Here is a 57,671-nt window from a genome sequence, read left to right on the forward strand (position 1 = left end):
GCCTGCGGCACACCGTGAACGTAGACCTGCTGGTGCACTTTGCCTTCACGACGGATGGTCAGCTCCAGCTTTTCAGACAGGGCATTCACCACCGAGACGCCCACGCCGTGCAGGCCGCCGGACACTTTATACGAGTTGTCGTCGAACTTACCGCCGGCGTGCAGCACGGTCATGATCACTTCAGCGGCAGAGATACCCTCTTCCGGGTGAATACCGGTTGGAATACCACGGCCGTCATCGATGACGGAGACAGAGTTATCCGCATGAATGGTAACAAGAATATCAGAGCAGTGACCGGCGAGTGCTTCGTCAATGGCGTTATCCACGACCTCGAATACCATGTGATGCAGACCGGTGCCGTCATCCGTATCGCCGATATACATACCCGGGCGCTTGCGTACCGCATCCAGCCCCTTGAGAACTTTGATACTGGAGGAGTCATAAGAATTCGACATCAACTTTTCTCGCTCGTTTAATCTTCAGGTTGAACCGCTATTTTACCCTGTTCCACGTGGAACATCTTGCCCTTTTCGTCAGTCATATCGAACACCTGTTCAGGCGCGATAGCGCTGACGAAAACCTGGGCCCGAGTGGCCTTCAGCCGCGACGCCAGCAGGTGGCGACGGGTTTCATCCAGCTCAGAGGCAAAATCATCTATCAGATACAGGCAACGTTGCCCGTTCTGTCGGGTGAGAAACTCACCCTGTGCCAGCCGCAGTGCGCACATCAGCAGCTTAAGCTGGCCGCGCGACAGCAGATCTTCCACCGGCATGCCCTCGGCGCGGATGCGGAAGTCGGCCTTGTGCGGGCCGCTGGCGGTGTAGGTCAGCGCCCGATCGCGCTCAAAGCTGCGTTCCAGCAGGTCGGCGTAACCGGTCTCTTTGTCCCAGCCGCGCTGAAAGGAGAAGCTCAGCTGAAACTCGGGCAGAAACTGCGCGCAGGTGGCGTTAATATCCGCGGCGATCGCTTCGCCGTAGGCCGCACGCCAGGCGCTTATCTGCTCCGCCAGCGGGGCCAGCTCGCGATCCCAGGCCTGGATCTGCTGATAGCGTGACACCTGGCGCAGCGCGGCGTTGCGCTGCTTCAGCAGGCGCTTCAGGTTGCTCCAGGCGGTGAAAAAGCCCGGTTCGTTGTGAAAACAGCCCCAGTCGATATAGGCACGCCGGTATTTTGGCCCGCCGTTGAGCAGGGTGAAACCTTCCGGCGTGATCAGCTGCATCGGCAGCATCTGCGCCAGCTCCGCCACCTTGTGGCCGTCGCTGCCATCAATGCGCACCTTGCTGTCACCGTTACGATTTTTGGTCAGCCCGACCGATACCTCACGCTCCGCGCCGGCAATGCGCCCGTGCAGCACAAAGGCTTCCTGCTCGTGGCGGATCACCCGCCCGGCCTGCAGGCTGCGAAACGCCCGGCCGTGCCCGAGGGTGTAGACAGCTTCCAGCACGCTGGTTTTGCCGCTGCCGTTGGGGCCGACCAGAAAATTAAATCCCGGTGCCAGTGCCAGGTCCGCATGTTCGATATTACGGAAGTCTTTGATCAGAAGGCGGGTTAAAGCCATAAATGCAGTGATTCCGCAGAGAGTAAAGGTGTTGACCGGCCGGCGTTAATGCGTAGGAAAATCAAAGCTACAGCAAATCAATGTCGTGTATTTTAAACGCACTGGCCGTTTATTTCTCTATCACACCGAACCCGGCCATCGCTATCGCAGCCTGTTTGCGTAGGGCCAGCGCGCAAAACCCATAGCGTACCCAGCTACGTAAGGTGTTTGAGCGCTGCCCGGACGAAAATGGCAGGCCAGGCCGCTTATAAGCGCATCGGCATGACAACATAGGCCGCCGACTGGCTGGCTGCATCCTCAATCTGCACGCTGGAGACCGAATCGGTCAGCAGCAGGCGCACGTTTTCGCACTTCAGCGCGTTGAGCACGTCCAGCACGTAGCTGACGTTAAAGCCGATTTCCAGATCGGTGCCGCCGTAGGTGACGTCCAGCATCTCTTCCGCTTCTTCCTGCTCCGGGTTGTTGGCGGTAATTTTCAGCTGATTTTCGCTGATATAGAGGCGTACGCCGCGGAACTTCTCGTTAGAGAGGATTGCGGCACGCGAGAAGGCCTGCTTAAGCAGGTCGCAGCTGGCATCGAGGGTTTTATCCGGATTTTTCGGCAATACGCGGCGATAATCCGGGAAACGGCCGTCAACCAGCTTCGAGGTAAAGATAAAGTCACCGACGTGGGCGCGGATATTGTTGCTGCCGATCTGCACCTGCAGCGGCGTGTCGCCGCCGTCCAGCAGGCGCACCAGCTCAATCACCCCTTTACGCGGCACGATCACCGAATGGTTCGGCAGCGGCTGCCCCACCGGCATTGAGCACACCGCCAGACGGTGGCCGTCGGTGGCTACGGTACGCAGCTCTTCCCCTTCGGTTTCGAACAGCATGCCGTTCAGGTAGTAGCGCACGTCCTGATGGGCCATTGAGAACTGCGTCGCTTCGATCAGCCGCTTAAGGGTCGCCTGCGGCAGGGTGAATTCGACCTCACTCTGCCAGTCATCCAGGTTCGGGAAGTCGCTGGCGGGCAGGGTGGAGAGCGAGAAGCGGCTGCGGCCGGAGCGCACCAGCATTCTTTCGCCATCCAGCATCACCGTGATCTCGGCGCCTTCCGGCAGGCCGCGACAAATATCAAAGAACTTACGCGCCGGCACCGTGGTGGCACCTGGCTGGTGATCCTGGGTCAGTGCCACGCGGGCGACCATTTCCATTTCCAGGTCGGTCCCGGTTAACAGCAGCGTGCCGTCATTCACCTGCAGCAGCAGGTTACCGAGGATCGGCAGAGTCGGGCGTCCGCCCAGCGGGCTGCTGACCTGTTGTAAGGGTTTGAGTAACTGCTCACGTTCTACAATAAATTTCATAGTCAGGAAGATAATGTTCTGATTAGATTTGAGAAATCTTCTTTAATGTCATGACTCTCTTCGCGCAGCTGCTCAATTTTACGGCAGGCATGCAGCACGGTGGTATGGTCACGACCCCCGAAAGCATCACCGATTTCCGGCAGGCTGTGGTTCGTCAGCTCTTTCGCCATCGCCATCGCCATCTGACGCGGGCGGGCCACGGAACGCGAGCGGCGTTTGGAGAGCAGGTCAGCCACCTTAATTTTATAATATTCAGCCACGGTCTTCTGAATATTGTCGATGGTCACCAGTTTCTCCTGCAGCGCCAGCAGATCGCGCAGCGCCTCGCGCACGAAATCGATGGTGATCGCACGGCCGGTAAAGTTGGCGTTGGCAATCACCCGGTTCAGTGCCCCTTCCAGCTCACGCACGTTGGATCGCAGGCGTTTAGCAATAAAGAAGGCCACTTCGCCCGGCAGACGAATGTCGTTCTCATCGGCCTTTTTCATCAGGATCGCCACGCGGGTTTCCAGCTCCGGCGGTTCGATCGCTACGGTCAGCCCCCAGCCAAAGCGCGACTTCAGACGATCTTCCACCCCGTTGATCTCTTTCGGATAGCGATCGGAGGTCAGAATGATCTGCTGATTGCCCTCTAACAGCGCGTTGAAGGTGTGGAAAAACTCCTCCTGCGAGCGCTCTTTATTGGCAAAGAACTGAATGTCATCGATCAGCAATGCATCCACCGAACGGTAGTAGCGTTTGAACTCTTCAATCGCGTTGTTCTGCAGCGCCTTCACCATATCCTGCACAAAACGCTCGGAGTGCATATAGACCACTTTGGCATTCGGCTTACGCGCCATAATGCCGTTGCCCACCGCATGCAGCAGGTGGGTTTTACCAAGGCCGGTGCCGCCGTAAAGGAACAGTGGGTTATACGCGCCGCCCGGGTTATCCGCCACCTGACGCGCCGCCGCGCGCGCCAGCTGGTTCGATTTACCCTCAACGAAGTTGTCGAAGTTATGTTTGGTGTTAACGTTCGAGCGGTACGACAGCTCGGCCGGGGCAGGCATGCTGTCCCAGCTTGGGCGTGCCGGCGCCGGGCGGTGCCCCTGCTGCGGTGCGCTGCTCTGCGCACTGGCCAGCACCCGCTGCGCCGCGGGCTGGACGACCGGCTTACTGCCGACTTCAAAACGCAGCAATGGCACGTTAGCACCACAAAACTCGTTAAGCAGGCCGTTGATGTTGTTCAGGTATTTATCCCGAACCCAGTCGAGCACAAAACGGTTTGGGGCATATAAGGCCAGCGTGTTGTCGTTCAGTTCGGCCTGCAGTGGGCGTATCCACATGCTGAATTCTGTGGCAGGGAGCTCATCCTGCAAGCGGGCAAGGCACTGTTGCCAGAGCGTTAGTGACACGGCGGACTCCACTCGAAAAAATTCGATAAGAAAAAACACTGAAGCGATAATTTCATCATTGTTGACGCATGCTGATGAGTCGCATGCGAACCGCTATATGCGGTTACTCCGCTACACCCTTCAAGGCTGAAGCTGCTGTTCCAGTGAAAGGGGCCTGCACCCACCCCTGTACATGGGGATCGCGGGGTGACGTCCTGGAGGATCGTTAGCGGAAGGGCGGATCATAGCGCAAAGCGCCGCAGAGATCTTCACTTTCTACACAGTTTTGATCCAATTTATCCACAGGCTGTTACGGCGGGGATAAGTTTACGCTACCTGTGACAAAAGGGGGGAGCGATCGTGGTAATTGCGGAAAAAATTCGGCTGCCGTCACGCTATTGCGGCAGTGGCACCGGCAACGGATCGCCGGAAGATCCTGCACGATCCTTGCGCTTTGTAGCGGAGGCCGTATAATTCTTGCCCCGGTATGTTGCGCCTTGCCCTTTTTGGATAGTTTTGCGAGCCACTACGGGCAATCATGACGTGCTTTTGCGCGAAGTAAATTGACTCCGGACTGTACAATTATTACAATCCCGCCTCTTTATTAAAGACACACTGAGGCGTCGGGTCAGTTTTCGGACCGGTTAACGCGTCACCAAGTGAAATTTTTCAAGTTTAGGTAGAAATCGCCATGAAACGCACTTTTCAACCGTCCGTACTGAAGCGCAACCGTTCACACGGTTTCCGTGCTCGTATGGCAAATAAAAATGGTCGTCAGGTTCTGGCACGTCGTCGTGCTAAAGGCCGTTCTCGTCTGACCGTTTCTAAGTAACAAAAGCTAACCGCTGAGTGGTTAAGCTCGCATTTCCCAGGGAGTTACGTTTGTTAACTCCCACTCATTTCACTTTCGTCTTCCAGCAGCCACAACGGGCTGGCACGCCGCAAATCACCATTCTCGGCCGCCTGAACCAGCTGGGGCATCCCCGCATCGGTCTTACCGTCGCCAAAAAACACGTGAAACGCGCGCATGAACGTAACCGGATCAAGCGATTGACCCGCGAAAGCTTTCGTCTGCGTCAACACGAACTCCCCGCCATGGATTTTGTCATCGTGGCGAAAAAAGGAGTGGCCGACCTGGATAACCATGCGTTGACGGAAGCGTTGGAGAAACTATGGCGTCGTCATTGTCGCCTGGCTCGCGGCTCCTGATCGGGCTGATTCGCGTTTACCAACGCGTAATCAGCCCGCTGTTAGGCCCCCACTGCCGTTTTCACCCCACCTGTTCGCAATACGGCATTGAAGCATTGCGACGGTTTGGGGTGTTAAAAGGCAGTTGGTTGACGATGAAACGCATATTAAAATGCCACCCTCTTCATGCGGGTGGCGACGACCCGGTGCCGCCGAAAACCGACGATAACTGAGAACATTAACGATGGATTCGCAACGCAATCTTTTCCTCATCGCTTTTCTGTTCGTGTCCTTCATGATCTGGCAAGCCTGGCAGACGGACCACGCTCCGCAGCCACTGCAGACCCAGACTACCCAGAACACGACCAGTGCAGCGGGTGATACCGCCAGCCAGGCAGTACCCGCCAGCGGCCAGGGCAAAACTATTACCGTGAAGACAGATGTCCTGTCACTGCATATCAATACCCGCGGTGGCGATATCGAACAGGCACAGCTGCTGACCTACCCGGATACCCTGGGTTCTGACCAGCCGTTCCTGCTGCTGGAAAACACCCCGGCCTTCCAGTATCAGGCGCAGAGCGGCCTGACCGGTCGTAACGGCCCGGACAACCCGGCTAACGGTGCCCGCCCGCTGTACACCAGCGCGCAGGAAAGCTTCACGCTGGCCGATGGCCAGAGCGAACTGCGTATTCCGTTGACCTTTACCGCTGAAAACGGCGCGGTTTACACCAAAACCTTCGTGCTGAAGCGTGGCGAATATGCCATCAGCGTCGACTATCAGATCAATAACGCCAGCCAGCAGCCGCTGGAAGTGTCGATGTTTGGTCAGCTGAAGCAGACTATCGACCTGCCTAAGCATCGCGATACCGGCAGCAACAACTTTGCGTTGCACACCTTCCGTGGCGCGGCTTACTCCAGCAGTGAGACCAACTACGAGAAGTACAAGTTCGACAAAATCAGCGACAACGAAAACCTGAGCACCACCACCAACAACGGTTGGGTGGCGATGCTGCAGCAGTACTTCGCGACCGCCTGGGTACCGCAGACTGCCGGTGCCAACACCCTTTACACCAGCAACCTTGGTAACGGCATTGCGGCGATCGGCTATAAATCTGCACCGGTGACCATCGCGGCGGGTTCTCAGCAGGAGCTGAAAGCCACCCTGTGGGTGGGCCCGGAAATTCAGGACAAAATGGCTGCTGTGGCACCACACCTGGATCTGACCGTGGATTACGGCTGGCTGTGGTTTATCTCCCAGCCGCTGTTTAAGCTGCTGAAGTTCCTGCAGAGCTTTATCGGCAACTGGGGCTTCTCGATTATCGTTATCACCTTTATCGTGCGCGGTATCATGTACCCGCTGACGAAGGCGCAGTACACCTCGATGGCGAAAATGCGCATGCTGCAGCCGAAAATTCAGGCGATGCGTGAGCGTTTAGGCGACGATAAACAGCGCATGAGTCAGGAGATGATGGCGCTGTACAAGAGCGAGAAGGTTAACCCGCTGGGCGGCTGCCTGCCGCTGGTTATCCAGATGCCAATCTTCCTGGCCCTCTACTACATGCTGATGGGTTCGGTGGAACTGCGTCACGCGCCGTTCGCGCTGTGGATCCATGACCTCTCTGCACAGGACCCGTACTACATCCTGCCGATCCTGATGGGTATCACGATGTTCTTCATTCAGAAGATGTCGCCGACCACCGTCACCGATCCGATGCAGCAGAAGATCATGACCTTTATGCCGGTGATCTTCACCGTGTTCTTCCTGTGGTTCCCGTCTGGCCTGGTGCTGTACTACATCGTCAGCAACCTGGTGACCATTCTGCAGCAGCAGCTGATCTACCGCGGGCTGGAAAAACGCGGTCTGCACAGCCGCGACAAGAAGAAGGCGTAATTCGCTGTTACCTGCCGGCGTAAACGGTCAGCATCGACCCGGACAGGCACAGTGAGTACAATAAGGCGGTCATTATGACCGCCTTTTTTTTTGCATCCGAAAGAGAATTCAACATGAGCCACAGCGATACAATCGTCGCCCAGGCGACGCCGCCAGGCCGCGGCGGCGTCGGTATTTTGCGTATTTCCGGTCAGAAGGCCGCAGAGGTGGCACAGCTGCTGCTGGGCAAGCTGCCGAAGCCGCGCTACGCCGACTACCTGCCGTTCCGTGACGCCGACGGCAGCGTGCTCGACCAGGGAATTGCGCTGTGGTTCCCCGGTCCCAACTCCTTTACCGGTGAAGACGTGCTGGAGCTACAGGGGCACGGCGGCCCGGTGATCCTCGACCTGCTGTTGAAGCGCATCGTGGCGCTGCCGGGGCTGCGCATTGCCAACCCTGGCGAATTCTCTGAGCGCGCATTTCTTAACGACAAACTGGACCTGGCGCAGGCGGAAGCCATTGCCGACCTGATTGACGCCAGTTCCGAACAGGCGGCACGCTCAGCCGTTAACTCGCTACAGGGGGTATTTTCGCAGCGGGTCAACGGTCTGGTGGAAGCACTTACTCACCTGCGCATCTACGTGGAAGCGGCTATTGATTTCCCGGATGAGGAGATCGACTTCCTCTCCGACGGTAAAATAGAAGCGCAGCTGAATGCGGTGATCGGTGAACTTGACGGCGTGCGCGCCGAAGCACGCCAGGGCAGCCTGCTGCGTGAAGGGATGAAGGTGGTGATCGCCGGGCGACCGAACGCCGGCAAATCCAGCCTGCTCAACGCGCTGGCCGGTCGTGAAGCCGCCATCGTTACCGACATTGCCGGCACCACCCGCGACGTGCTGCGCGAGCATATTCATATCGACGGCATGCCGCTGCATATTATCGACACCGCCGGGCTGCGTGACGCCAGTGACGAAGTGGAACGTATCGGCATTGAACGCGCCTGGAACGAGATCGAACAGGCGGATCGCGTGCTGTTTATGGTGGACGGCACCACCACGGCGGCCACCGGGCCGGCGGAGATCTGGCCGGACTTTATCGCCCGCCTGCCGGACAGCCTGCCGATCACCGTGGTGCGCAATAAGGCCGACAGCACCGGCGAAGCGCTGGGGCTGAGTGAAGTAAATGGTCACTCACTGATTCGCCTGTCGGCCCGCACCGGCGACGGCGTTGAGGTGCTTCGCAGCCACCTTAAGGAGAGCATGGGCTTCTCCGGTAATATGGAAGGCGGCTTCCTCGCCCGTCGTCGCCACCTGCAGGCGCTGGAGTTAGCGGCCACTCACTTACTGCAGGGCAAAGATCAGCTGCTGGGTGCCCGTGCCGGCGAACTGCTGGCGGAAGAGCTGCGGGTCGCCCAGCTGGCGCTGAGCGAAATCACCGGGGAATTTACCTCTGACGATCTGCTCGGGCGCATCTTCTCCAGCTTCTGCATCGGCAAATAATCCTCCTTCCTGCGCCTGTGCTCTGCCGCACAGGCGCACAGGCGGTTCCCCGCTTAAGACAGGAAGCGCCAGTAACGTGGGCAGCCTGGTGACCTTTGCGAACGCCTTACTCAGCGGCGATCCTTCCTCTGATATCCTCACCCGTGATGCAGTAAACCATCAGTGCCAGATCATCTGAGGGAATAGCCCGATTTGTGGATGATTAAAGCCAGGTGGCGTATTTTGCGATATTTTAATCTGCCACAAAAAAATATAATCATTACTGCGATATTATATAAAAATAAACCCCTTAAAATTTAATACTAATATCGAAGTATAATAAAGACGCCCGGACGTTAAGTATTGAGTCTTGTAATAGAAACCGGATCGTGTAAGAATTCAGCGCGTTGGCTCATTAACTACGCTGCGGGATAGTTGAGAGCCAAACACCAATATAAAAATCAACCACCTTGATTTTATATTGTCCACTCACTGTTTCTATCCCGTTCAATATGAATTGACTTTTTCAGGGGAATCCCTGGGTAAATAACTGAGTAATCTCTGGCAGTTATTACCCCTGGGCGCATTTTTCTGAACAGACTTAACACATCACCGTAAGGATACATTTTAAATGAAACTGAATAAAATCATGCTGGCCGCGGCCATGACTTTTGGCTCTCTCTCCATGGCACAGGCAGCCAACCAGGGCGGTGGCCAGATCTCATTCAGCGGCTCTATTATTGATGCTCCCTGCTCTATCGCCAATGAGTCACTAAAACAAGATATTCAGCTGGGTGCCATCTCCAATGCGATGCTGAAAACAGGCAAGCATTCAACGCCGGTTGACATCAACATCAAACTGGAAAACTGTGAGTTTGGCGAAACGGCCAAGAAAAATAACGTGACGGTCACCTTCACGGGTAACGCGGCTGCAGAAGACAGTAAAATGCTGGCCTTAACCGGCAACTCTTCTGATGCCGGTATCATGTTCGAAGATCAGTCCGGAACAAAACTTAACCTCGGCAGCGCCAGTCAGTCAGTTAAGCTGGCCGGTGACCAGACGCTGAATTTCAAAGCCTATGTTCAGGCGACCAAATCTTCATCACCCAGTATCACCCCAGGCGATTTCACCGCTGTTGCCAACTTCCAGATGGCTTACGAATAAGTTTTAGCCGTTGAATTACAACGTGCGGCCACAACCCGCACGTTGATACTGTCACAGGACGCGGTTATGTCTTTCATCTTGAGCAACACTTTCTGTATTGCACCACTCATGCTGGCGGTCTGGTCACTTTGCCCTCTGGCCATGGCTACCCAGCAGGAAGAGGGAACGGTGAATATGCAGGGCACAATTATTAACAGCGCCTGTACCATTGCCATGAAAGACCTGCAGCAGAGTATCAGCCTTGGTACGCTGCCCGTTTCCTCTCTGGCCAGCCTGGGAAGAGGTACCCCACAGCGTTTTACGATTCATTTAATCCATTGCATGCTGGATCACACGGATGCCCGTCAGAGGCAGCTGAAGGGATTTCAGACAACTTTTGAGGGGAGTGGTCGCGGCTCACTCTTTACACTGCAGGGAACAGCCTCAGGCGTGGCGCTGCAGATAGGCGATGATGCCGGAAACATTGCCACCACCGGCAAAGCACTTCCTGTACAAACTGTTTCACCTGATCAAATGCAGTTGCGCTATTTCCTGACGCCTGTAAGAAATCAGCAACCGTTAATTGCCGGTGATTATTTTGCCACTATCCGTTTCAGACTGGATTATTTTTAACTGTCCAGACTTCAACCCGTGACGTTTCATACCAAAAAACAAAAAACAGGTTCATGATGAAACAATTATCAGCAAGGAAGCTGAAGCGGAAAAATATATTAGCCGCCTTCATTGCGCTGGCGCTGTCTTTCCCAGGGTACTTAATCGCCAGTGACGACATTCAGTTCAACATGGACGTTCTGGATATTAACGACCGTAAAAATGTTGATCTGAGTCAGTTCTCGCGTAAGGGCTATATTATGCCCGGCGATTACACCATGTCGGTACAGGTTAACAAAACCAGCCTGGCAGAAATGCCGGTGACCTTTATGGCCAACAGCCAGGATGACAAATCGAGCGTTGCCTGCCTGACGCCTGAACTGGTCAGAAAGTTCGGCCTGAAAGAAGGCGTGATAAAAAATCTTAAATGGATGAAGAATCAATGTCTTGAGCCAGACAGCCTGAAAGGACTGCAGGTGAACGGCGATCTCGCCACCTCATCACTCTATATCAGTATTCCGCAGGCGTGGCTGGAATATGCCAGTGACGACTGGGATCCCCCTTCCAGCTGGGACAACGGCATTCCCGGCCTGCTGCTTGATTATAACCTTAACGTTCAGCAACAAAGACAGCACCACGGTAGCCGTCAGCTTAACATCAGCGGCAACGGTACGCTGGGTGCCAACCTCGGGGCCTGGCGTCTGCGTGCCGACTGGCAGGGCCGCGCCGATCGCCAGAGCGGTCTGGCAAACGCCTCATCAAACCACTCGTTTGACTGGAGCCGCTATTACGCCTGGCGTGCGCTGACCTCGCTGCGGTCAAAGCTGACGCTGGGAGAGGATTACCTTGATATGCGGTTGATTGACAGCTTGCGTTACACCGGCGCCAGCCTGCGTTCTGATGACAATATGTTGCCGCCGAATTTACGCGGCTACGCACCTGAAGTCACCGGGGTGGCGCGAACCAATGCCAAAGTGGTCATCAGCCAGCAGGGCAGAGTGCTGTATGAATCCCAGGTCGCGGCGGGTCCGTTTCGTATTCAGGATTTGAGCGATGCGGTCACCGGCCAGCTGGACGTGCGCGTGGAAGAGCAGGATGGCAGCGTGCAGGCATTTACCGTCAATACGGCGAGCATTCCCTATCTGGCTCGCCCGGGCACTATCCGCTACAGCGTCGCCAGCGGTAAACCCTCAGACTGGAAACACCGTACTAACGGGCCGATGTTTGGTGCCGGTGAGTTTACCTGGGGGGTCAGCAACGGCTGGTCACTTTATGGCAGCGGTATCAGCGGCGGAAAATATCACGCGCTGTCGCTGGGCGTTGGCCGTGACCTGCTGTTCCTTGGCGCCCTGTCGCTGGATGCCACCCAGTCATGGGCACAGCTACCGCATCAGGGTAAGACGCTGAGCGGGGGCTCCTACCGCCTGAGCTACGCGAAAACCTTCGACGAGTATGACAGCCAGATCACCTTTGCCGGCTACCGCTTCTCGCAGGAGGACTATATGAGCATGTCAGAGTACCTTGACGTGAAAAGCGGTGGTGAGCGTCGCGGTAAGGGCAAGCAGATGTACACCATCACGCTGAATAAGCAGTTCCGCGACCTCGGACTGTCGTCGTACTTCACCTGGACGCATCAGACTTACTGGGACAGGCCGGCTAACGATCGTTACAACCTGATGCTGTCACGCTACTTCGACCTGTGGAATCTGCGCTCGGTCAGCCTGTCACTTTCGGCTTACCGCAACCGCTATAACCAGCGCAATGATGACGGCATGTATCTTTCGCTCTCCATTCCATGGGGTGATAGCAGCACCATTGGCTACAACATGAACCTTGCTGGTAAGGACAACAGCCAGAATCTGACCTGGAACGACCGGCTGAACCGCAACGATAACTACTCGCTGAGTGCCGGTAACGCACGTCGCGGCACGCGTCTGAGTGGCTTCTGGAATCACGACGGCGATATCGCCCACGTCAGCGCTAACGCCAGTTATAACCAGGACGATTACACCGCCCTGGGGCTGACGGCCCAGGGCGGCATGACGCTCACCGCCAGAGGTGGTGCGCTGCACCGCAACAACATTACGGGTGGCACCCGACTGCTGGTGGATACCGACGGCGTGAGCGACATCCCGGTGCAGGGCTACGGCAGCAACGTGCACACCAATTACTTCGGGAAGGCGGTAGTGGCTGACGTCAGCAGCTATTACCGCAACAGCGCACGCATCGATCTCGACCAGTTGGGCGACAACGCCGAAGCGCTGACCTCTGTGGTGCAGGCCACGCTGACCGAAGGCGCGATTGGCTATCGCCAGTTCAACGTGATTTCCGGTGCCAAAGCGATGGCGACCATCAAGCTGCCAGACGGCAGCACGCCGCCGTTTGGTGCCACGGTAGTCAACGCCCGCCGGCAGGATATCGGGCTGGTTAACGACGGCGGCAGCGCTTACCTGAGTGGAATCAAAGCGGGTGAAACCATGCTGGTACGCTGGGAGGGCAAAACGCAGTGCGAAATACGCCTCCCCGATCCCCTGCCAGAAGACATGCTCAGCCAGATGCTGCTGCTACCCTGCCATCTGCCCGCCGCAGGTGCAGACGCACCAGATAAAAATTAAGCACTTAACATATTAATCAGTAACGGAGTTTCCATGTTTACCAAAAAAATCGTAGCGCTGGCGATCTTCACCAGCGCGCTGGCCGCCCAACAGGCAACAGCCGCCATTGCTCTGGACCGAACCCGTGTGGTGTTTGACGGCAACGCGAAGTCGGTCAGCCTGAGCATCAGTAATCAGAACCCGAAGCTGCCTTACCTGGCGCAGGCGTGGATTGAAGATGCGCAGGGCAAAAAAATCGCGTCGCCGTTAACGGTGCTGCCGCCACTGCAGCGCGTGGAACCGGGCAGCAAGAGTCAGGTCAGGCTGCAGGCGTTGCCGGCAGCCAGTACGCTGCCGCAGGATCGTGAAACCCTCTACTACTTTAATCTGCGCGAGATCCCACCAAAGAGCGAAAAGGCCAACACGCTGCAGATTGCGTTGCAGACGCGCATCAAGCTGTTTTACCGCCCCGCCACGCTGCGCCAGCAGCAAAACGCGCCGCGCCCTCAGGAACAGCTGACGCTGACCCGCCAGGGCGATCGCTACGTGGTGAATAACCCCACCGGCTACTACATCACGCTGATTGACGGTGCGGCCAGCAGCCACGGTAAGGGGCTGGATAACTTCAGGCCGCTGATGGTCGCGCCTAAAAGCAGTGGCGAACTGAACGTTTCAGCCAGCCAGCTGGGTAGCAGCCCGGTGCTGACCTTTGTCGATGATTACGGCGGCCGTCCGGCATTGAGCTTTACCTGCACCGGTAACATCTGCCACGTCCAGACGGGCAAATCAGGCAGCTAAGGCCACTCTGTTTCACCGCACCCACAGGGAGACGGGAGATGCATTACAGGATAAGCGGACTCTTTTTGCAGGCGTGCAGGCGAGCCGCCGGATGTCAAACGCTGGCCCTGATGGCCGCGATGGCGGGCGGGCTTAACATCGCCTCCGTCCGGGCGGATGAGACCCGGGTTCAGGATGAGATGAGCGGCACGCTCGAGGTGTACGGATCGCTGACGGAAAGCGCCTGCAGGCTGGAGATGGAAAGCCTGCATCAGACCATCGAACTCGGCAACACCGACAGTGCAAAGCTGCTGCATCCAGGCGATCGCGCCACCCCGGTCACGTTTAAGCTAATGCTGAAAGAGTGCGTACGTGGCCGTTCTGCCGTGCGCGATCCCCGCACCGGCGCGCTGACATGGAGCAGTATGCAGCCCGCCGTTTCGGTTTACTTTTCTGGCAACAGCGACGCGGATGTCCCTGAGTACGTGCAGGTAAAGGGCACGGGCGGCCTGGCACTGCGGCTGAGTGACAGCCACGGCCGGCTTCTGCCGCTTAACCAGCGCGCAATACCGCTGTTGCTCTCACCGGGCCAGGATCAACTGAGCTGGACGGTTACGCCCGTCAGAACGCCCGCCCCACTAAAAGCGGGCGCTTACCACGCCAGCGTCGATTTCAGGATGATCTATGACTGAATTTACAACCGGGTTAATCGCACCCGCTCCTCGTTCGGCGGGCGGCAGCCTTCACCACGCGATGCTACTGATGCTGAGTCTGCTCACCGGCTGGACCGGTATCGCAGCGGCAGGGACCGCCCAGTCCGACATTACCATTAAGGTCACCGTGCTTGCACCCGTCTGTAAGGTAACAGCACCGGACGGCGGGGATATTGCAGTCAATTTTGGCGAAAATATCAATATTGATAAAATCTACGATAAACAATATGCCCGGGTTTTTTACTACAAAATCGACTGCGGCAAGGGCGATATGACGGGCAGGACAATACAGCTCACCCTCAAAGGCACGCCCGCCTCTTTTGCCACCAACAATGCCACACTGCAAACCGATATGGATAATCTGGGGATCCTTATTTACAAGGGCGGCCAGCCGATGCAGCTTAACAAGCCGCTGGCTCTCCCGGCTGAAGATGACGGGATAATGTCCGCAATGCCGATCAAAAATCCCGCAGGCGCGATTAAGCCCGGTGCATTCAGCGCTACCGCCACGCTGCTTGCCGAGTACGAATAGACGCCCTGCTGTAAACGCTAATGCAGCCGTCCGCATATCACGCTATGCGGACAGCACACCTCTCAATAGCCTGCCATCATCCGACAGCAAGGTCCGCAAACCGGCTGCCGGACAGCATCCCGCGCCCCCTGGTCAATCCCCTTTATCGGTCATAAATCCGAATTTTGTCGACAATCGCGTTTGCGTGATGCAAACACCTAAGAAAATTCTTACAATAGGAGCTGATGATTATCCGACCATTTTCACGGAGCGACAGATGGCAAGTCATTTTGCGCGCTGGACCCTGGTCCAGAGCAAACCCCGGGTACACCGCCTGCCGCTGGCGTTAGTCGAGTACGCTTACGACTTTGACGAACGCCGCCGCAGCCGTTTTCTTGCCGCCCGCACCCTGCTGGCCGAGCTGTTGCTGCGTATCTACGGCATTAACAGACTTCCCGAACTGACCACCCTCACCGACGGACGTCCCGCTTTTGCCGATGCCGACCTGCCCGATTTCAGCCTTGCTTACGCCGGTAATACGGTGGGTGTGCTGCTGGCCGAAGAGGGTAGCCGCGCCGGGCTGGATATGGAGATCGTACGGGCACACAGCCGCCAGACGCTGGAGCACTACTTTCAGTGCCTGACCTCCGCAGAAGTTGCCTGGGTCCGCGCACAGAATGACCAGATAGAGGCTGCCACACAGCTGTGGACGCTGCGTCAGAGTATCCTCAAGCTGACCGGAGAAGGAGAGAAAGGCAACGACTCGCTGCGGCTGCACCCGGCATCCGGGCGTTTACGCTCCGCGGTCTCACCCGATATTCAGGCGTTGTGCGATGTGGAGTCGGTAATGGTATGGTCCTGTGCGCTGTCCCCCGGCACCGATCGACTGCGGTTATGGGAGTTCGATGGCCAGGAGAGCTGGGAATCGCTGCAGGATATCAACGTGCTGGCGCAGAATATGGGGCCGCGTATGCTGCGCCTGACCAGCCTGCCGCCGGAAAAAACGCCGCACTCTCACTAACGGTTAACCCGGTCAACCCGTGACTGAGCCAGCGTTCAGGCTACGCTGGTAAAACCGGGCAGCGCGAAGGCCACCCGGTCATCACTCAGTGCGCGTCGATAAAGACGATTTTCAGCACGAACAGCAGCGCAACCACCACCACGCACGGGCTGATTTCACGCCAGCGACCCGTACCCAGCTTCATCACGCAGTAAGAGATAAAGCCCAGCGCGATACCTTCGGTAATCGAGAAGCTGAACGGCATCATCGCCGCGGTAACGAACGCCGGTACTGCTTCGGTCAGATCGTCCCACTTCACCCGAGCCAGGCTGGAGGTCATCAGCACGCCGACGTAGATCAGTGCACCTGCCGCCGCATACGCCGGCACCATGCCTGCCAGCGGCGAGAGGAACATCACCAGCAGGAACAGCACACCGGTCACCACCGCCATCAGGCCGGTGCGGCCACCGATGGAGACGCCGGAAGAGCTTTCGATATAGGCGGTTACGGATGAGGTGCCGATATACGAACCGGCCACCGAGCTGATGCTGTCAACGTACAGCGCCTGCTTCATGCGCGGGAAGGTGCCCTTTTCATTGGTCAGCCCGGCCTTGTCGGTGACGCCGATCAGGGTTCCGGAGGAGTCAAACAGGTTAACCAGCATAAACGAGAAGATAATCCCGGCCATGCCGACGTTCAGCGAGTCCTTCAGGTTCACTTCACCCACTACCGCACCGACGCCCGCCGGCATGGAGAACACGCCGCCGTACTTCACGTCGCCAATCGCCAGGCCAATGCCGGTGGTCACCACGATGGAGACCAGCACCGCCGCGTGCACGTTGCGCGAAGCCAGCACGGCGATAATAAAGAAGCCCAGCGCCCCCAGCAGCACGCTGTGCGAGGTCAGATCGCCTACCGCCACCAGCGTGTCTTTGTTCGGCACCACGATACCGGCGTTTTTCAGCCCCATCATGGCGATAAACAGGCCGATGCCGGCGGTAATGCCGACGCGCAGGCTGAGCGGGATATTGGCAATCATCCAGTAACGCACGCGGAAAATGGTCAGCAGCAGCAGGCCGACCGCCCCCCAGAAGATGGCACCCATGCCCACCTGCCAGGAAATACCCATCGCGCCGACCACCACAAAAGCGAAGAAGGCGTTCAGGCCCATCGCCGGTGCCAGCGCCACCGGCAGGTTAGCCACCAGCCCCATCAGAATGCTGCCGAAGGCGGCAATCAGGCAGGTGGTGACAAACACCGCCTGGGTATTCATGCCGGCCACGCCGAGGATCTGCGGGTTAACGAAAACGATATACACCATGGTCAGGAAGGTGGTGAAACCGGCAATCACCTCGGTACGCGCGGTGGTGCCATGCTCCTGCAGTTTAAAAATCCGTTGTAACAGCCCGGGATTGGTCATTGTGTGTTTCCAGAACGGAGAAAAATGTCGGGGGCTATCCTACCCGATAAAAGTCCGTTTGGGATGAGTCTGAGCCGGTTTTTTCGCAACCGATTGCGCCTTGTTCTGCACCAAATGACGGGGATTACGCCACACAGAGTACTTACGGCGGGGTTAACCGGCTGTCAGACGATCCCATCGCGCAATGCGACATTTTATAGCGGACGATTTCTGCTATTTTCCCGGCTCTTCTCATCAGGGACTCTGAGAATTTTCACCATGGTAAAATATGGCTCAATCGTTTTACTCTTTCTGCTTCCGCTGACGCTGTTCACTCCGAATCTGGGGGGAACCGGCCTGCAGTTACCGATGAATATCCTGACCGTCTTCGTGCTGTCTACGCTGTTGTTATTCGCTTTTCTTAAACGGCTCCGCAGTCACCATCTCACCCTGACCCCCGGCGGCATGCTGCTGCTGCTGGCTACGCTGCTGGCGCTGCTGCCGCTGCCGTTTACCGACGCGCAGTTTGCTGACAAAGCCAGCCTGCGGATGGCCGCCGTGGCAACGGCGGTGTTGTGCTATTTTGCCCTGCTACAGCTGCCGCTTACCGCGCCGCGCCACCTGCAGCGGCTGCTCAGCGGCGTATTGCTGCTCATCGCAGCCGAGGCGTTTATTGTTCTGCTGCAGCTGTTTCTCCCCCAGCTGAGCTGGGTTCCCCCCACCGACGGTCGTCCCGGCGGGATCTTCCAGCAGGTTAACGTGCTGGGCAGCGCTATCGCCACCGGGCTGGGGCTGGCGCTGCTGCTGACCATTCTGCCCGGCTTCCGCCTGCCCAGTCCCCGGCGGGAGCGCTGGCGACAGGCCGCGCTGATGCTCCTGCTGCTGCTGTTTCCTGCGCTGCTGGTCTGGCTGCAGTCGCGGGCAGCGTGGATCGGCGGCGCGGGGGTAACGCTGCTGCTGTTTACACTGTGCGGCCATTACGATCGCCAGCGCAGCCGCCTGGCCGTCGCGCTGATTACCGTCGGCACCGTGGCGGCGCTCTGCCTGTTACAGTCGGGTGAGATGACGCTGTCGGTTATCGATCACCAGGGGTCTAACCACGCGCGCCGAACCATGCTGATCGACACGCTGCGCATGATCGCGCAGCACCCGCTCGGCGGCTGGGGTTACGGCAGCTTTGAATACGCTTTCCAGCATTTTCGCGTCACCCAGCCCATCCCGACCCGGGTCACTGAAATTGCCGAGCACCCGCATAACGAAGTGCTGCTGTGGTGGGTGGAGGGCGGCATTTGCGGACTGGCGGCGATGCTGATCCTGCTGTTCGCCGGCGTGCGCCTGCTGGCACGCGCACGCCGCGCCGATCGCAGGCGGAGTGCGCGCGGCGACCGCCGCGCCGGGCAGGCAACCGCACTGTGCCTGTCGCTGCTGCCGCTGCTGATCCACACCCAGCTGGAGTGGCCGTTTTATATGTCCACCGTCCATGCACTGCTGTTTTTACTGCTGCTGGCCGTGGCGGAACGTGCCAGCGGCGAAGCGTGGCGCTGGCGTCCTGTGCACCGGCGGGTTGTTCCGCTGTTCAGAAACGGCATACGGCTGCTTGCCGCACTGCTGGTGCTGGTGACCGGCCTGATCTGGCGCGGCAACCAGCAGCTGACCGCCGTGGAGCTTAGCGGCTTTCAGCACCCCGCCGCACTGCAGCAGCTGTCGCCCGCAGAGCGCTGGCTGAACCAGGATCGCTGGCAGTATGACCGTCACGTTGCGCTGCTGCTGGCCTTTAACGACAGCCGCGATCCGCGCCTGCTGGAAGAGTACCGCCGCTGGGCCAGCGGCTATCTGCGCTACCGGGTGGATCATAACGTTTACGCCAGTCTGATCCTGGTGCTGCAGTATCAGGGAAAACAGCAGGAGGCCGGGCGCTATCGCCAGATGGCGCATCTGCTGTACCCGAAGGATGCGCGATTTTTCTGACACTGTTCGCGCCCGCCGGGCGCCGGGGCCCGGCGCATTCGGGGTCGCAATCCATTCACGATCGCGTAAAGTGAAGGTTCTTTTCTCACCGTTAAGGACGGACGAATGTCACCCGACTGCATCTTTTTTGACTGTGACGGCACGCTGGTGGACAGCGAACTGCTCTGCACCCAGGCCTACGTCAACACCTTTGCCCGCCACGGCGCGCAACTGTCGCTGCAGACCATGTTTGAAAGATACAAAGGCGTGAAGCTGTATGACATTATCGCCGACGTCTGCCGCGAGCATCAGCTCAGTACGCCAGTCAGCGTGCTGGAGCCTGAGTATCGCGCTGAGGTGGCGCGGCTGTTTGACCTGGAGCTGCAGCCGATCGCCGGCGCAGAGGCGCTGCTGGCGCAGATAGCGGTGCCGGTGTGCGTGGTCTCCAACGGTACGGTGCCGAAAATGCAGCACTCGCTGGGGCTGACCGGGCTGCGGCGCTATTTTGATGACCGGCTGTACAGCGGCTATGATATTCAGCACTGGAAACCGGAACCCGGGTTAATGTTTCACGCGGCAGCGAAGATGGGCGTGGATATCCGCCGCTGCATTCTGGTGGATGACTCCGAAGCCGGGGCACAGGCCGGCATTGCTGCCGGCATCCCGGTATTTTACTACTGCGCCGACGCGCACAATCCGGTTATCGATCACCCGCTGGTGACGCCGTTTACCGCGCTGGATCAGCTGCCCGCGCTGTGGCGCGAGCGCGGCTGGGAATTAACGCGTTAACGGGCCGGGTTTGACTGCCGCCAGCGCAGGAACCCGGTAAAAAAGACGCGGAACCTGCGTTCTGCGTCTGGCGTTACTGATGCCGGTACACCCGCGCCTCCCACGGCCGCAGCAGCTGCAGCTCGCCGTCATCAGGGTAGTTGCCCAGCACCCGCTGCCAGCCCTCTAACGCCAGCTGCGCAGGATCGACCTGCTGCGACACGCCGCTCAGGTTGGTCAGCACCAGATACTGCTGCCGATCCTGCCTGCGCGTATAGGCGTAAATCGCCGGATGCTCCGCCAGCCGCAGCTGGTACTGCCCGTAAACCAGCGCCGGTGAGGCCTTACGCAGCGCGATCAGCGCCCGGTAGAAGCTGAGCACCGACTGCTTATCCTCCCGCTGCTGCGCAACGTTAATCGCCGGATAATTGACGCTGGTCGCCAGCCACGGCGTGCCGGTGGTGAAACCGGCGTTGTGCTCCGCGCTCCACTGCATCGGCGTGCGCGAGTTATCACGGCAGATGCGGCTGAGCATCGCCAGGATATCGGCATCCGCCACGCCCTGCTGCTGCAGCCTGATCGCCCGGTTACGCGCCGCGATATCCTGGAAATCATTCAGGCTGGCGAAGCGGGTGTTGGTCATTCCCAGCTCCTGGCCCTGATAGATAAAGGGCGTCCCCTGCATCAGGAAGTACATGGCGGCAATCGCCGTGGCGCTCTCGCGCAGATACTGTTTATCATCACCCCAGTGCGACACCACGCGCGGGATATCGTGGTTTTCGACGTAGAGCGCGTTCCAGCCTTTCCCCTCCAGCTGCGTCTGCCAGCGGGTAAAGATCTGCTTCAGCGCCGGCACGTTGATGCCCGGCCCGTCGGCGGGCGGCGGATTGTCCTGCCACAGCTTGACGTGCTCAAACTGGAAGATCATATTCAGCCGCTGATGCCGCTCGCCGACCCAGGCTTCGGCCTGCTCCGCCGAGGCGCCGTTCATTTCACCCACCGTCATAATGTCGTAGCGGTTAAACACCTGCTCGCTCATCTCATCGACAAAATCGAGCAGGCCGGGGAAGTTAAGGTGCGCGTCGAAGGAGGGCACGTAAGCCAGCCCGTGCGGGTTTGGCAGATCCATCAGCCCCGGCTGCTTCTTCATATGGCAGATGGCGTCGATGCGGAAGCCGTCGATGCCCTTCTCCAGCCACCAGCGCATCATGTCGTACAGCGCATGGCGGGTGGCCGGATTTTCCCAGTTAAGGTCCGGCTGGCGCGCCGAAAACAGATGCATAAAGTACTGATCGCTACCCGCATCATATTTCCACGCCGATTCGCTGAAGATGCTCTCCCAGTTGTTCGGCTCACGGCCCGCTTTACCGTCGCGCCAGATATACCAGCCGCGCTTTTCGCTATCACGTGACGATCGCGACTCAATAAACCACGGGTGCTCGTCCGAGGTGTGATTGACCACCAGGTCGAGGATCAGCCGCATACCGCGTGCGTGCACCTCCGCCAGCAGGCGGTCAAAGTCGGCCATGGTGCCGAACTCGGCCATAATCCCCTGATAGTCGCTGATATCGTAGCCGTTATCGTCGTTCGGCGACGGGTACATCGGGCAGAGCCAGATGACGTCAATACCCAGCCACTGCAGGTAGTCGAGCCGTGCGGTGATGCCGTTAAGATCGCCGATGCCGTCGCCGTTACTGTCCATAAAGCTGCGCGGGTAGATTTGATAGGCCACCGCCTCTTTCCACCAGCGCGCCGTGGTTAACTGATTCACAGATTACCGCCTTACATTAGTGAGGTTGTGCGGGCAGCAGGCGCGGAAACGCCTGCCCGTCAGGGTCAAACAGATAGCAGCACTCGGGCGGCAGGTGAATGCCGAGCGTGTCGCCCGCCGTCAGCCGCAGGCGATCCGGGTGGCGCACCACCCACGGCTCACCGCCGCTGCCGTTATCCAGATAAAGGTAGGTTTCATTGCCCATCTGCTCAACGAACAGCACCTTGCCCTGATATTCACAGGCGCGGTCGCCGCCGCTGAGGATATGCTCCGGGCGGATGCCGACGCTGACGCGCTGCCCCTGCGCCGCCTGCGGGGTGGCCACCGGCAGCAGCAGGGTTTTGCCGTTATCCAGCGCCACCAGGCTCTGCGCCGCCCCCGCCCGCTGCAGGGTGGCCGGCATCAGGTTCATTTTCGGTGAGCCGATAAACTGCGCCACAAAGGTATTGGCCGGCTGGTCATACAGCTCAAGCGGCGTGCCCACCTGCTCAATACGCCCCTGATTCAGCACCACAATGCGGTCGGCCAGCGTCATCGCCTCCACCTGATCGTGGGTGACGTAAATAATGGTCGAGCGCAGCCGCCGGTGCAGCGCCGCCACCTCCATACGCATCTGCACGCGCAGCGAGGCGTCAAGGTTGGAGAGCGGCTCGTCAAACAGGAACAGCCGCGGCTCGCGCACGATGGCGCGCCCCATCGCCACCCGCTGACGCTGGCCGCCGGAGAGATCTTTCGGCCGCCGCTGCAGCAGCGGCTCCAGCTGCAGCGCGCTGGCGGTTTCATTCACCCGACGGGCGATCTCAGCGGCATCCACGCCGGCCATCTCCAGCGGGAACGCCATGTTTTTAAACACGTTCATATGCGGGTAAAGCGCATAGGACTGGAACACCATACCGACGCCGCGCTCCGCCGGGGTATGTTCGTTAACCCGGCTGCCGTCGATCAGCATCTCGCCGCTGCCGATCGCTTCCAGCCCGGCAATCATCCGCAGCAGCGTTGACTTGCCGCAGCCGGACGGGCCGACGATCACCACAAATTCGCCGCTGTTAATCTGTAAATCCAGCGATTTAATCACCTGGATATGGTTGCCGTACTGCTTTTGCAGTTTGTTCAGAGTCAGTTGCGCCATCACGCCCCCTGCTGATTTCAATGAGCCTGTGCAGGGGCAGCCGCCCCTGCGCACGGGTTTACTTCAGGTAGTCGAGCCACGGGCGCTGGCGGGCAATCATCAGATCGACCAGCTCCGGGATCGCTTTGCATTTGTCGTTAACCGAATCCACCAGCAGCGCCTGCACCACCAGGTCGCGCGACTGGTTAAGGATCGCCTCGGCGGTCAGATCGTGTACGCCGATCTGATTGGTCAGCAGCCCGGCGATACCCGGCGGGATATCGACGCTGATGCCGTGCACCCCTTTGCGGTCGATAATCGCCGGCACCTCCACCGCGATAAACTCCGGCAGCTGGCGGATATAGCCGCGGTTGGGAATATTGACCGCCGCCTCCTCGTAGCCGGAATCGCTGAGGATGCCCTCAATAATCGCCACCACCCGCTCCTTCATCTTCAGCTCAATCTTCGGCTGCACGTGGCCCAGGTAGTTGCGGTAGAAGGTATAGAAATCGAGAATGCCGCGATGGTCGCTGACCTCGCTGGCCCAGCGGATATACTCGCCAAAATGGCTGTCGGTGGTGATCGGCAGGTAGTTGAACTTCGCCAGCACCTCCTTAAACAGCGTGCGGTCGGCCCAGGGTTTGGCGCTGTCGCGGCCGCCCAGCCAGGCGCGCTCGGTGCTGCCTTCGGTCTCCACCAGCTGGCCGTGGGTACGCGCATAGTCGAGGATATCGCTGTAGCCCGGCAGGGTGGCAAAATAGTCCGGCGCTCTGGCGCGCACGTCAGCGTAGGCGTCGGCTCCGCTGTCCTTATATCGCGCCTCCAGCAGCACGCTGAAGTGATTAAGACCGGCAGCACGCAGCTGCAGGTTGTCAAACGAGGTGCCGAGCATTTCCGGCAGATAGCGCTCCAGCGAGGCGATTTCGTGGCACATGCCGACAAAGTTCAGCTGCGGGAAGCGACGATGCACGGTGGTGCAGATGCGGCTCATCGGGTTGGAGTAGTTAAACACCCAGGCATCCGGGCAGAGATCGGCCACGTCCGCGCAGATGTCGAGGATCGGTGGGATAATGCGCAGCGAGTGGAACAGGCCGCCGGGGCCGCCGTTCTCGCCGTACACCTGCTGAATGCCGAACTGCTGCGGGATCTGCCAGTCGAGATCCCACAGCGCAAAGCGATCGCCCACCTCGATGGAGATAATCACAAACTCCGCGCCTTTCAACGCCTCGCGCCGGTCGGTGGTGGCGCTGACGATAAACGGCAGATCCTCAGCCGCGAGGAAATCCCGCGCGGTTTTCTCGGTCACCGCCAGCGACGCCGGGTTGATGTCGTGCAGCACGATCTCACTGCCGTACAGCGCGGTACTCTGGAAGATATCCCCGAGGGTGCCGTAACCAAACTGCGCGCTGCCTGCCCCGACTAATACGATTTTTGTAGCCATTGCTTAACTCCTTGAGGAAAAAAGAACATCAACCTTTAACTGCACCGTTGGTCAGACCGCTGACGATGCGCCGCTGGAAAATCAGCACCAGCACCACGATCGGCAGGGTGACGATCACCGAGGAGGCCATAATGGTTCCCCACGGCAGCTCGTACTGCGAAGCGCCCTGCAGCATGCCGATCGCTACCGGCACGGTGCGCTTGTCACCGGAGATGACAAACGTCAGGGCGAACATAAATTCGTTCCACGCGCCGATAAACGCCAGCAGTCCGGTGGTGACCAGCGATGGCCCCATAATCGGCACGAAAATGCGGGTGATAATGGTCCAGGTGCTGGCCCCGTCGACAATCGCCGCCTCCTCCAGCTCCGGCGGGATGGCCTTCATAAAGGTGGTCAGCACCCAGACGGTGAACGGCAGCGAGAAGGTGGTGTAGGAGAGCACCAGCGCGCCCACCGAGTCATACAGGCCGAGAAAGCGCACCAGCTCAAACATGCCGGAGAGCACCGCCACCTGTGGGAACATCGACACGCAGAGAATGGTGAACAGCAGAAACTTGCGGCCACGAAACGGGATGCGCGCCAGCGCAAAGGCGGCGGTGATCGACACCAGCAGACAGAGGCCGACGGTCAGCGTCGCCACCAGCAGCGAGTTAAACAGGCTGCGCGCCATGCCGTTCTCCAGCAGCGCGTTGCGGTAGTTATCCCAGTGCAGGCCGTCCGGCAGGTACGCCACCTGGAACAGCGCCTGGCCGCCGCGCAGCGAGGTGACGATGGCGTAGTAAAACGGGAACAGGCAGATAAGGCAGGCCAGCGCCGCACCGCCGTAAATCAACACGTTATGAGCAGTCAGCCGTGAATGCAGTTTCATTACGCTCTCTCCCGCCCGTTCAGGCGTCCGATCAGCAGAAAACAGGCCGCAATGCCGGCCACCATCATAAACACCAGCACCGAGGCCGCCGATCCCGCGCCCATCTGCTGGTAGCTGACCAGCTGGTCGCGGGCATAGCCGGAGACCGAAACCGTCGCCTCGCTGTTGGAGGTCAGCACGTAGATCAGGTCAAACACCCTGAGCGCGTCCATCACCCGGAAAATCAGCGCCACGATCAGCGCCGGCATAATCAGCGGCAGGGTAATGCGGCGGAAGCGCTGCCAGGCCCCGGCACCGTCCACCCGCGCCGCCTCGTAGAGGTCGCCGGGGATCAGCTGCAGCGCCGCCAGCAGCATCAGCGCCATAAAGGGCGTGGTTTTCCACACGTCGGCGACAATCACCGCCCACATCGACAGGTCGGGTTCTGCCACCCACGCCAGCGGCGTGCTGATGACGCCGATTTTCAGCAGCAGGTCGTTAATCACCCCGTACTGGTCGTGGAACATCCAGCCCCACATCTTGGCGGTAACGATGGTCGGGATCGCCCATGGCACCAGAATGGCGGTGCGTACCAGCCCCTGGCCACGAAAACGCTGATTCATCAGCAGCGCCAGCAGCAGGCCGAACAGCAGCTCCAGCGACACCGAAATGGCGCTGAACCACAGGGTGTTGCCCACCGCCTGCCACCACTGGGGATCGGCCAGAATGCCGAAGGTCTGCCCGTCCGCCAGCGGGTCAAGGTAGTTGCGCAGACCAACAAAGCGGTACTCCTCCGGCGCGTCGAGCATCGCGTCGGTAAAGCTGTAGAACAGCGTGCGCAGCAGCGGCCAGCCCGCCACGGCGGCCAGCAGCAGCAGCGCGGGGGCCACCAGCAGCCAGGCGACGCGTCGCCGCCGCTGTTGCCAGTTAAGGCGGCCGCGCGCGGCGGCGACCGCCGGGGAGGCCACAGGCGCGGCCTGCGGGGGAAGTGCATGGGTTTCAGGTTTCATCGGTCAGCTCCGGTTCGGTTGCAGGGCGCTCAGCGCCACTCTCTGGCTTTAATCCGTTCCAGCCGCTGCTGAAGATCCGCAACGGCGGTGGCCCCATCGCTGTTACCGCGTAATACATTGAAGGTGGCGTTATAGGTCGCCCGCGACACCTGGGCGTACTGGCGGCGGGTCTGGGTGGCCGGGCGCGGTACCGCCCGGGAGAAAATGGTTTTCAGCTGTCCGAGGTAAGCGGCCTGCGCCAGCACCTCAGGCTGGTCATAGAGCGCGGTGCGCGACGGCGCGAGGCCGAGCAGCGCCAGCGCGCGCTTCTGTGACTGCGCGTCGCTGACAATTTTCAGCAGCGCAATCGCCGCCTGCGGGTTTTTGCTGTACGCGCTGACTGCCCACTGCCAGCCGCCCAGCGTATTGACCGACTGGCCGCCCTCACCCGCCGGCAGCGGCATCACCCCGACCTTACCGCGCACCGGGCTGCTGCTGTCCTGCGCCAGCACCCAGGCGTAGAGCCAGTTGCGCATAAACAGCGCATCGCCGTTCTGGAACAGCGCACGCGCCTCCTCTTCCATGTAGCCCAGCGTGCCTTTCGGCGAGATATGGCCGATCCAGCCCGCTGCCATATCAAGAGAGCGGGCCGCCTGCGGGTTGTTGACGGTGATGGTGCCATCGGGGTCGATAATACGGCCGCCGTTGCTGCCGGCGATCCACTCCAGCGCGTTGCAGGTCAGCCCCTCGTAGGCTTTGCCCTGAAACACCAGGCCCCAGAACTGCTTATGGCCCTGCTGACGTTCGGCCTGCTGAATACGTTCGCTGGTGGCCGTCAGCTCCGCCCAGCTTTGCGGCGGCTGCTCGCCATATTTTTCCAGCAGATCGCGGCGGTAGTAGAGCACGCCGGTATCAAGGAAGGCGGGCACCGCCTTTACCCGGCCGTTCACCAGGTTGTTCTGCCAGGCGGACGGGAAGAAGTCGTCGCGAATATCCGCGACCGCATCGGTGAGATCCAGCAGGTGCCTGTTGAGGATGCCGATCCACACCGTATCGGCCTGGAACAGATCAACCGCCCCGGCGTCTTTGGCGGCGAACAGCTGCTGAAACAGCGACAGCTTCTCGTCAGAGGCGCGCGGCAGCTCAATAAACTGCAGGGTGTGACCGGTCTGCGCTTCAAAGCGCTGTTTGATCTCGTTGCAGAACTGCCGCCCCTCTTTGCTCGGGGTACACTCCATTCGCAACGTATCCGCCCGTGCCACGGCGCAGAGCACCAGCGTGGCAGCAAACAGACCCGCAATCGCATTTTTCATGGCTTCCTCTCAGTCAGCAGCCGGAACCTCAGCTGAGAAGAAAAGTAGCGAAAGCCTGCTATCGAAGGAAATCGATAATTTGCGCTACGCTATAGAAACTTTCTATACCACTGCGGGAAACTATGATCGTGGACAAAATTTTGCGGCAGTTTATCGAAGTAGCGAAGTTTCAAAATGTGAGCCATGCAGCAAACAAGCTCTGCCTCAGTCAGCCGACGCTGACCCATAACATGAAGAAACTGGAGGAGAATCTCGGCGTGCCGCTGCTGGAGCGCACCTCCAGCGGGGTGAAAACCACCGAATTTGGCGAACTGCTGCTGGAGCAGGCGCAGATGATGCAGCGTATCTACGACAACACGCTGCTAAAGCTGGCCTCGATCAAGGCGCGGCAGACGCAGAGCCTGCGCATGGGCACCGGCCACGCCTGGTGGGTGATGTTCGTGCGCGACAGCTTTAACGCCTACCGCAGCCGCCATCCGGGAGTGAATATCCACGTCGATCTCGGCAACCATCTGCGGCTGATGGACCTGCTGCTCGGCGGCGATATCGACCTGTTTATCGGCCATGAGATCCAGGGGCTGAACCCGGGGGCGGGGATCCGTTTCCTGCCGCTGTTTACCACCCGCGACAGCTACTACGTGCGCAGCGGCCACCCGCTGCTGGGCCGCCCGATCGAACCGCACGAGCTGCTGGATTACAACCTGGTGGAGCTGACGCCGGACGAGAGCCGCTACCAGCACATGATGGACGATATGCAGGCCAAGCGCACGCTGCGCAACCGGCTGCACCTGGCCGAGCGGGTGATCTGGTCAAGCAATTCGCTGATGGCGGCGGTGGATATGGTCAACGACTCGGACGGTATTCTGCTCACCTATCCGCGCTGCATGGCCGGGTACTTTGCGCAGTATGGCCTGCAGCCGCTGCAGACCACCACCGGCAGCCCTAATCTGTCGGTGGGCATCTATCTGATGCGTGAAAAGGCGGATACCCAGCCGGTGGTGGAGATGCAGGCGCTGCTCAGTCACTATCTGGACGCGGTGCGCCCGCTGGTCAGCTGAATACCTTACCCGGCGGTGAATGTTCCTGCCGGCTGCCTCCACTGGCGGGCTGAACCGCCATCCGGCCTGCCGCATCTGCAGACGGACTGAACGTCGCCGCGTTCAGTCCGTCTGCAGAGCGGGCTCAGCCAATCGCCCCAAGGCTGTCCTCGTCGTTGCCCTGTTTCTTCGGCAGCAGGAACAGGGTGGCGACGATATCCAGCAGGTAGATCAGCGCCAGCAGGGTGATCGCCGCCACAAAGGAGTAGTGCAGGGCCAGCAGACCAATCACCAGCGGGCCGAAGCCGCCGACGCCGCGCCCGAGGTTAAACAGCACGTTCTGCGCGGTGGCGCGCACCTTCACCGGGTACGTGTCGGAGATCAGCGCGCCATAGCCGCCGATCATGCCGTTAACGAACAGCCCCATCAGCGCACCGGTAAACAGCATCACCGTCGGGTCACGCAGCTGGGCGTAGACCACCACCATTACCACTGCACCAATCTGATAAATCAGGAAAATCTTCCAGCGGGCGAAGCGGTCAGCCAGCAGGCCAAACAGCCAGATGCCGAAGGTCATCCCCACCACCGTCACCGCCGTCCACAGGCCGGATTTGGTCAGCGAGAAGCCGAACTGGCTGGAGAGGTAGCTCGGCATCCAGATCATCAGCCCGTAGTAGCCGAAGTTCTGCACCGAGCAGAGGATAAAGATGCCGATGCTGGCCTTACCGGTGGCCCGGTCGGCAAACAGCAGCTTCAGCCGGGTGGCGAAGGATAGCCCCTGATTGACGTCAACGTGGCGGGTAAAGGCCTCCGGCTCGCCCATACCACGACGGATGGCAAACGAGGCCAGCGCCGGCAGCAGCCCGACCAGAAACATGCCGCGCCAGCCGATCAGATCCAGCAGCAGCGGGGTGATAAACGCCGCCAGCAGTACGCCGAGCTGCCAGCCCATCCCCACCCACGCCGAGGCGCGGTTACGTTTGCTGGCCGGCCAGGCTTCGGCGATCAGCGCCATGCCAATGCCGAACTCGCCGCCCAGCCCCATCCCCGCCAGCGTGCGGTAGGCCAGCAGATCCCAGTAGCCCTGCGCCACCGCACACAGCCCGGTAAACAGCGAAAACATCAGGATAGTGAAGGTCAGCACGCGAATGCGGCCCAGCCGGTCGCTGAGGTGGCCAAACAGGATACCGCCAAGCACCGCGCCGATCAGCGTCCAGGTGACCAGCGAACCGGCCTGTGAGGCGGTCAGCACCAGCCCGGCGCTGATGGCCGGCAGCATAAAGCCGAGGATCAGCAGATCGAAGCCGTCCATTGCGTAGCCGCTGACGGCGGCGACCATGGCTTTGCCCGGCGTAACGCCGCGCGATTCAGGGGAGGAAGCAGACATGAATTCAACACCTTGAGGATCAATTGTGCGCGCAGTATACGGGATTAGCAGGCTAACGACATATCTGACGACCCGACCAGGCGAAGGATAACCGCCGGCGACCGCGCACGGGTCCAGTACTGGCAGAAGCGATCGTCAGAACCTGTCAGGGGCGGGCAGAATGCGAAAAGGAGCAGGGCCTGAGGCCAGAAGGCGGGAAGCAGTAGCAGTAGCAGTAGCAGTAGCAGTAGCAGTAGCAGTAGCAGTAGCAGTAGCAGTAGCAGTAGCAGTAGCAGTAGCAGTAGCAGTCAGTTTAACAGCCACCGCCGCCGGAAGAGCAACAGGGCGCTCGCCACCGCGATGCGCCCTGTCTGCGGTTACGCCGGGTTGCTGCCGCCGTCTTCACCGGCCAGCAGCTTATCCAGCCGATCGCCGCCCACGTGGCGGAAGTCCTGACCTTTAACGAAGTAGAAGATGATTTCACAGATATTCTGGCAGCGGTCACCGATGCGTTCGATGGCACGGGCGCAGAACAGCGCGGTCAGCACGCTCGGGATAGTGCGCGGATCTTCCATCATATAGGTCATCAGCTGACGCACGATGCCCTCATACTCCTGGTCAACCTTCTTATCTTCGCGATAAATTTCAATCGCTTCGTTAATATCCATTCGCGCAAAGGCATCCAGCACGTCGTGCAGCATCTGCACGGTGTGGCGGCCCAGCGACTCCAGGCTGACCAGCAGCGGCTGCTGCTGCTGGGTGAACTTCTCCAGCGCGGTGCGGCAGATCTTCTCGGCCACGTCGCCGATGCGTTCCAGCTCGGAGATGGTTTTAATGATCGCCATCACCAGGCGCAGGTCGCTGGCGGTCGGCTGGCGCTTGGCGATGATGCGCACGCAGGCCTCGTCGATCGCCACTTCCATCATATTGACCTTGTGGTCACCTTCGATCACCTTGTTGGCCAGCTCGGTGTCCTGGTTGTGCATCGCTGTGATCGCGTCGGTCAGCTGCTGCTCCACCATGCCGCCCATGGTCATCACCTGGGTACGGATATGCTCCAGCTCGGCGTTGAACTGGCCGGAGATATGTTTGTTCAGATTTAAACTATCCATCGTAAACTCCAGACCTGTTTTAAACAGGCGTTATAAATTCCGTCATTCCGGGCGCGGGCTGCCCGCCGCCGCAGAATGGCAAGGGTCATCACCTGTTTTCAGCCGTAGCGGCCGGTAATGTAATCTTCGGTCTGCTTCTGAGCGGGCTTGGTGAACAGCGTGTCGGTATCGCTGAACTCGATCAGCTCGCCCAGGTACATAAACGCGGTGTGATCCGAGCAGCGTGCCGCCTGCTGCATATTGTGCGTCACGATCACCACGGTGTAATCCTGTTTTAACTCGGTAATCAGCTCTTCGATGCGGCCGGTGGAGATCGGGTCCAGCGCCGAGCAGGGCTCGTCGAGCAGCAGCACTTCCGGGCGGATGGCGATGCCGCGGGCGATGCACAGACGCTGCTGCTGGCCGCCGGAGAGGCTGTAACCGCTCTGGTGCAGCTTGTCTTTGGTCTCGTTCCACAGCGCGGCTTTGGTCAGCGCCCACTGCACGCGCTCGTCCATATCGGCGCGGGAGAGCTTCTCAAACAGGCGCACGCCGAAGGCGATGTTGTCGTAAATCGACATCGGGAACGGCGTTGGCTTCTGGAACACCATGCCGACGCGGGCGCGCAGCAGGGCGATATCCTGGCTGTTGGTGAGGATGTTGTCACCGTCCAGCAGGATTTCACCTTCGGCACGCTGCTCCGGGTAGAGCGAGAACATTTTGTTAAAGGTGCGCAGCAGGGTGGATTTGCCACAGCCGGACGGGCCGATAAACGCCGTCACCTGATTTTTCGCGATATTCAGGTTAATGTTTTTCAGCGCGTGAAATTTTCCGTAGTAGAAGTTCAAATCACGAACCTGAATCATCTTAGCGGAAGTACTCATCTGTTTAGTCTCACTTGGCCCGCGCCGCCGGGGCAGCGCGGTGAAATTAATGTTTGCTCTTAGCGAAAATCACGCGAGCCAGAATATTCAGTAACAGTACGCACAGCGTGATAATCAGCACGCCCGCCCAGGCCAGGCTCTGCCATTCGGCAAACGGGCTCATGGCGAACTTAAAGATGGTCACCGGCAGGTTGGCCAGCGGCTGCATCATGTCGGTGCTCCAGAACTGGTTCGACAGCGACGTAAACAGCAGCGGCGCGGTCTCACCGGCGATACGGGCAATCGCCAGCAGCACTCCGGTCAGAATGCCGGAGATCGACGCCTTCAGCGTGATCGACGAGATCATCTTCCACTTCGGCGTACCCAGCGCGTAAGCCGCTTCACGCAGGCTGTCCGGCACCAGCTTGAGCATATTCTCCGTGGTGCGAATCACGATCGGGATCTGCAGCAGCGCCAGCGCCACCACCCCGGCCCAGCCGGAGAAGTGCTTCATCTGCGCCACCACCAGCGTGTAGACAAACAGGCCGACCACAATCGACGGTGCCGACAGCAGGATATCGTTGATAAAACGGATCACCTCCGCCAGCCAGCCCTTGCGGCCGTACTCGGCCAGGTAGACGCCGGCCAGAATGCCCAGCGGCGTACCGAACACCGTTGACCAGAGGATCAGCAGGCCGCTGCCCGCGAGGGCGTTAGCCAGGCCACCACCGGCGGTGTTCGGCGGCGGGGTGTTTTCGGTGAACAGCGCCAGCGACATACCGTCGAAGCCACGGGTCACGGTGGCGAAGAGGATCCACACCAGCCAGAACAGGCCAAAAGCCATGGTGCCCAGCGACAGCGCCAGCGCGATGCGGTTCTTGGTGCGGCGCCATGCCTGCATTTTACGGCGTGAGGCTTCCAGTTCAGCGCGGGACTGCATTTCCATAGTGGTCATGAGCGCGCTCCTTCACTTTTCGCCAGACGGGAGATCATCAGCTTGGAACAGGCCAGCACGATAAAGGTGATCACGAACAGGATCAGCCCCAGCTCCATCAGCGCCGCGGTATGTACGCCGGATTCGGCTTCGGCAAACTCGTTGGCCAGCGCCGAGGTAATACTGTTGCCCGGCATAAACAGCGAGGCGCTGTCCAGCTGGTAGGTGTTACCGATAATAAAGGTCACCGCCATGGTTTCCCCCAGCGCGCGGCCAAGGCCGAGCATAATGCCGCCGATCACGCCGTTTTTAGTAAACGGCAGCACCACCCGCCAGATCACCTCCCAGGTGGTGCAGCCGATGCCGTAGGCCGACTCTTTCATCATCACCGGGGTCTGTTCAAACACGTCACGCATTACCGAAGCGATATACGGAATGATCATGATCGCCAGGATAATCCCGGCCGCGAGGATACCGATACCGAACGCCGGGCCGGAGAACAGCGCGCCAACGATCGGGATATTGGCCATCACGTCACCCAGCGGCTGCTGGAAGTAGGTGGCAAACAGCGGGGCGAAGATAAACAGCCCCCACATGCCGTACACGATACTGGGGATCGCGGCCAGCAGTTCGATGGCAATGCCCAGCGGGCGGCGCAGCCAGTTGGGAGCCAGCTCGGTCAGGAACAGGGCAATACCGAAGCTGACCGGCACGGCGATTAGCAGCGCGATCACCGAGGTGACGATGGTGCCGTAGATCGGCACCAGCGCACCAAACTGTTCGTTAGGGGCATCCCACTCTTTGGTCCACAGGAAAGAAAAACCAAATTTCTGGATGCTCGGCCAGGAGGAGTAGACCAGCGAAACGATAATGCCGCCGAGCAGCAATAGCACAATCAGCGCAGCCAGTTTAACCAGTGCGCCGAAAATGATGTCACCCTGTTTCCCCGGGGCTTTGAATGTCGGCTTGGTTGCAGCCATAGGATTCTCGACTTGTAGAGGATAGGGGCGGCGTCAAAGCCGCCCGATGCGCGGGCCGGGCAGAGCCGGCCCCGCGACTGCTTAGTACAGCGCTTTACCAGAGCTGTCTTTCACATTGGTTTTCCAGGCGGCACGGATCTGGCTGATAACCGACTCAGGCAGGGACGCATAGTCCAGGCCAGCGGTGGTTTTGCCGCCGTTTTTGTAGGCCCAGTCAAAGAACTTCAGCACCTCTGCGCCTTTCTCGGCGTTAGCCTGCTCTTTGTGCAGCAGGATAAAGGTGGTGGAGGTGATTGGCCACGCGTTGTCGCCTTTCTGGAAGGTCAGATCCTGAGCAAAGGATTTGCTCCAGTCTGCGCCTTTGGCCGCATCGCTGAAGCTCTGCTCGCCAGGGGAGATCGCTTTACCGTCGGCATCCACCAGCTTGGTGTAGGCCAGATTGTTCTGTTTAGCGTAAGCGTATTCTACGTAGCCGATTGAGCCCGGCAGACGCTGAACAAATGCGGCCACGCCGTCGTTACCTTTACCGCCCAGACCGGTTGGCCAGTTAACGGTGCTGCCTTTACCAATCTTGCTGCTCCAGTCGCTGTTGACTTTAGACAGGTAGCTGGTGAAGACGAATGAGGTGCCGGAACCGTCAGCGCGGCGCACCACGTTGATGTTCGAATCAGGCAGTTTCACGCCGGGGTTCAGTTTGGTGATCGCCGGGTCGTTCCACTTGGTGATGGTACCCAGATAGATATCGCCAACGGTTTTACCGTCGAGGATCAGCTGGCCGGACTTGATACCAGGAATATTAACTGCCAGTACCACGCCGCCAATAACCGTCGGAAACTGGAACAGGCCGTTCTTTTCCAGGTCTTCATCTTTCATTGGCGCATCAGAGGCACCGAAATCAACGGTTTTAGCGATGATCTGCTTCACGCCGCCGGAAGAACCGATGCCCTGATAGTTAACCTGGTTGCCCGTCGCGGTGTTGTACTCAGCGGCCCATTTGTTGTAAACCGGCGCCGGGAAGGTACCGCCTGCGCCGGTCAGGTTGGTGGCTGCCACGGCAGAGAAGGCGCTCACAGAAAGGGTGACTGCGACGAATTGAGCCAGAGTTTTGTGCATCAGTGTCATGTTCCCTCCAGGGGATAAAAAGGTCAGGCTGTGTGGCCGTTTGTCTGATTAATGATTGCTGCTGGAGGCAAAATAGGACAGTTTGGTGACAGTAAAATGTACGTTATATGACACTTTTGTGACTGCGGTCGTGAATCGTGACGTGATGAATTATTCGACTGACCGTTCAGTGAAACGACGGTCGCGTTGCTTCCGCTCTGCTGCCAGCGTCGGGGAAAGCCTGAGCAGCAGAGCGGGGGTTAGGATAAGGTTATTGTGCCACTTCCAGCGTGAACTGCTGCTGTTGCTGCGGCGCATCGCTCAGCATTCGCCCGCTGAGGGAAACCCGGTTGCTGCTGTCCACCTGCAGATAGTAGTGGGTCAGGGTGCTTATCCGCATATCGCTGAGGGAAACGACATCACCCAACTCAAGGCAGCCCCGGTGTGTTTTATCCACCGCCGACAGATAAAGGTCGTAGGAGGCAGACTTCGAATCTAAGTAGTAAACCCCGTTCGGACGCCACATCTCCCAGAAATTATTGCTGCCGGCCGATTTTATCTTGAGGTAGGTACCCGGGTTAGGCAGCAGACAGGAAGAGGGCCACAGCTCCTTACCGGTATCGATCCATTCATAAAGGCTGAACCGGTGCGCCTGCGATTTATCCGCCGTCAGCGTCAGATACTCGCCGCTGCTGCCGGCGATATAGCGGCCATCCAGCTGCGATTTCAGCACCACATTTTGATAACGCGCACTGTCTTTGGCCTTAAACGCCGGAACCGCTTCTGCACCGGGGGTATATGCCACTACCGGATAATGGTCTGAATACTCGGCAAAATTGGCCGCACTGTAGTTAAAGAAGTCCGGCGCTGACGAGGGTTGTAAGGCCCGTAAGGTGATGCCGGCATCCACGTTATCCTTAAACGACAGAACATAGTCGAGATACTCCCCTTTACTGCCCGGCCAGCTCCAGCCGGTCAGCTTATTGGTCTGCGGGTCCCAGGTGCTGTCTGCCCCCTCATAACGCGGCTCCACTACGTGCAGATGCTGCAACATCTGCCGGTATTCATCACTCCCCTTATTGACGTTAAGATCGCCGGCGATAAACACCCGTTCGTCAGCCGGAATGTGTTTCTCCAGCACCCAGTTACGGATCTCTTCAAACTGTGCGATACGGTACCAGGCATCGCTGCCCTGACTGCACAGGCTGTCCACCGCCTGAGTATGGGTGCCAAAAACGTGAATAATTTCGCCGCTGCCGTTCAGCGCGATTCTGGCATACACGGCACCCTTGGCCGCCACCGCGTCAAAACCACAGCCTTTATTATGAAAAATCATCTGTTCACGCTGCAGAATTTTATGGCGGCTGACAATTGCCACGCCACCGTTTTCAAGCTGCAGCGGGCTCCAGTTATTCTTTTTCGCATTCCAGCACTGATTATCGTTGCACTCTTTCTCTACCGGGGTGAAAGCCCGGCTCAGCACCGGGGTTTGCCAACGGTATCCCTGCTGAGAAAGACCATCCAGCAGGCGGTTGGTATCGTGCAGCGTGAACGCTTCATTAAGAACAATGACATCTGCATCGTTAAACAGCTTTCCCTTCAACATCAAATCAACGCGATCGCCCATCGTCAGCGGCCCGATGGTGGCCGGTGGCTGCGCCAGCAGGAAGGTATTGAAGGTCATAATTTTTACCGGCTCTGCCTGCACAAAAGAGGTAATACCCAGTAGTAGGCCGATTATCGTCCTGATTTTTAGCATGATTATTCCGTTCATCATTGAAAGATGCCCGATGATATCGGCTAAAAATGTGACTGCCAGAGATCAGATCTTAGTGAAATGATTTTAAGCAGAAATCCCTGTCATCCTTCCGGTCACGCCCTCACAACAGGCGCATTTCTGGCGATCGCCCTCTTTGCTACTGCCTTTACCACCCGCGAACGTTAACGCTGTCCGGGTTTAACTTTTCTGTCCCAACGCTTAAGAGGAATCGCGATGAACATTACTGCGGCTGTTGTTAATCAGACTAATGACCCTTACCAGCTGGAAACCTTAACGCTCACCCCACTGCAGGAAGATGAAGTGCGCGTCAGGGTGGTCGCCTCCGGCATCTGCCACTCCGATGAGGCGATGCGCGTCGGCGACGGGCCACACCCGTTCCCGGCCGTGTTCGGCCATGAAGGTGCGGGTATCGTTGAGCAGGTGGGCAGCCGGGTGCGCGGCATTCAGCCCGGCGACCACGTGGTGATGTCATATGCCTGGTGCGGCCACTGTGCTTACTGCCGCCACGGCCATCCGTCACACTGCGTGGACTTCCACAAAATGAACTCTGACGGCCTGCGCCATGACGGCAGCACGCTGTTTCAGCGGGAAGACGGGACGCCGGTAACCAGCTTCTTTTACCAGTCCTCCTTTGCCACTTACACCAACACCACCGCCAACAACCTGATCGTGGTGGATAAGGCGCTGGATCTGCGGCTGATGGCCCCGCTGGCCTGCGGCCTGCTGACCGGCTCCGGCACGGTCTTTAACGCGCTGAAACCGGCACCGGGCAGCGCGATGGCGGTGTTTGGCACCGGCGCGGTGGGTATGGCGGCGATCATGGCGGCAAAAATCGCCGGCTGCGATCCGATTATCGCCGTCGATATTCATGACCAGCGGCTCTCGCTGGCGAAGGAGCTGGGGGCAACCCACACCATTAACAGCACGAAAGCGCAGGCGACGACAGCCATCCGCGAGCTGACCGGCGGCAAAGGGGTGGCGTATGCGCTGGATACCAGCGGCCTGACCAGCGTGATGCAAAGTGCGCTGGAGAGCGTGGCGATTGGCGGCACCTTTGCACCGCTGGCGGTGGCGCGCCCGGAGCTGGCCCTGAACCCGATGCGCGATCTGATCGCCGTCAGCCGCCATATTGCCGGGGTGCTGATGGGCGATGCGGTGCCGCAAAGCAGCATTCCACAGCTGATTCGCTGGTATCAGAACGGCCAGTTTCCCTTCGATAAGCTGGTAAAATTCTACGATTTTGCCGATATCAACCAGGCGCAGGCAGACTCGGCCAGCGGCCTGGCGATCAAACCGGTGCTGATTATCGATCGCAGCTATGCGCCTGCGCAGGCCGCCGGTTGAGGGCGAAAGGCCACCGTTTCAAAGGCAGGCCACCGTGCCCGGGGCCTGTCTGAAGCCTGTCTGGCAGGATAACGGACTGCGCGGCGCCGGTACGGCAGTATTGAAGATCCGTCATCGCGCAACCCTGCCGGCCGGCATACGCGTTAGGTGGCCGCATACAGCCGCTGCGCTTTACGCGGCCGCGCCGCCCACAACGAGGCCGCGACGATCATTCCGCCGCCCACCCAGGCGCTGGTGCTGAGCTGTTCCTGCAGCCAGACGGTGGCAAACAGCGCGCCAAACAGCGGCTCTGACCCCATCAGCAGCGCGGCGCGGGTCGGTGTGGTGCGCTTCAGCGCGTAGTTCTGTGCAAAGAAGGCGAACAGCGTGCACAGCCCCACCAGCCACAGCGTCGCCAGCCAGAACGCCGGGCTGACCGGCAGCTGCGGGATGCCTTTTGCCGTCACCAGCAGCAGCAACAGGGCGCCGCTGGCGACGACACCGGTTTGCACACAGGTCAGCGCCAGCGCCGGGATCTCGCGATGCCGCGTCAGCTTTTTGGTCAGGCAGACCATCAGCGCGCGCAGCAGTGCCGCCGCCAGCATCAGCCCGTCCCCCGCGTTCAGGGTCAGCGGGCTGGCCCCGGTCAGCAGCAGCGCGCCGCACAGCGACAGCAGCGCCGCCAGCAGAATGTCGTTTTCAGGTCGCTGGCGCAGCAGCAACCACTCCACCAGCGGCGTCAGCACCACGCACAGGCCGATCAGAAACGCGGCGTTGCTGGCGCTGGTGTGGGCGATGCCGTAAGTCTCGCAGAGGAAAATAGCTAACAGCACGCCGCCCAGGACCAGCCCCGGGCCTGCCGCCTGTCGCCAGTGGCGGCGCAGCGTCGGCAGCAGAACAGCGAAGGTCAGCCCGAAGCGGATAAACAGAAAGCCCGCTACCGGGTAAAACCACAGCGCCTGCTTCGCCACGCCGTAGCTGCTGCCCCAGACCATCGCCACCGCCAGTAACATCCACTCCGCACCGCCCGTGCGGTACCGCTGCTGTTGTTCCACCGTTTTCCCGCCCTCTGTACGTTTACCTGCGCCAAGTATGCTATTTTTCCTCAGGCGGAATAATCCGTGCCGGCAAACAAGACTTTTGCGCTATGCGAACAAATCAGCTGATGGGCCTGCTGCCGTATATGGCGGTGTTTGTAAAAGTGGTGGAGCTGGGCAGCTTCTCGGCGGCGGCTGAGCAGCTGGGCAGCAGCGCCTCGTCGGTCAGCCGTCAGATCGCCAGCCTGGAAGCGGCGCTGGGCGTGCGCCTGCTGGAGAGAACCACCCGCCGGCTGCGCTTAACCGAGGCGGGCAGCGCTGCCTGGGCGCGCTGTGACGAGATGCTGCGCTCGGCCCGCTCGGTGGTGACGCTCTCCGAACAGGCTGGCGACACGCCGCAGGGCTGCGTGCGGCTCAGCGTGCCGCGCGCTATCGGCAACCAGCTGATCGCACCAGCGGTGCCGGAATTTTTGCGACGCTTCCCCCAGGTCGATCTGCAGTTAATGATGACCGATCGGCCACTGGACCTGATCGCCGGTGAAATTGACCTGGCGATCCGGATCACGGACCAGCCGCCGCCCGGGCTGGCCGGTCGCCCGCTCAGGCACATCAGCCACGTGCTCTGTGCCAGCCCGGGCTACCTGCACCAGCGCGGTACGCCGCAGCATCCGCGCGATCTGCCGCAGCACGACTGCATCTGGCTGGCGGAACGGCCCGGCGATAACAGCTGGCGGCTGCGCCACGGCGAGACGCAGGAAGAGCAGGCCGTGACCGTGCGCGGCCGCTACGCCACCAACCACAGCCGCGCGCGGCTGGAGGGCGTCATCGCCGGGCTGGGCATCGGCTGTATTCAGCGCTTTACCGCCGCACAGGCGCTGGCGGAGGGACAGGTGGTGGCGGTGCTGCCGGAATGGGAATATATGACCTCGTATTACGGCACCGCCTGGCTACTGTGGCAGCCTAACCGCTTTCTGCCGCCCAAATGCCGGGCGCTGATCGACTTTCTGCTGGAGAAGCTGGCGGATACGCCGCAGCAGGATTAGCGCCAGCCGGTCAGCCACAGGTTAATTTATCTCAGCGCTGACGCCACCTTCTGTCACCCACGCGCGCAGAAAATCGATAAAGGCTCTGACCCGTGCCGGCAGATGGCGGCTGTCCGGCCACAGGGCGTAAACGCCCTGATCGGGGAACCGGTACTGCGGCAACAGCCGCTGCAGGCGACCTTCCACCAGCGGCTGTCTCACCAGCCACTCGGGCAGCAGCGCCACGCCGCAGCCGGCGGCGGCAAACGCCAGCAGCGCCGAGGCGCTGTCGCTGGAGAAACGGGCCGGGCCGCTAATCTCCATCTCTACTGCTCCCTCCGGCCCGGTAAGCGACCAGCGCCTCGGTGACGCCAGCCGCTGGTGGAGTATCCAGTCGGCCTCAGCCAGCCCGGCCAGCGTGGTAACCGGGTGAGCCGCCAGCCAGCCAGGTGAAGCAACCGGCAGGATGGTGAACCGTTCAATGGCGGCAGCCCGGTAGCTGGAGTCGGCGAGTTTACCGAGCCTGATCGCCACGTCGAAGCGTTCAGAGATCAGGTCGGCGTGAGCCGACGAGGAGACGTGGCGAACCTGCAGCTGCGGATGCTGCTGCGCGAAGGCGGCCAGCGCCGGGATCACCTTACGCGCACCGTATTCTGCGGTGCTGGTGACCGTCAGCTCACCGCTCAGGCTGAGATGGTTTTGCCGCACCTCCTGCTCCAGCGCATCGCTCTCGGCCAGCAGGCGCAACGCGCGGATATAAAACGCTTCACCACTCTGCGTCAGCGCCAGCCGGCGGGTGGTACGCAGCAGCAGCGCAACCCCTAGATCCGCCTCCAGACGACCAATATTGAAGCTGATAGCCGCTTTTGTCTGCCGCAGCGTGGCAGCGGCGGCCGTAAAGCTGCCCGCCTCGACCACGGCAACAAATATCGCCACTCTTTGCAAATTCAGCACCGTCAGGCTCCATATTGTCAAAATTGCTTTGACAGTTTATCAGCCGTAACGCGGTTTTTCCCGCCGGACATCGCGCCTATAGTGAGCCCTTTTTCGCAGGCAGGTGATCACCGTGCAGTATCGCAGCAAAGTGGCAGGGGTGTTTCTGGCGGGGTTTTTCCTCGATCTGGTCAATATGTTTATCGCCGGAGTGGCCTATCCGGCTATCGGCCAGGCGCTGCAGGCTCCGGTGTCCGGGCTGGCGTGGGTCAGCAACGGCTATATCTGCGGCCTGACGCTGGCGATCCCGCTCAGCGCCTGGCTGACGCAGCGCTTCGGCGCACGCCGCGTCTTTGTGCTGTCGCTGCTGCTGTTTATGGCCGCTACGCTGGCAAGTGGCTGTGCAGGAACGCTGGGTGGCCTGGTGGCCTGGCGTATTCTGCAGGGGGCCGGCGGCGGGCTGCTGATCCCGGTCGGTCAGGCGCTCACCTGGCAGCTTTACCCACCGCACCAGCGCGCCAGGCTCGCCTCGGTCGTGATGCTGGTGGCGCTGCTGGCTCCGGCGCTGTCGCCGACGCTGGGCGGGCTGCTGGTGCAGGCGCTGAACTGGCGCTGGGTGTTTTTTGCCAGCCTGCCGCTGGCCGCAGTAACGCTGCTGCTGGCGCTGTGCTGGCTGCGGCAGGAGCCGCCTGCCACTGAACACACGCCGCTCGACCTGCCCGGCCTGCTGGGCGGCTGCAGCGGTCTGTTGCTGGTGCTGCTGGCGATGACCCGTCTTAGCGAAGCGGACGGTGCAGGTGGGGGACTGGCGCTGCTGCTGGCCGGGCTGGGGCTGCTGGCAGGGTTTGTCCGTCGCTGCCGCCGTCACCCCACGCCGCTGTTCAGCGTGGCGCTGCTGTCAGAGCCGCTGCTGCGCTTTTCGATGGGCGTTTATCAGTGCGTACCGGGGCTGTTTATGGGCGTCAGCCTGCTGGCGATGCTGTGGCTGCAGACGGTGGTGGGTCTCTCAGCCGCGCAGTGCGGGATGCTGATGATCCCCTGGTCGCTGGCATCCGGGCTGGCGATCGCCACCACCGGCAGAACGTTCAACCGGCTTGGCCCGCGACCGCCGATCGTCGCCGGCTGCCTGCTGCAGGCCGCAGGCATCGTGCTGCTGGCACAGGTGACCGCGGCCCACCCGTACCCGCAGCTGATTGCTGCCTTTACGCTGATGGGGCTGGGCGGCAGCCTGTGCAGCAGCACCGCGCAGAGCAGCGCCTTTCTGCAGATCCCCGCCGCTGAGCTGCCGCAGGCCAGTGCGCTGTGGAATATCAACCGCCAGCTGAGCTTCTGTTTCGGCGTGGCGCTGCTCAGCCTGCTGCAGAATCTGCTGATCGGGCATCTTGCCGCAAGACCCGCCTGGGCCTTTACCTTCTATACTGCGGCGGCGGGCAGCCTGATCCCGGCGCTGCTCAGCGGTCGTATCAACAACCGCGCGGTTAAACAGCAATTATTAAACGAGGAGAACGCATGATGAATCGCTATATCAGGGAAGTGGTCGATGCTCACGTTGCCATTGAGAGCTGGCTGGGAAAAGGCGAGGGCGAACTGGCGGCGCTGCTGGGCCGTTTTCACCGGGACTTTTCGATGGTGACGCCGGGCGGCGCTAAGATTGATTACGCCGCGCTGAGCACGCTGTTCAGAACGCAGCGTGACGGCCGGCCGGGGCTGGTGATTGAGACAGACGAGTGCCTGGTGCTGCAGGAGGGGCCAGACGGGGCCACCGTACTGTATCGCGAGCGGCAGACGTTGCCGGAACAGGGCAGCAGCCTGCGCTGGTCAACGGCGGTGTTCAGCCTGGAGAACGGTAAGCCGCTCTGGCGGCATCTCCACGAAACCGCGATCCCCTGAAGTAACCCGTGGCAGGCCGCGTTGCATCCTGCCACCGCCGCTTCTATGCTTGATCTACGCACGTTTTCCGCCCGCCAGCGGGCCACTCTGGATGCAGTACTCTCCCTGAGCACGGATACCGATGAAAACCTGTTTTATTATCCGGCATTCAGGTCAGCAGGCTCGGCTGGCTGAAACCCTGCTTAACGTGCCATTTAACGGCCTGCAGCGGCTTGGGTTAACCCGGGCCGCTTTGCTGCGGGACGAGTTGGCCACCGTCAGCAGGGCGTGTTGCAAACAGATACGAGAGAGTGAGATGGCCAGACTATCCGTCGCCGCAGCCTGCCTGCTGTGTGCCTTTACCAGCAGCGCCCGGGCACAGACCGTACTGAAAACCGAACGCTGCTTAAGCGGGTCGGTTATTCAGGATCGGCTGCTGGAAAAAGAGTACGTGGCGGGAGATTTTCACCTGTTCTACAGCCTGCAGGGTAACGATCGCCTGCACCATACCGGGGACAGCAACGGCAACGGCACCCCGGACAGCATTGAGAATATGGCGATACAGCTGCAGGCGGCGCAGCGCTTCTACTCCGGCGCGCTGGGGCTGCGCTCGCCGCTGCGGCAGAAGGTGTTCGCGAACGCCGGGCAGATCAATATCTACGTGCTGCGCAAGGATCGCGGCAAGGGCGCGGCTTTTGATAAGGTGTCGCGGGAGAGGATGGCTGACGGCACCACTCTGCCGTGCGCCCTTAAGCTGATCGTCGATACCTCGGTCAACCCGCTGCGCAACGTCACCCCGGCCCACGAGCTGTTTCACCTCTACCAGTACGGTTACGGCGTATTCAAGCAGCGCTGGTATCTGGAAGGGATGGCCCGCTGGCTGGAGATGCCGTACAGGGACAGCAGCAAAGGGATGGCCGCAGCCGCACCCTCGCTGAACTGCCCGGACTACGCTAACGCCAGCTATGACGCGGCGATTTTCTGGCATCGCTACGCGCAGCGCTACTTTGCCCCGGTAGATGTCCCGGCCGGGCTGCGGCAGCTGACCTATACCGACGGCAGCCCGGTGTTTAAACAGTCGGCGCTGCCCGGCGGTGCGATGCTGGCGCCGTTCTTCGACAGCCTGTTCCGCGCCAGCCAGCAGATTTCGCAGCAGCAGCAGGTGGCCAACACGCAGTGGACGGAGAAGATGCAGCGCTCCCCGCAGTTCAGCCAGGATATCTGTGATGCGCTCTCTGCCATTACCCCACAACGCGGCGCAGCGGCGCGCTGATTCGCGGGCATAAAAAATCCGGCCTGACGAGCGGGCCGGATTTTATCAGCGTCAACCGATAAGGGTGCGGATTACTCCACGGTCACCGATTTCGCCAGGTTACGCGGCTGATCGACGTCGGTGCCTTTGATCAGCGCCACGTGGTAGGAGAGCAGCTGCAGCGGCACGGTGTAGAAGATCGGTGCAATCACCTCTTCGACGTGCGGCAGCGGGATAATGCGCATGCCTTCACTGTTGGCAAAGCCGGCGTCCACGTCGGCAAACACGTACAGCAGGCCGCCGCGCGCGCGCACCTCTTCGATGTTCGACTTCAGCTTCTCCAGCAGTTCGTTGTTCGGTGCCACCACAATCACCGGCATATCGGCATCGATCAGCGCCAGCGGGCCGTGCTTCAGCTCGCCCGCCGCGTAGGCTTCCGCGTGAATGTAGGAGATCTCTTTCAGCTTCAGCGCCCCTTCCATGGCGATCGGGTACTGATCGCCGCGGCCGAGGAACAGCGCGTGATGCTTGTCGGAGAAGTCTTCCGCCAGCGAGGCGATCAGCTCGTCCTGCGACAGCATCTGCTCAATGCGGCTCGGCAGCGCCTGCAGACCGTGCACAATATCGTGCTCAACCTGCGGGTCCATCCCTTTCAGGCGGCCGACCTTCGCCACCAGCATCAGCAGCACGGTGAGCTGGGTGGTGAACGCCTTGGTGGAGGCCACGCCGATTTCGGTGCCGGCTTTGGTCATCAGCGCCAGGTCTGACTCGCGCACCAGCGACGAGCCGGCCACGTTACAGACAGCCAGCGAGCCGAGGTAGCCCAGCTCTTTTGACAGGCGCAGCGCCGCCAGCGTGTCGGCGGTTTCGCCGGACTGCGACAGGGTGATCAGCAGGCTGTTCTTACGCACCGCCGACTTGCGGTAGCGGAACTCGGAAGCGATCTCCACGTCACAGGGCACGCCCGCCAGCGATTCGAACCAGTAGCGGGAAACCATACCGGAGTTGTAGGAGGTGCCGCAGGCGACGATCTGGATATGCTCGACCTGCGCCAGCAGGGCTTCCGCCTGCGGTCCCAGCTCGGAGAGATCGACTTCGCCGTGGCTGAAACGCCCGCTGAGGGTGTTTTTAATCGCTACCGGCTGTTCGTAGATCTCTTTCTGCATGTAGTGACGGTATTCGCCCTTGTCACCGGCGTCGTAGGTAGCGTGGGATTCAATCTCCGCGCGCTTCACCGCGTTGCCGTGACGATCGACCACCTTCACCTCGCGGCGGGTAATTTCCGCCACGTCACCCTCTTCAAGGTAGATAAAGCGGCGGGTCACCGGCAGCAGCGCCAGCTGGTCAGAGGCGATAAAGTTCTCGCCGACGCCGCGGCCGATCACCAGCGGGCTGCCGGAACGGGCGGCCACCAGCGTTGACGGGTCGCGGCTATCCATGATCACCATGCCGTAGGCACCGCGCAGCTGTGGGATCACCCGCAGCACGATCTCATGCAGCGTGCCGCCCTGCTGCTGCTCCCAGTGCACCAGGTGCGCCACCACTTCGGTGTCGGTCTCCGAGGCAAAACGGTAACCGCGGGCGATCAGCTGCTCGCGCAGCGGCTCGTGGTTCTCAATAATGCCGTTATGCACCACGTAGATGTGATCTGAGATATGCGGGTGGGCATTCGCTTCCGACGGCTCGCCGTGGGTAGCCCAGCGCGTGTGCGCAATCCCGGTTCCGCCGTGCAGCGGAGTCTGTTCCGCCGCCCCGGCCAGCTCCTGTACTTTACCCAGACGACGCAGGCGCGTGGCCTGGCCTTCGGCATTCACCACCACCAGACCGGCGGAGTCATAGCCGCGGTATTCCAGACGACGCAGCCCTTCAAGCAGGATTTCAGCAATATCACGCTGCGCTACAGCACCAACAATTCCACACATAAGTTATTTTCCTGACTAAGCGGCGTTTCAGCGCCGCCCGCGTTGTCTTCTGACCTGATTGTCCGGTTTTTACCGGTTCCCCGAGCCTTGTAGAGAGTGGGGATTATTTTTATGTTTACTGCCTTTTCCGCGCCGGTTCATGCCGGCGCGTGAGAATTTATTGTTTCTTTACCGGGCGCTGCCAGTTAGCGTTCAACTGCTGCTCTTTACGGTTATAAACCAGCCCGGCCGCCGGCACGTCGCGCATGATGGTGGTGCCGGCGGCGATGGTCACGCCGTCCGCCACGGTGACCGGCGCGATCAGCTGAGTATCCGAGCCGACAAACACATCATCGCCGATCACGGTTTTCGATTTATTGACGCCGTCGTAGTTGCAGGTGATGGTGCCGGCACCGATATTGACGTTGGCACCGATCTCGGCGTCGCCGAGGTAGCTGAGGTGGCCGGCCTTCGAGCCCTTGCCGAGGCGGGCTTTTTTCATCTCAACAAAGTTGCCGACGTGGGCACCTTCCGCCAGCTCGCTGCCGGGGCGCAGGCGGGCAAACGGCCCGACGGTGCAGCCCGCGGCCAGCCCGGCGTCTTCAATCACCGAGTAAGGACTTATCACGCTGTCATCGGCAATCACGCTGTTTTTAATCACACAGCCCGCGCCAATCTGCACGCGATCGCCGAGCGTTACCTTGCCCTCGATGATCACGTTAACGTCGATCAGAACGTCGCGGCCGTGTACCAGCTCACCCCGGAGGTCAAAACGTGCCGGATCCTGCAGCATCACGCCTGCCAGCAGCAGTTTTTCTGCCTGCTCAGCCTGATACACCCGCTCCAGCGTTGCCAGCTGCAGGCGGTTATTGATGCCGTCGGTCTCCGTGGTGCGTGCAGGGTGGACAGCCTCGATGCGGCGGCCCTCCTGATGGGCAAGAGCGATAATGTCGGTAATGTAGTATTCGCCCTGCGCGTTGTTGTTGGTCAGCCTGCCGAGCCAGCGCTTCAGATCCGCGCCGTTGGCCAGCAGAATGCCGGTGTTGATCTCGTTAATCAGCAGCTGCGCCGGCGCGGCGTCTTTCTGCTCGATAATACCGGTGACACTGCCGTTTTCACGAATGATACGGCCGTAGCCGGTCGGGTTATCCAGCACCACGGTCAGCAGACCAATGCCACCTTCAGGTTTCGCCTGCTGCAGGCGCGTCAGCGTCTCTACCGAGATTAGCGGCACGTCGCCGTACAGCATCAGGATGTCTTCGTCATCGGCAAAGTGCGGTGCCGCCTGCTGCATCGCGTGGCCGGTGCCCAGCTGTTCCGCCTGCAGCACCCAGTTCAGCGTGTCGTCGTTCAGCGTGCTCTGCAGCAGCTCGCCGCCGTGGCCGTACACCAGGTTAATGCGGCGTGCGTCCAGCGCGCGGGCAGCATCGATCACGTGTTGAACCATCGGCTTCCCGGCCAGCTTGTGCAGTACTTTTGGCAGGTCAGAGTACATACGGGTTCCTTTACCAGCAGCAAGGATCACCACGCTCATCGGCTTTGCAGACATAAACATCCTGATTGGGGTTGAAGAGAGGAAAGTAAAACGGTTTAGCGTTAAGAATACTACATTTTTCTCGGGTCGAAATTAGCTTTCAGACAGGCGGAAGGGGGGGATCGGGCAAAAAAAATGCCGGGCAGTTTCCTGTCCGGCATTTAGCGCTTAAACCTGAGTTACATCGCTTTTTTGGTCAGCTCAATGACGCGCAGTTTAGCAATGGCTTTCGCCAGCTCTGCGGATGCCATTGCGAAGTCCACGTCGCCGTGTGAGCTGTTCATATGCTCTTCGGCTTTACGCTTAGCTTCCAGCGCACGGGCTTCATCAAGATCGCTGCCGCGGATCGCGGTGTCAGCCAGCACGGTAACCGCGCCAGGCTGCACTTCCAGCACGCCGCCGGAGAGGTAAATCACCTCTTCGTCGCCGTGCTGCTTAACGATGCGAACCATACCAGGCTTAATGGCAGTCAGGAGCGGGGCGTGGTTAGGGCGAATACCCAGCTCACCTTCGCTGCCTGAAACCTGGATGCTCTGTACCAGCCCGGAGAACATCTGTTGCTCCGCGCTGACCACGTCCAGGTGAAACGTCATAGCCATAGTTAACCTCCCGGTAAACCATCACCCTCTGAGCGCGGGCGGCCTGCGCCGTCCGCACCCGTCAGGGGAGATGATTACAGTTTTTTCGCTTTTTCCACGGCTTCGTCGATCGAACCGACCATGTAGAAAGCCTGCTCTGGCAGATGGTCGAACTCGCCTTCCATGATGCCTTTAAAGCCACGGATGGTATCTTTCAGCGACACGTATTTACCCGGAGAACCGGTGAATACTTCTGCCACGAAGAACGGCTGGGACAGGAAACGCTGCATCTTACGCGAGCGTGCTACCACCAGTTTGTCTTCTTCTGACAGTTCGTCCATACCCAGGATGGCGATGATGTCTTTCAGTTCCTGATAACGCTGCAGCAGTGACTGAACGCCACGCGCGGTGTCATAGTGTTCCTGACCAACAACCAGTGGATCCAGCTGACGGCTGGTAGAATCCAGTGGGTCAACCGCCGGGTAGATACCCAGAGACGCGATCTGACGGCTCAGTACCACGGTCGCATCTAAGTGTGCGAAGGTGGTGGCTGGAGACGGGTCAGTCAGGTCATCCGCAGGGACGTAAACGGCCTGTACGGAGGTGATAGAACCGGTTTTGGTTGAGGTGATACGTTCCTGCAGAACGCCCATCTCTTCCGCCAGCGTTGGCTGGTAACCTACCGCAGAAGGCATACGACCCAGCAGGGCTGATACTTCAGTACCGGCCAGGGTGTAACGGTAGATGTTATCGATGAACAGCAGTACGTCACGACCTTCGTCACGGAACTTCTCCGCCATGGTCAGACCGGTCAGCGCTACGCGCAGACGGTTACCTGGTGGCTCGTTCATCTGGCCATAGACCAGGGACACTTTGTCGATAACGTTGGAGTCAGTCATCTCGTGGTAGAAGTCGTTACCTTCACGGGTACGCTCGCCCACGCCGGCAAATACCGAGAAACCTGAGTGCTCAGCCGCGATGTTACGGATCAGCTCCATCATGTTTACGGTTTTACCTACACCCGCGCCGCCGAACAGGCCAACTTTACCGCCTTTGGCAAACGGACACATCAGGTCGATAACCTTGATGCCGGTTTCCAGCAGTTCCTGCGAGTTAGACTGATCTTCGTAAGAAGGTGCTGAACGGTGAATCGCCCAGCGCTCTTCTTCGCCGATGTCGCCTTTCATATCGATTGGCTCACCCAGCACGTTCATGATACGGCCAAGTGTTGCGGTACCTACAGGTACTTCGATCGGGTGCTCAAGGTCAACCGCTTCCAGGCCACGCTTCAGGCCGTCAGAAGAACCCATGGCGATGGTACGAACCACGCCGCCACCCAGCTGCTGCTGAACTTCCAGCACCAGACGAGCATCACCATTTTTAACCTCAAGGGCGCTGTACACTTGTGGTACTGCGTCCTGAGGGAATTCGACGTCAACTACGGCGCCGATTACCTGGACAATCTTTCCAGTAGCCATCTTGAATCCTCTACCTAATTCATTAAACCTGGTTAAACCGCGGAGGCCCCCGAGACGATCTCGGTAAGTTCCTGGGTGATGCTGGCCTGACGAGCCTTGTTGTATACCAACTGCAGCTCTTTGATCAGGTTTCCGCCGTTATCGGTTGCGGCTTTCATCGCCACCATTCGCGCGGCCTGCTCGCTGGCCAGGTTTTCTACAACACCCTGGTAAACCTGAGACTCGACGTAGCGGCGCAGTAACGTGTCCAGCAGCGCTTTCGGATCCGGTTCATACAGATAGTCCCAGGTACTCTTCTTCACAACGCCTTCCGCGTCATCTGCTGGCGGTAACGGCAGCAGCTGGGCGATCTGTGGAGACTGAGACATGGTGTTGATAAATTTGTTGCTGACGATAAACAGCTTGTCGATACGGCCTTCATCGTATGCCTGCAGCATCACTTTGACCGGGCCGATCAGGTCGGAGAGGGCAGGTTTATCACCCAGACCGTTGACCTGTGCAACCACATTGCCACCGACAGAGCCGAAGAACGACATCCCTTTGGAACCGATAATCGCCATATCACTTTCGACGCCTTTATCAGACCAGGATTTCATATCCGTCAGCACGCGTTTGAACAGGTTAATGTTCAAACCACCACACAGCCCGCGGTCGGTAGATACGACCAGATAGCCGACGCGTTTAACGTCACGATCTTCCAGGTATGGGTGTTTATATTCCAGATTACCTAACGCAATGTGACCAATCACTTTGCGCATGGTCTCTGCATAAGGACGGCTGGCCGCCATGCGTTCTTGCGATTTACGCATTTTGGAGGCGGCGACCATTTCCATCGCTTTGGTGATCTTCTGCGTGTTTTGCACGCTGCCGATCTTACTACGTATCTCTTTTGCGCCGGCCATTAGCTTCTCCTCAAAGCCTTGCGGCCTGCCCCGTAAGGGACAAGCCGCCAGACATTACCAGGACTGGGTTGCTTTAAACGTTTCGAGGAGGCCTTTCAGCTTCTCTTCGATTTCGCCGTTATAGTTACCAGACTGGTTGATATCAGCCATCAGCTCAGCGTGATCGCGATCCGCATAAGCCAGCAGGGCCGCTTCGAAGCTACCGATTTTCGCCAGTTCGACGTCATTCAGGAAGCCACGCTCGGCAGCAAACAGCACCAGACCCTGCTGCGCTACGGACATCGGCGCATACTGTTTCTGTTTCAGCAGCTCGGTCACTTTCTGACCGTGGCTCAGCTGTTTGCGGGTTGCTTCATCCAGATCGGAGGCGAACTGCGAGAACGCCGCCAGTTCACGATACTGTGCCAGCGCGGTACGGATACCACCGGACAGTTTCTTGATGATCTTGGTCTGAGCAGCACCACCTACACGAGATACCGAGATACCCGGGTTAACCGCCGGACGAATACCGGAGTTAAACAGGTTGGTTTCCAGGAAGATCTGACCATCGGTAATCGAGATTACGTTGGTCGGAACGAACGCAGAAACGTCACCCGCCTGGGTTTCGATGATTGGCAGCGCGGTCAGGGAGCCGGTTTTACCTTTCACTTCACCGTTGGTGAAACGCTCGACGTAGTCGGCGCTCACGCGGGAAGCACGCTCCAGCAGACGGGAGTGGAGGTAGAACACGTCGCCAGGGAAGGCTTCACGACCCGGTGGACGGCGCAGCAGCAGAGAAACCTGACGATAAGCAACGGCCTGTTTAGACAGGTCATCGTATACGATCAGCGCGTCTTCACCGCGGTCACGGAAGTATTCACCCATCGCACAACCGGCATACGGTGCCAGGTACTGCAGCGCAGCAGACTCAGATGCGGTTGCAACCACAACGATGGTGTTAGCCAGCGCGTTGTGCTCTTCCAGTTTACGTACCACGTTAGCGATGGTAGACGCTTTCTGGCCGATAGCCACGTACACACATTTGATGCCGGAATCACGCTGGTTGATGATTGCATCGATCGCCATCGCGGTTTTACCGGTCTGACGGTCACCGATGATCAGCTCACGCTGGCCACGGCCGATTGGAATCATCGCATCAACAGATTTGTAGCCGGTCTGTACAGGCTGGTCAACGGACTGACGGTCGATAACGCCCGGTGCAATCACTTCGATCGGCGAGAAGCCGTCGTTGTCGATAGCGCCTTTACCGTCAATAGGAGCACCCAGGGTGTTCACTACGCGACCCAGCAGGCCACGGCCAACCGGTACTTCCAGGATACGGCCAGTACACTTAACCTTCATGCCTTCGGCGAGGTCAGCGTATGGGCCCATCACAACTGCACCTACGGAGTCGCGCTCCAGGTTCAGTGCGATGGCATAACGGTTACCAGGCAGGGCGATCATCTCACCCTGCATCACGTCGGCCAAGCCGTTAACGCGAATGATACCGTCACTTACAGAAACGATTGTACCTTCGTTGTGAGCTTCGCTCACTACATTGAACTGAGCAATGCGCTGCTTGATCAGTTCGCTGATTTCGGTGGAATTCAGTTGCATATGCTCCAGTCCCCTTAAGACTGCAAGACGTCGGTAAGGCGCTCAAGACGGCCGCGTACGCTGCCATCAATGACCATATCACCCGCACGGATGATTACGCCTGCCATTACAGACTTATCAATTTTGCAATTCAGCTTAACTTTGCGTGACAGACGTTTTTCCATCGCAGCGCTGATTTTGGTCAGCTGCTCGTCACTTAATGCAGTGGAGGAAATCACCTCAACGTCGGCGGTCGCATCATGTGCGGCACGCAGTTGGATGAACTGCTCCAGTACATCGGCAAGTGCTGGCAAACGTTTGTTTTCAGCCATCACCTTAATCAGGTTCTGACCGGCTTCGTCGAGTTGGTCACCACAGATGGCGATGAAGGCACCAGACAACGCTTCCGGCGCCAGTGCGCCGGAAAGAAGTTCTGTTACCTGTTCATTGCCAGCCACTTCGGCGGCAAATGCCAGCATCTGCTGCCAGCCATCGACGCTTTGATGCTCAACCGCAAAGTCAAAAGCGGCTTTAGCGTAGGGGCGAGCTACGGTAGTAAATTCAGACATCAGCCCCTCCCTTACAGTTCAGCGACCAGTTTATCAACGATGTCGCTGTTAGCAGCTTCATCCACGGAACGTTCAATGATTTTCTCGGCGCCGGCGATTGCCAGCATCGCGACCTGCTTACGCAGCTCTTCACGTGCACGTTTGCGTTCGGCATCAATTTCTGCCTGCGCCTGAGTGACGATCTTGCTACGTTCCTGCTCAGCCTCTGCTTTAGCGTCGTCCAGGATCTGAGCGCGGCGTTTGTTCGCCTGCTCAATAATCACCTGGGCTTCCTCTTTCGCTTTTTTCAGCTGATCGGTCGCATTAGCCTGCGCGAGATCCAGATCTTTCTTGGCACGTTCAGCGGAAGCAAGGCCATCAGCAACTTCTTTCTGGCGCTTTTCAATGGCGGCCATAATCGGCGGCCATACGTACTTCATGCAGAACGCTACAAACAGGATGAACGCGATAGCCTGGCCGAGGATTGTTGCGTTAATGTTCACAGCACAATGCCTCTTGTTAAGTTAACTTTTTCTGCCGCTGTCTCAGACCGCGGCAGAAGCCGTTCATCACCCAGCTTGCACTGCGTGATGAACAATCGGTTCATTACGCGACAGCAAACATCACGTACAGACCCAGACCAACGGCGATCATTGGGATTGCATCCACCAGACCCATTACAACAAAGAACTGCGTGCGCAGCAGAGGAATCAGATCCGGTTGGCGCGCGGCGCCTTCCAGGAATTTGCCTCCGAGGATGCCGATACCGATTGCAGCACCGATTGCCGCCAGGCCCATCATCACAGCGGCAGCCATGTACAGCAGATCCATATTCAGGTTTTCCATGACAGTCTCCAGTTTGTTTCAGTTAAAACGCAGTAGTGTTGAGAAAAAAATCAATGTTCTTCAGATGCCATCGACAGATAGACAATCGTTAAGACCATGAAAATGAAAGCCTGTAGCGAAATGATCAGGATGTGGAAAATGGCCCATGGCACATTCAGAACCCACTGTGACCACCACGGCAACAGACCGGCAATCAGGATAAAAATCAATTCACCCGCATACATGTTTCCGAACAGTCGCAGACCCAGAGAAACTGGTTTGGACAGCAGGCTCACACCTTCCAGAATCAGGTTGATCGGAATGAAAACAGGGTGATTGAAGGGTTGCATCGTCAGCTCTTTGGTAAAGCCGCCAATACCTTTCATCTTGACGCTGTAGAACAGAATCAAAATAAATACGCCAAGCGCCATCGACAACGTGATGTTCACGTCAGCAGAAGGCACCACACGCAGCGCTGGCAGGCCAAACACGTGCTCGCCGATGTACGGCAGCAGGTCGATTGGCAGCAGGTCCATGAAGTTCATCAGGAACACCCAGACGAAGATCGTCAGGGCCAGCGGAGCGATTACTTTGCTTTTACCGTGGTACATGTCGCGCACGTTGTCGTCAACAAAACCGACAACCAGCTCGATTGCGGCCTGGAATTTGCCCGGCACGCCGCTGGTTACTGACTTCGCAACGCTGCGGAACAGCACCAGGAACAGAACTCCCAGCACCACAGAGAAAAACATGGAGTCGATATTTAAAGTCCAGAACGTCGCCGGAGCGTCGTGCTTCACTAGCTCGAAGGTACGCAGGTCCAACTGAAGGTGCGTCAGATGGTGACCTATGTATTCTTGCGGCGTAGAGATTTCTCCTGCAGCCATGATGCCTCTTACCCTTTGTTGTTAATTACAGCCGGTGCGACGATTTGTACTATCACCACCGATAACCAGGCCAGTCCCAGCGGCATAAAGGCCGCCTTAAACACGCCTAACGCCACCATCAGAATCACTATCGTTACCGTCACCTTCAACGCTTCACCCAGAGCGAACGTCCAGGCCAGCCTTCCCGTGACTTCGTGTCCCGCCTGGTGGCGCCAGGCAAAAATCATAAACAACACGTTCGGCAGCCAGGCCGCCACGCCACCCGCTAAGGCGGATAAGCCCCAGGTCAACTCTTTCAGGGCAAACAGCGCTCCGATCAAGACCAGGGTCCCCAGCTGCAACATCAGCACGGTTCGGGCAAATTTCACTCTGTAAAGGGACACTGACATGACGCTGAAACTCTCCTGCCCCGAGGGGATGTCGCGTGTCGTATCACGCTGCCCGCGCTCGCGCGAGTCAAGCAGCAAAAAACGTGCAAATTATACGGTGCGCACCTGTGATTTCAATGGATAAGTCGAGAAAAGGTGAACAATTATTTAAATTTCTTTCGAGTTCGCTATTTTTGCAAAGCGGCAACTTCCGTCCTGGCCGACCCTTTGCATGTAATTCAAGGTGCTATTTGCTCATAAAGCGTGCGTAAGATCACAATTCAGTAATGTTATTGCGGATAATTATTCTGGTATTTGTCAGTTTTTAGTTTAAACAGTGTTAATATTTTCATTAAATTCAACAAGATAGACTTATTAAATTTAAAAACGGTTGGTTATCTTGATAAAAACCTTTCATTGACATCCGTAGCAAATATTTAACACCGCCAATGCTATTACTCACGCCAACTTATTACGCGCTCATATTTTCATGCGTGACTAATGTCTCGGGTAAAATGGCTGAAAAAAGTGACACCCATGATAATGAATTGTGAATCAGCCGTTAAATGTAACCAAGGCTTGCAGATCGTGTCTGTCGGCAGATTTAATGTCAACGCGGCTGCTGCGTCCACCTCTTTCTCACATTTTCATCCTGAATCTCGCTTCTGTCTGCCACCCTGCCCTCTTCTGCACACGCGGATAAAAGATCGCACTTTTCAACGGATACCCGCCATCGGCGCTTTTACGCCGGCCGGTTAAGGAAGATTAAGACCGTTCAGAGGAAAAAAAAGCGGTCAACATGCAGGTTGCTGACCGCTTTGATGATCGGGCCGCGCAATCAGCACGATTTTGTCGGGCCCGACGCGGGTCAGGGTTTGCGGGTCAGCACCAGCAGATGCCGCTCACCTTCCAGCTCAGGCACCTGCAGTTGTGCCACCTTTTCCAGGCTGAAACCGGCCGGCAGGCTGTCCAGTTCGTCCTGCGGTACCACGCCTTTCAGCGCATAAAAACGCCCCTGCGGCCCCGGCAGGTGGTGGCACCAGCTGAGCATATCGTGCAGCGAGGCGAAAGCCCGGCTGATCACCCCGTCAAACGGCGGCTCGGCCGGAAACACCTCAACGCGGCTCTGCACCGGCGTAATGTTGTCCAGCTTCAGCTCGTGCTGTACCTGCTTAAGGAAGCGAATGCGTTTCCCCAGGCTGTCCAGCAGGGTGAAGTGGCTGTCCGGGCGTACGATCGCCAGCGGAACGCCGGGCAGGCCGGGGCCGGTGCCGACGTCGATAAAACGCTGGCCGGTCAGGTGGGGTTCCACCACCACGCTGTCGAGGATATGGCGCACCAGCATCTGCTCCGGGTCACGCACCGAGGTCAGGTTGTAGGCTTTGTTCCATTTGTGCAGCAGTTCAACATAGCCGACCAGCTGCTGTTTCTGCTGTTCGGAGAGTTCAATACCGGCTTTGCGCAGCAGAGCAGAGAGTTTATTAATCACGTGGGTTCGCTTCCGTCGAAAGGCCGGGTTGCCCCGGCCTGAGAGCAGGTTACGCGCTTTTGCGCAGTAAGCCCTGCTTTTTGAGATAAATCAGCAGGATCGAAATCGCCGCCGGGGTGATCCCGGAGATGCGGCCAGCCTGGCCAATCGATCCCGGTTTGTGATCGTTGAGTTTGGCGATCACTTCGTTGGAGAGGCCGCTTACCTGGCGGTAGTCGAGGTCGACCGGCAGCAGGGTGTTCTCGTTGCGCAGCTGGCGGTCGATCTCCTCCTGCTGGCGGGCGATATAGCCTTCGTACTTCACCTGGATCTCAACCTGATCGGCCGCTTCAGCATCATCCAGCGCCGGCGCGTAGGCGCTGAGGCCCGTCAGCAGGCGGTAGGTCATCTCCGGACGACGCAGCAGATCTTCGCCGCTGGCCTCTTTGGTCAGCGGTGCGCTGAGTGCGCCGTTGATCTCGGTCACCGATTCGGTTTTCGGGTGTACCCAGATGTCACGCAGGCGCTGACGCTCCAGCTCGATGCGCTCCAGCTTCTGGTTAAAGCGTGCCCAGCGGGCGTCGTCGACCAGGCCCAGCTCGCGGCCGGCGGCGGTCAGGCGCATATCGGCGTTGTCTTCACGCAGCATCAGGCGGTATTCCGCGCGTGAGGTAAACATACGGTACGGCTCTTTGGTACCAAGGGTGCAGAGGTCGTCGACCAGCACGCCCAGATAGGCCTGATCGCGACGCGGCGCCCAGCCCTCTTTATCGGCCGAGTAGCGTCCGGCGTTCAGGCCGGCCAGCAGGCCCTGTGCCGCCGCTTCTTCATAGCCGGTGGTGCCGTTAATCTGACCGGCAAAGAACAGGCCCTGAATATATTTACTTTCCAGCGTCGGCTTCAGGTCGCGCGGGTCGAAGTAATCGTACTCAATCGCGTAGCCAGGACGGATAATTTTGGCGTTTTCCATCCCCTGCATTGAGCGGACGATCTGCATCTGTACGTCAAACGGCAGGCTGGTGGAGATGCCGTTCGGGTAAATTTCGTTGCTGGTCAGTCCTTCCGGCTCAAGGAAGATCTGATGGGCGTTTTTATCGGCAAAACGCATCACCTTGTCTTCGATCGACGGGCAGTAGCGTGGACCGATCCCTTCGATCACCCCGGCGTACATCGGGCTGCGATCGAGGTTGTTGCGGATCACCTCATGGGTTTTTTCGTTGGTGTAGGTGATCCAGCACGGCACCTGACGCGGATGCTGGCTGACGTCGCCCA

53 protein-coding genes (2 of these 53 cut by a window edge) are annotated in these 57,671 nt (G+C 59.1%); 20 read left to right on the top strand and 33 right to left on the bottom strand.

All coding sequences use genetic code 11. From position 1 onward, the window contains the following. The 4 genes from gyrB to dnaA all read right to left on the bottom strand — a co-directional run. Nucleotides 1-455, bottom strand: the start of a protein-coding gene (gyrB, locus tag ASF13_RS20545) for a DNA topoisomerase (ATP-hydrolyzing) subunit B (protein ID WP_056241005.1). 1,954 nt of this gene lie to the left of the window's left edge; 455 of the gene's 2,409 nt are visible here — the first part of the coding sequence; it begins with the start codon at nt 453-455; its stop codon lies off the left edge, out of view. A gap of 17 nt (nt 456-472) precedes the next feature. Then, a complete protein-coding gene (gene recF, locus ASF13_RS20550) occupies nt 473-1,558 on the bottom strand; it encodes a DNA replication/repair protein RecF (protein ID WP_056241008.1) in 1,086 nt (361 codons plus the stop codon). A gap of 245 nt (nt 1,559-1,803) precedes the next feature. Next, nucleotides 1,804-2,904, bottom strand: coding sequence for a DNA polymerase III subunit beta (gene dnaN / locus ASF13_RS20555; protein ID WP_056241011.1), 1,101 nt, complete (start codon nt 2,902-2,904; stop codon nt 1,804-1,806). Between the two features lie 2 nt (nt 2,905-2,906). Further along, nucleotides 2,907-4,298, bottom strand: a complete 1,392-nt coding sequence (dnaA, locus tag ASF13_RS20560) for a chromosomal replication initiator protein DnaA (protein WP_056241014.1) — start codon at nt 4,296-4,298, stop codon at nt 2,907-2,909. Between the two features lie 670 nt (nt 4,299-4,968). Between dnaA and rpmH the strand changes: the two genes are divergently transcribed. The 12 genes from rpmH to ASF13_RS20610 all read left to right on the top strand — a co-directional run bounded on the left by rpmH (nt 4,969) and on the right by ASF13_RS20610 (nt 16,185). Next, complete coding sequence (gene rpmH / locus ASF13_RS23825) at nt 4,969-5,109, top strand: 50S ribosomal protein L34 (RefSeq protein ID WP_003023858.1); 141 nt, start codon at nt 4,969-4,971, stop codon at nt 5,107-5,109. A 17-nt stretch (nt 5,110-5,126) separates the two neighbouring features. Then, nucleotides 5,127-5,486: a ribonuclease P protein component gene (gene rnpA / locus ASF13_RS23830; RefSeq protein ID WP_072166455.1), complete on the top strand. Its 360-nt coding sequence runs from the start codon at nt 5,127-5,129 to the stop codon at nt 5,484-5,486. Then, a complete protein-coding gene (yidD, locus tag ASF13_RS23835; RefSeq protein ID WP_072166456.1) occupies nt 5,450-5,698 on the top strand; it encodes a membrane protein insertion efficiency factor YidD in 249 nt (82 codons plus the stop codon). Before rnpA ends, yidD begins: the two co-directional genes overlap by 37 nt. Before the next feature lie 11 nt (nt 5,699-5,709). Then, entirely contained in the window at nt 5,710-7,356 is a 1,647-nt protein-coding gene (gene yidC, locus ASF13_RS20570) for a membrane protein insertase YidC (protein WP_056241017.1), read from the top strand. 113 nt (nt 7,357-7,469) lie between these two features. Then, the gene (mnmE, locus tag ASF13_RS20575) at nt 7,470-8,834 is read left to right on the top strand and encodes a tRNA uridine-5-carboxymethylaminomethyl(34) synthesis GTPase MnmE (protein WP_056241217.1); all 1,365 of its coding nucleotides are present in this window, start codon (nt 7,470-7,472) and stop codon (nt 8,832-8,834) included. Between the two features lie 610 nt (nt 8,835-9,444). Next, on the top strand, nt 9,445-9,978 hold the full coding sequence (locus tag ASF13_RS20580) for a fimbrial protein (protein ID WP_056241018.1): 534 nt from the start codon (nt 9,445-9,447) through the stop codon (nt 9,976-9,978). A gap of 66 nt (nt 9,979-10,044) precedes the next feature. Further along, entirely contained in the window at nt 10,045-10,590 is a 546-nt protein-coding gene (locus ASF13_RS20585; RefSeq protein ID WP_056241021.1) for a fimbrial protein, read from the top strand. A gap of 56 nt (nt 10,591-10,646) precedes the next feature. Beyond that, the gene (locus tag ASF13_RS20590; RefSeq protein ID WP_056241023.1) at nt 10,647-13,184 is read left to right on the top strand and encodes an outer membrane usher protein; all 2,538 of its coding nucleotides are present in this window, start codon (nt 10,647-10,649) and stop codon (nt 13,182-13,184) included. A 33-nt stretch (nt 13,185-13,217) separates the two neighbouring features. After that, nucleotides 13,218-13,961, top strand: coding sequence for a fimbria/pilus periplasmic chaperone (locus ASF13_RS20595; RefSeq protein ID WP_056241026.1), 744 nt, complete (start codon nt 13,218-13,220; stop codon nt 13,959-13,961). 38 nt (nt 13,962-13,999) lie between these two features. Beyond that, nucleotides 14,000-14,632: a fimbrial protein gene (locus tag ASF13_RS20600; protein WP_146005456.1), complete on the top strand. Its 633-nt coding sequence runs from the start codon at nt 14,000-14,002 to the stop codon at nt 14,630-14,632. Further along, entirely contained in the window at nt 14,625-15,185 is a 561-nt protein-coding gene (locus tag ASF13_RS20605; RefSeq protein WP_056241030.1) for a fimbrial protein, read from the top strand. Before ASF13_RS20600 ends, ASF13_RS20605 begins: the two co-directional genes overlap by 8 nt. Before the next feature lie 256 nt (nt 15,186-15,441). Continuing rightward, on the top strand, nt 15,442-16,185 hold the full coding sequence (locus ASF13_RS20610; protein WP_056241032.1) for a 4'-phosphopantetheinyl transferase superfamily protein: 744 nt from the start codon (nt 15,442-15,444) through the stop codon (nt 16,183-16,185). Nucleotides 16,186-16,270: 85 nt separating this feature from the next. Here the strand turns inward: ASF13_RS20610 and ASF13_RS20615 are convergent, their stop codons facing one another. Next, nucleotides 16,271-17,584 (bottom strand): NCS2 family permease, encoded by a 1,314-nt coding sequence (locus tag ASF13_RS20615; RefSeq protein WP_056241034.1) that lies wholly within the window; start codon nt 17,582-17,584, stop codon nt 16,271-16,273. Nucleotides 17,585-17,932: 348 nt separating this feature from the next. Between ASF13_RS20615 and ASF13_RS20620 the strand changes: the two genes are divergently transcribed. After that, nucleotides 17,933-19,531: a PglL family O-oligosaccharyltransferase gene (locus tag ASF13_RS20620; protein ID WP_162237206.1), complete on the top strand. Its 1,599-nt coding sequence runs from the start codon at nt 17,933-17,935 to the stop codon at nt 19,529-19,531. 105 nt (nt 19,532-19,636) lie between these two features. Beyond that, a complete protein-coding gene (gene yieH / locus ASF13_RS20625) occupies nt 19,637-20,299 on the top strand; it encodes a 6-phosphogluconate phosphatase (RefSeq protein ID WP_056241040.1) in 663 nt (220 codons plus the stop codon). A 73-nt stretch (nt 20,300-20,372) separates the two neighbouring features. On the opposite strand, the gene ASF13_RS20630 is transcribed toward yieH, so the two are convergent. Genes ASF13_RS20630 through ASF13_RS20655 form a run of 6 tightly spaced genes read right to left on the bottom strand, consistent with a single transcriptional unit; the run spans nt 20,373 to nt 27,747 of the window. Beyond that, nucleotides 20,373-22,049: an alpha-glucosidase gene (locus tag ASF13_RS20630; protein ID WP_056241043.1), complete on the bottom strand. Its 1,677-nt coding sequence runs from the start codon at nt 22,047-22,049 to the stop codon at nt 20,373-20,375. A 16-nt stretch (nt 22,050-22,065) separates the two neighbouring features. Beyond that, a complete protein-coding gene (locus tag ASF13_RS20635) occupies nt 22,066-23,178 on the bottom strand; it encodes an ABC transporter ATP-binding protein (protein ID WP_056241045.1) in 1,113 nt (370 codons plus the stop codon). A 58-nt stretch (nt 23,179-23,236) separates the two neighbouring features. After that, the gene (locus ASF13_RS20640) at nt 23,237-24,598 is read right to left on the bottom strand and encodes an alpha-glucosidase (protein ID WP_056241047.1); all 1,362 of its coding nucleotides are present in this window, start codon (nt 24,596-24,598) and stop codon (nt 23,237-23,239) included. Between the two features lie 28 nt (nt 24,599-24,626). Continuing rightward, complete coding sequence (locus tag ASF13_RS20645) at nt 24,627-25,466, bottom strand: carbohydrate ABC transporter permease (protein ID WP_056241049.1); 840 nt, start codon at nt 25,464-25,466, stop codon at nt 24,627-24,629. Beyond that, nucleotides 25,466-26,455 carry a carbohydrate ABC transporter permease gene (locus tag ASF13_RS20650; RefSeq protein WP_056241052.1) on the bottom strand — a complete coding sequence of 330 codons (990 nt, stop codon included), beginning with the start codon at nt 26,453-26,455 and terminating at the stop codon, nt 25,466-25,468. Before ASF13_RS20650 ends, ASF13_RS20645 begins: the two co-directional genes overlap by 1 nt. Before the next feature lie 29 nt (nt 26,456-26,484). Beyond that, nucleotides 26,485-27,747, bottom strand: a complete 1,263-nt coding sequence (locus tag ASF13_RS20655; RefSeq protein WP_056241055.1) for an ABC transporter substrate-binding protein — start codon at nt 27,745-27,747, stop codon at nt 26,485-26,487. 122 nt (nt 27,748-27,869) lie between these two features. On the opposite strand from ASF13_RS20655, the gene ASF13_RS20660 reads away from it, so the two are divergent. After that, nucleotides 27,870-28,805, top strand: coding sequence for a LysR family transcriptional regulator (locus tag ASF13_RS20660; protein WP_056241058.1), 936 nt, complete (start codon nt 27,870-27,872; stop codon nt 28,803-28,805). 124 nt (nt 28,806-28,929) lie between these two features. Here ASF13_RS20660 and ASF13_RS20665 read toward each other — a convergent pair whose 3' ends face one another. The 7 genes from ASF13_RS20665 to ASF13_RS20695 form a co-directional block, all read right to left on the bottom strand. Next, nucleotides 28,930-30,171 (bottom strand): MFS transporter, encoded by a 1,242-nt coding sequence (locus ASF13_RS20665; protein ID WP_056241061.1) that lies wholly within the window; start codon nt 30,169-30,171, stop codon nt 28,930-28,932. 356 nt (nt 30,172-30,527) lie between these two features. Further along, entirely contained in the window at nt 30,528-31,262 is a 735-nt protein-coding gene (gene phoU / locus ASF13_RS20670; protein WP_056241067.1) for a phosphate signaling complex protein PhoU, read from the bottom strand. Nucleotides 31,263-31,360: 98 nt separating this feature from the next. Continuing rightward, nucleotides 31,361-32,125 (bottom strand): phosphate ABC transporter ATP-binding protein PstB, encoded by a 765-nt coding sequence (gene pstB / locus ASF13_RS20675; protein WP_056241071.1) that lies wholly within the window; start codon nt 32,123-32,125, stop codon nt 31,361-31,363. A 46-nt stretch (nt 32,126-32,171) separates the two neighbouring features. Continuing rightward, nucleotides 32,172-33,059, bottom strand: a complete 888-nt coding sequence (gene pstA, locus ASF13_RS20680; RefSeq protein ID WP_056241074.1) for a phosphate ABC transporter permease PstA — start codon at nt 33,057-33,059, stop codon at nt 32,172-32,174. Then, on the bottom strand, nt 33,056-34,018 hold the full coding sequence (gene pstC, locus ASF13_RS20685; RefSeq protein ID WP_056241078.1) for a phosphate ABC transporter permease PstC: 963 nt from the start codon (nt 34,016-34,018) through the stop codon (nt 33,056-33,058). Before pstC ends, pstA begins: the two co-directional genes overlap by 4 nt. 81 nt (nt 34,019-34,099) lie before the next feature. Continuing rightward, a complete protein-coding gene (gene pstS / locus ASF13_RS20690) occupies nt 34,100-35,140 on the bottom strand; it encodes a phosphate ABC transporter substrate-binding protein PstS (RefSeq protein WP_056241079.1) in 1,041 nt (346 codons plus the stop codon). Between the two features lie 250 nt (nt 35,141-35,390). Next, entirely contained in the window at nt 35,391-36,878 is a 1,488-nt protein-coding gene (locus tag ASF13_RS20695; RefSeq protein ID WP_056241081.1) for a sphingomyelin phosphodiesterase, read from the bottom strand. A gap of 234 nt (nt 36,879-37,112) precedes the next feature. Between ASF13_RS20695 and ASF13_RS20700 the strand changes: the two genes are divergently transcribed. Next, nucleotides 37,113-38,243, top strand: coding sequence for an NAD(P)-dependent alcohol dehydrogenase (locus tag ASF13_RS20700; RefSeq protein WP_056241082.1), 1,131 nt, complete (start codon nt 37,113-37,115; stop codon nt 38,241-38,243). Nucleotides 38,244-38,386: 143 nt separating this feature from the next. On the opposite strand, the gene ASF13_RS20705 is transcribed toward ASF13_RS20700, so the two are convergent. Continuing rightward, nucleotides 38,387-39,277, bottom strand: a complete 891-nt coding sequence (locus ASF13_RS20705; protein ID WP_200929801.1) for a DMT family transporter — start codon at nt 39,275-39,277, stop codon at nt 38,387-38,389. 92 nt (nt 39,278-39,369) lie between these two features. On the opposite strand from ASF13_RS20705, the gene ASF13_RS20710 reads away from it, so the two are divergent. After that, nucleotides 39,370-40,302 (top strand): LysR family transcriptional regulator, encoded by a 933-nt coding sequence (locus tag ASF13_RS20710; protein ID WP_056241087.1) that lies wholly within the window; start codon nt 39,370-39,372, stop codon nt 40,300-40,302. A gap of 21 nt (nt 40,303-40,323) precedes the next feature. On the opposite strand, the gene ASF13_RS20715 is transcribed toward ASF13_RS20710, so the two are convergent. Then, nucleotides 40,324-41,235, bottom strand: coding sequence for a LysR family transcriptional regulator (locus tag ASF13_RS20715; protein WP_056241091.1), 912 nt, complete (start codon nt 41,233-41,235; stop codon nt 40,324-40,326). A gap of 112 nt (nt 41,236-41,347) precedes the next feature. Between ASF13_RS20715 and ASF13_RS20720 the strand changes: the two genes are divergently transcribed. From ASF13_RS20720 to ASF13_RS20730, 3 genes are all read left to right on the top strand, one after another. Further along, complete coding sequence (locus ASF13_RS20720) at nt 41,348-42,727, top strand: MFS transporter (RefSeq protein WP_056241220.1); 1,380 nt, start codon at nt 41,348-41,350, stop codon at nt 42,725-42,727. Then, entirely contained in the window at nt 42,727-43,104 is a 378-nt protein-coding gene (locus ASF13_RS20725; protein WP_056241222.1) for a DUF4440 domain-containing protein, read from the top strand. Before ASF13_RS20720 ends, ASF13_RS20725 begins: the two co-directional genes overlap by 1 nt. A gap of 295 nt (nt 43,105-43,399) precedes the next feature. Next, complete coding sequence (locus ASF13_RS20730; protein ID WP_056241225.1) at nt 43,400-44,356, top strand: hypothetical protein; 957 nt, start codon at nt 43,400-43,402, stop codon at nt 44,354-44,356. A 71-nt stretch (nt 44,357-44,427) separates the two neighbouring features. On the opposite strand, the gene glmS is transcribed toward ASF13_RS20730, so the two are convergent. The 13 genes from glmS to mnmG form a co-directional block, all read right to left on the bottom strand. After that, nucleotides 44,428-46,257, bottom strand: a complete 1,830-nt coding sequence (glmS, locus tag ASF13_RS20735) for a glutamine--fructose-6-phosphate transaminase (isomerizing) (protein WP_056241094.1) — start codon at nt 46,255-46,257, stop codon at nt 44,428-44,430. A 157-nt stretch (nt 46,258-46,414) separates the two neighbouring features. Beyond that, nucleotides 46,415-47,785, bottom strand: a complete 1,371-nt coding sequence (gene glmU / locus ASF13_RS20740) for a bifunctional UDP-N-acetylglucosamine diphosphorylase/glucosamine-1-phosphate N-acetyltransferase GlmU (protein WP_056241097.1) — start codon at nt 47,783-47,785, stop codon at nt 46,415-46,417. 164 nt (nt 47,786-47,949) lie between these two features. After that, nucleotides 47,950-48,369 (bottom strand): F0F1 ATP synthase subunit epsilon, encoded by a 420-nt coding sequence (locus ASF13_RS20745; RefSeq protein WP_056241099.1) that lies wholly within the window; start codon nt 48,367-48,369, stop codon nt 47,950-47,952. Between the two features lie 74 nt (nt 48,370-48,443). Next, complete coding sequence (gene atpD / locus ASF13_RS20750; RefSeq protein WP_056241101.1) at nt 48,444-49,826, bottom strand: F0F1 ATP synthase subunit beta; 1,383 nt, start codon at nt 49,824-49,826, stop codon at nt 48,444-48,446. 32 nt (nt 49,827-49,858) lie between these two features. Beyond that, complete coding sequence (gene atpG / locus ASF13_RS20755) at nt 49,859-50,728, bottom strand: F0F1 ATP synthase subunit gamma (protein ID WP_056241103.1); 870 nt, start codon at nt 50,726-50,728, stop codon at nt 49,859-49,861. A 54-nt stretch (nt 50,729-50,782) separates the two neighbouring features. Next, nucleotides 50,783-52,324: a F0F1 ATP synthase subunit alpha gene (gene atpA, locus ASF13_RS20760; RefSeq protein WP_048917945.1), complete on the bottom strand. Its 1,542-nt coding sequence runs from the start codon at nt 52,322-52,324 to the stop codon at nt 50,783-50,785. A gap of 14 nt (nt 52,325-52,338) precedes the next feature. Next, on the bottom strand, nt 52,339-52,872 hold the full coding sequence (gene atpH, locus ASF13_RS20765) for a F0F1 ATP synthase subunit delta (RefSeq protein ID WP_056241105.1): 534 nt from the start codon (nt 52,870-52,872) through the stop codon (nt 52,339-52,341). Nucleotides 52,873-52,883: 11 nt separating this feature from the next. After that, nucleotides 52,884-53,354, bottom strand: a complete 471-nt coding sequence (gene atpF, locus ASF13_RS20770) for a F0F1 ATP synthase subunit B (protein WP_056241107.1) — start codon at nt 53,352-53,354, stop codon at nt 52,884-52,886. Between the two features lie 103 nt (nt 53,355-53,457). Next, entirely contained in the window at nt 53,458-53,697 is a 240-nt protein-coding gene (gene atpE, locus ASF13_RS20775) for a F0F1 ATP synthase subunit C (RefSeq protein WP_003849523.1), read from the bottom strand. 50 nt (nt 53,698-53,747) lie between these two features. Beyond that, nucleotides 53,748-54,563: a F0F1 ATP synthase subunit A gene (gene atpB, locus ASF13_RS20780; protein WP_056241112.1), complete on the bottom strand. Its 816-nt coding sequence runs from the start codon at nt 54,561-54,563 to the stop codon at nt 53,748-53,750. A gap of 8 nt (nt 54,564-54,571) precedes the next feature. Continuing rightward, entirely contained in the window at nt 54,572-54,952 is a 381-nt protein-coding gene (atpI, locus tag ASF13_RS20785; protein WP_056241117.1) for a F0F1 ATP synthase subunit I, read from the bottom strand. 847 nt (nt 54,953-55,799) lie between these two features. Further along, a complete protein-coding gene (rsmG, locus tag ASF13_RS20790; protein WP_056241121.1) occupies nt 55,800-56,420 on the bottom strand; it encodes a 16S rRNA (guanine(527)-N(7))-methyltransferase RsmG in 621 nt (206 codons plus the stop codon). 49 nt (nt 56,421-56,469) lie between these two features. After that, a protein-coding gene (gene mnmG / locus ASF13_RS20795; protein ID WP_056241123.1) for a tRNA uridine-5-carboxymethylaminomethyl(34) synthesis enzyme MnmG crosses the window boundary here: on the bottom strand, nt 56,470-57,671 show its 3' portion. Its footprint extends 688 nt past the window's final position; only the last 1,202 of its 1,890 coding nucleotides appear in the window; its start codon lies off the right edge, out of view; it ends in the stop codon at nt 56,470-56,472.

The sequence above is a fragment of the Erwinia sp. Leaf53 genome (genome assembly GCF_001422605.1).
In the GTDB taxonomy this organism is placed as follows: Bacteria; Pseudomonadota; Gammaproteobacteria; order Enterobacterales; family Enterobacteriaceae; genus Erwinia.

Excerpts from the sequence above, each read along its gene's own strand:
- yidD (WP_072166456.1), top strand. The coding sequence starts at position 5,450 with ATGGCGTCGTCATTGTCGCCTGGCTCGCGGCTCCTGATCGGGCTGATT.
- ASF13_RS20585 (WP_056241021.1), top strand. The coding sequence starts at position 10,045 with ATGTCTTTCATCTTGAGCAACACTTTCTGTATTGCACCACTCATGCTG.
- atpI (WP_056241117.1), bottom strand. The coding sequence starts at position 54,952 with ATGTCAGTGTCCCTTTACAGAGTGAAATTTGCCCGAACCGTGCTGATG.
- ASF13_RS20620 (WP_162237206.1), top strand. The coding sequence starts at position 17,933 with ATGAATATCCTGACCGTCTTCGTGCTGTCTACGCTGTTGTTATTCGCT.
- ASF13_RS20730 (WP_056241225.1), top strand. The coding sequence starts at position 43,400 with ATGGCCAGACTATCCGTCGCCGCAGCCTGCCTGCTGTGTGCCTTTACC.
- ASF13_RS20745 (WP_056241099.1), bottom strand. The coding sequence starts at position 48,369 with ATGGCTATGACGTTTCACCTGGACGTGGTCAGCGCGGAGCAACAGATG.
- atpB (WP_056241112.1), bottom strand. The coding sequence starts at position 54,563 with ATGGCTGCAGGAGAAATCTCTACGCCGCAAGAATACATAGGTCACCAT.
- atpD (WP_056241101.1), bottom strand. The coding sequence starts at position 49,826 with ATGGCTACTGGAAAGATTGTCCAGGTAATCGGCGCCGTAGTTGACGTC.
- ASF13_RS20700 (WP_056241082.1), top strand. The coding sequence starts at position 37,113 with ATGAACATTACTGCGGCTGTTGTTAATCAGACTAATGACCCTTACCAG.
- ASF13_RS20590 (WP_056241023.1), top strand. The coding sequence starts at position 10,647 with ATGAAACAATTATCAGCAAGGAAGCTGAAGCGGAAAAATATATTAGCC.
- pstC (WP_056241078.1), bottom strand. The coding sequence starts at position 34,018 with ATGGCTGCAACCAAGCCGACATTCAAAGCCCCGGGGAAACAGGGTGAC.
- recF (WP_056241008.1), bottom strand. The coding sequence starts at position 1,558 with ATGGCTTTAACCCGCCTTCTGATCAAAGACTTCCGTAATATCGAACAT.
- pstS (WP_056241079.1), bottom strand. The coding sequence starts at position 35,140 with ATGACACTGATGCACAAAACTCTGGCTCAATTCGTCGCAGTCACCCTT.
- glmS (WP_056241094.1), bottom strand. The coding sequence starts at position 46,257 with ATGTGTGGAATTGTTGGTGCTGTAGCGCAGCGTGATATTGCTGAAATC.
- ASF13_RS20665 (WP_056241061.1), bottom strand. The coding sequence starts at position 30,171 with ATGTCTGCTTCCTCCCCTGAATCGCGCGGCGTTACGCCGGGCAAAGCC.
- pstA (WP_056241074.1), bottom strand. The coding sequence starts at position 33,059 with ATGACCACTATGGAAATGCAGTCCCGCGCTGAACTGGAAGCCTCACGC.
- dnaN (WP_056241011.1), bottom strand. The coding sequence starts at position 2,904 with ATGAAATTTATTGTAGAACGTGAGCAGTTACTCAAACCCTTACAACAG.
- ASF13_RS20655 (WP_056241055.1), bottom strand. The coding sequence starts at position 27,747 with ATGAAAAATGCGATTGCGGGTCTGTTTGCTGCCACGCTGGTGCTCTGC.
- ASF13_RS20640 (WP_056241047.1), bottom strand. The coding sequence starts at position 24,598 with ATGGCTACAAAAATCGTATTAGTCGGGGCAGGCAGCGCGCAGTTTGGT.
- ASF13_RS20610 (WP_056241032.1), top strand. The coding sequence starts at position 15,442 with ATGGCAAGTCATTTTGCGCGCTGGACCCTGGTCCAGAGCAAACCCCGG.
- ASF13_RS20725 (WP_056241222.1), top strand. The coding sequence starts at position 42,727 with ATGAATCGCTATATCAGGGAAGTGGTCGATGCTCACGTTGCCATTGAG.
- rpmH (WP_003023858.1), top strand. The coding sequence starts at position 4,969 with ATGAAACGCACTTTTCAACCGTCCGTACTGAAGCGCAACCGTTCACAC.
- pstB (WP_056241071.1), bottom strand. The coding sequence starts at position 32,125 with ATGAGTACTTCCGCTAAGATGATTCAGGTTCGTGATTTGAACTTCTAC.
- yidC (WP_056241017.1), top strand. The coding sequence starts at position 5,710 with ATGGATTCGCAACGCAATCTTTTCCTCATCGCTTTTCTGTTCGTGTCC.
- ASF13_RS20595 (WP_056241026.1), top strand. The coding sequence starts at position 13,218 with ATGTTTACCAAAAAAATCGTAGCGCTGGCGATCTTCACCAGCGCGCTG.
- atpE (WP_003849523.1), bottom strand. The coding sequence starts at position 53,697 with ATGGAAAACCTGAATATGGATCTGCTGTACATGGCTGCCGCTGTGATG.
- ASF13_RS20635 (WP_056241045.1), bottom strand. The coding sequence starts at position 23,178 with ATGGCGCAACTGACTCTGAACAAACTGCAAAAGCAGTACGGCAACCAT.
- ASF13_RS20600 (WP_146005456.1), top strand. The coding sequence starts at position 14,000 with ATGCATTACAGGATAAGCGGACTCTTTTTGCAGGCGTGCAGGCGAGCC.
- ASF13_RS20580 (WP_056241018.1), top strand. The coding sequence starts at position 9,445 with ATGAAACTGAATAAAATCATGCTGGCCGCGGCCATGACTTTTGGCTCT.
- ASF13_RS20645 (WP_056241049.1), bottom strand. The coding sequence starts at position 25,466 with ATGAAACTGCATTCACGGCTGACTGCTCATAACGTGTTGATTTACGGC.
- ASF13_RS20615 (WP_056241034.1), bottom strand. The coding sequence starts at position 17,584 with ATGACCAATCCCGGGCTGTTACAACGGATTTTTAAACTGCAGGAGCAT.
- ASF13_RS20605 (WP_056241030.1), top strand. The coding sequence starts at position 14,625 with ATGACTGAATTTACAACCGGGTTAATCGCACCCGCTCCTCGTTCGGCG.
- phoU (WP_056241067.1), bottom strand. The coding sequence starts at position 31,262 with ATGGATAGTTTAAATCTGAACAAACATATCTCCGGCCAGTTCAACGCC.
- atpH (WP_056241105.1), bottom strand. The coding sequence starts at position 52,872 with ATGTCTGAATTTACTACCGTAGCTCGCCCCTACGCTAAAGCCGCTTTT.
- yieH (WP_056241040.1), top strand. The coding sequence starts at position 19,637 with ATGTCACCCGACTGCATCTTTTTTGACTGTGACGGCACGCTGGTGGAC.
- mnmE (WP_056241217.1), top strand. The coding sequence starts at position 7,470 with ATGAGCCACAGCGATACAATCGTCGCCCAGGCGACGCCGCCAGGCCGC.
- ASF13_RS20695 (WP_056241081.1), bottom strand. The coding sequence starts at position 36,878 with ATGCTAAAAATCAGGACGATAATCGGCCTACTACTGGGTATTACCTCT.
- ASF13_RS20660 (WP_056241058.1), top strand. The coding sequence starts at position 27,870 with ATGATCGTGGACAAAATTTTGCGGCAGTTTATCGAAGTAGCGAAGTTT.
- ASF13_RS20710 (WP_056241087.1), top strand. The coding sequence starts at position 39,370 with ATGCGAACAAATCAGCTGATGGGCCTGCTGCCGTATATGGCGGTGTTT.
- atpG (WP_056241103.1), bottom strand. The coding sequence starts at position 50,728 with ATGGCCGGCGCAAAAGAGATACGTAGTAAGATCGGCAGCGTGCAAAAC.
- glmU (WP_056241097.1), bottom strand. The coding sequence starts at position 47,785 with ATGTCTGCAAAGCCGATGAGCGTGGTGATCCTTGCTGCTGGTAAAGGA.
- ASF13_RS20650 (WP_056241052.1), bottom strand. The coding sequence starts at position 26,455 with ATGAAACCTGAAACCCATGCACTTCCCCCGCAGGCCGCGCCTGTGGCC.
- atpA (WP_048917945.1), bottom strand. The coding sequence starts at position 52,324 with ATGCAACTGAATTCCACCGAAATCAGCGAACTGATCAAGCAGCGCATT.